We start from the raw sequence: 40,721 nt of genomic DNA on the forward strand, positions 1-40,721 counted from the left end.
TTTTATACCAAATAGCAGTTTCTGAAACAACCTGAACTACTGTGCCATATTTAAGTACTCCAAGTTTCTTTGAAGATGCTGAAGCTGCTACTCTGAAATTCAATCCACTTTTAGCTGTAGTTATAACATATTTACCCTTAATAGGTAATGCTGGTTTTGTTACCACGGGTTTTGTCACTACCGGTTTTGTTACCACTGGTGCAGTACCGGAAACGAGATTATTATTGTTTTTAACTGATATAGCTTTAACTTTTTTCAATTCAGTTACTAATGCTTCTCTTATTGGAGTCATAGTATCTACGGCATTTATTGCACCTTTGAAGTCATACTTGTCTCCACCTGTGAACATAAAGTCGTTAGTTACTACTGTATAAGTTTTGTTCATGTCAACTGGCGTTCCATTTTCTAAAAACATAGCTGTAATTTTTTTACCAAATTCAGCTTTTTCATTATAGTAAACTTTTACTCCACCTACTTGAACCCAACCAATATCTTTATTATCTATTCCATTTTCAATTACTCTCTTTAAATCAGAACCCTTAAGTTCCATTTTAACTAATGTATTGTCAAATGGCATAACTTCATACATATTACCCATTGTAATATTTCCAGCAGCTACTGGAACTCTTAGGCCACCACCATTAGTTATACCAATTTGTGTACCTGTTACTTTTCTCATAACATCAGTTGTCCATTGTCCTAGTAGTGATGTTCCTTGGGCATATCTATCATGAGGTAATTCTTTATCTGTTTTTGCTAAAACTTCACCGAGTATAGGTTGTAAATCTTTAGTGTATTTGTCAGCAATTGCTTTTGCAGTTGCATCTTCTACTAAAGTAGTTGGTCTGCTATATAAATTATCTATTGAAGGTACTATGCCTGCTAATTTACCACTGGCATCAATTTTAATTGTTAATCTTCCCAAAGTTCTTCCTGAATAATAAGCTTGAACTACAGGAATCCCATTAACCATTCCACTTACAGGTTGGTGAGTATGAGCTGAAATAACTGCATCTATATTTGGAAGTCCACAAAGTGCAGTGGCTTCTCCAGTAATTTTACCATCTTTATCTTGGAAAGCTCCTAAATGAGTTAATGCAATAACTACATCTGCTCCCTTATCTTTTGCAACTTTAGCCCATTCTTTAGCTGAAGTAGCGGGATCTTTAAATTCTAAATTTTTAACATTTTCTGGTTTCGTTTTAAATTCTGTTTCTGGTGTTGCAATTCCCACAAGGCCTATTTTTACTCCACCTTTTTCAACTATCATGTATGGCTCAGCCCAAGTTACTGGCTTACCTGTAGTTTTATCATAAATATTTGAAGCGAGGAACTTGTATCCGCCATCTTGTGCCCACTTAGCTATTCTATCAGTACCCCAATCAAATTCGTGATTTCCTACAGCTGAGGCAACTACTCCAACTGATTTCATCATTTCATTTACTGGCGCTCCATAAGTTAAGTTAGACATTGCGCTTCCTTGAAAATTGTCTCCACCTGATACTACTATAGTATTAGGATTTTGTGTTTTAACTTTGTTTATTTCTCCGGCAAATTTAGCTATACCTGAATTCTTTCCGTCTGCAGCTACTGCACCATGGAAATCATTAAATGTAACAATATTAACTCCATTAGCTACTATTGCATCATCATAAGTAACAGATTTAACATTTGGAGTTCTCCCATCTTCTGATGTTGGTAATTGTAATTTACCATTATTGATTAATTTAGCTGCGAAGGTAGCTTTAGTAGCATCCATTCCATTGCCGATTATTTTCCAGTTATTATCTAATTCTGGAGTTATAACACCCTTCTTTTCTTCAATAATATATTTTCTTATTAAATCTCTTATACGTCCGTCGTCTCCCATAGCTTTAAAGGAGTCATATACTATTTCTACACCTTCACCCTTAAATAATCCTGATTCTCCATTAAGCAGAGTTGTGCTAGCTCTGTAATTATTAACTGCTAATTTTAAAACATCTGTGTCTTTTATTTGTGTTCCATCCGTTTTAGTTAAATTAACAATTCTTTTCCCTGCTTCCTTTGATACATCCACATCATATTTTACGCCTGAGAACATATCATAGTTGTAATCTCTTATTTTCTCATTAAATGAAACTGTTAAATCTCCTGATTTAAAAGTATTGTAATAACTAGCTGACCACTCCATATATTTCTTTAACTGTGCTCCAGTTACTTTAAGTGTAACTAAAGTATTATCAAATTTATAAATTGAAGCTGTACCAGCTTTAATTATTTTTCCTTCTTTAATATTTGCAGTAGTGCTAAAACTAGCAGCCGCTGCTACATCTGCCTTTGTATAAAACATCTGAACTTTATTAATTAAATCTATCATTGCAGTATCTTTTACTTGTGCTGTTGGAATACCTTTAATTTCAGAGGCTGGAACCAAATCTCCGCCTTTAAGTTCTCCAATAACAACATTAGCATCTGCAATAGCTGTTGTACTATAAGATTGTAATTTAGCTGAAAGGTCTGCATCTGCTATTACTGCTTTTCCGCCTTTAGGCATTGCATACACTAAATCTGATTTAGCATCTACCACAGAATACTTGCCAGCAGCATTTTTAGTAAGCTTAACATCAATTTTTGATAATTGAGATGCTCCTTTATTAGGTTCAGTAATAATAACATTTCCTTCTTTAACTTGAGCTATAGTTGAGTGAGCATGTCCAGCTACTATAGCAGTTAATTCTGGGCAAGCTTTAGCAAGTTCTCTAGCGCTATCACCATTTCCATATTCTGCATTTTCACCTGCGTGCATAGTTGCTATCATAACATCAACTTTGCCTTTAAGCTCATCAACAGCTTTTCTAGTTTCTACAACTGGATTTGTTACTGTATAACCTACTAGATTAGGTCCATCCCATTTTGTTATATGTGGAGTTACCATACCAATAATAGCAATTTTAACCCCATCTTTTTCTATAATTTTATAAGGCTTGCCTATAGATTTACCAGCTTTATCAAAAACATTACCACAAAGGACTGTTCCAGTGAATTTAGATGAGATTTTTTGCAGTGTTGGTATTCCATAATTAAATTCATGGTTTCCCATAGACCATGTATCATATCCCATTTCATTCATTGCAAGTACCATTGGGTGAATTGCATCATTATTAAATAATGATGATGAATTATCTTGAATACTATCACCGTTATCTACTAAGATAGTATTTGGATTTGCTTTTTTCAATTCTTTGACGATTGTCTGAAGTTGAGCCATACTTCCCGATGTGTCTGGTGCATTAATAGCGTAGTCGTAGGGTAAAAATCTACCATGCATATCACTAGTCGCTAATATTTGTAAATTTATTTCCTTGCTTTCTGCTCCAAAAACATTAACTGGTTGAACTAAAGTAAAAACCATCATTAATGTTAATAACCATGATGTCAATTTCTTCCCCCTAAAATTATTAAACAAATTAACCCCTCCATTCATTAAATGCTAATTTTATCCTATAATTTCTATGTTAATCTATATTATTCATTAACATGAAAATTTTAGGACAAGTCAGTAAACATATTATAATACTAAAAAAACTTTTTGTAAACGATTAATAGTTTTTTTATAATATTAAAAAACTTTATAATTTTTTAGCAAATAAAAAAACCATGCCAATGGCATAGTTTAAAATTATTATTAACTATTTATTTTAATGTACCTATCTATTTAAAAGGAACAAAGGATATTTTATTACCTACTAAAGATACTATCCCTTTAGCATACATTTGTAAAAACTTCCCTTCATAACTAGTTTGAGATCCAGAATTAATTTCTTTTACTACACCTTGCAGCGAATCATGCTGATAGACCTTGCCAGCATCGGAAACGAATAAATCATCTCTTTCACAAGGTTGTTGTAACTCAATTGTTTTCCAGTCTCCAGTCTTATCTGCTGTTTTTCCATAATAAATTTTGCTTACTAATTTATCCTTTAATTCTCCAAGATACACATTATCATTATTATCAATACCAATTATCGTAAGCTTGTCTACACCTTCAACAGTTATAGGTTCTTCACGACCTACAGCATATATTTTATTATAAACTGATCCTTCATAAATCAGATTATCTTCATGACGTGCTAATACGATATTACTTACTTTACTGGGTATTGTATCAACTTTTGTTACCTTTTCTTCAGTAACTACACCAACCATTCTTTTCATCCTATATATATTGCTTCTCTCACCTTCACTTGCAACATTTACGTATAAAAATCCTGTTAAAATTGAAAATTGAATATCTTTTACTTCGGATTTTGCATTAACCCAGGCTAAATCTTTAACCTTTGATTTTTCACCCTTTGATAAATCATAAGAATATAATACTAATTTACCAGACTCATCATTACTGTTTTTCTCTACTAAATACATTCTATTTCTATCTGGAAGCCATTTATAAAAACAAATTTCACTTCCCTCTTTGGCCTCTATATCTTTAACTTTTCCATCCTTACAATTAACAATTTTTAATTGCCCGTCTTCATAATAGGATAAATATTTAGCATCATAGGAGGCTAATATTTTTTCTGCGCTTTCTGGTACCGTAATATCGATTTTTTTTGTTTCTTCTTTTTTATCTTCAATAATTTTTTTTGAAACCACTTTTGAATCACTAGTAGCTAAAAAATAATGATCTATATAAAATAAGACTAAACATTGTAAAGATAGAGATACTACAATCCATATACTTATTCTTTTCTTCCATGTCATAATGATTTCTCCTTTAATTTAAAATATGCTATGCTGAGATTTAACCTTATTATCTACTCTCAACATAAATAATTGAAGGTATAGATCTTTCTCCATAGCTGTCGCTAGGATTGCTTATAACTTCATCATCATAAAACATTGTAGAAGAAGATCCTCCATCTAAGTTACTAGCATTAACAGCTCCATACTCATACAATACGTCTTGTACCTCTTTATAATCAGCCCCCATACTCTTTAGCTGTCTACCGTCAATAACTAATAATATTATTGCTCCGTCACTTCTTTGTCCAATAGCTGTTCTAGGTGCTATACCCGACCCACCATTATTATCATTATCATCATCACTGGTTATAGTTTTCTTTCCATTAACTATAAATGCTGGTCCAAAAGACACCGCTTCTGTTACTCCACGTTCTTTCATTTCTTTAATGCTATGACCACCAACTAACAGTTTTCCATCTTTAGTTATTGCAACAACATCTGTTTTAGCATTTTCATTTTTTATATCATTAAAAATTTCTTTTGCATCAGTAATTATAATTCCCGTTGGCTTTGCTCCCGTTCCTGCCCATTGCGCTCCAGCCGCTTCGTCTACGAAGGCTCCACCATTAACTGCTGCAATTGCATTATTAGCTTTTGCAATTTCACTAGTACGCTCACCTTCTTTAGGTACATTACCTTCATTAAGTAGTTTACTACTGTATCCTACTCTTATCCTAGTAGGATCCTTAATTATTAATACATATCCTTTGTATTTATTTCCTTTTATTTCATATCTTTCAATGTTATTATCATTTTTATTTTCTACTTTTACACCAGCATTTACGCCATCTGATTTTTCTTGTGCTATAACAGCTACTGTTTGTCCCTTCATAATTTCATTTATTTTTGCATCAGATAAAAATGCTTTTGCTAGCCACTGTAATGTGAGAGTAGTCATTGCTGCACCTACTACTGTTGTCTTTGCTTTTTTAAACGGACCATAGTAAAGCATATATGGACCCGTAGCAGTTGTGAAAATAAGTTCAAATACTATAAATAATATAACCAGCTTGCTCGTACTTATTTTTTTCTTCTTACCATTTTTTCTTTTTTTCATGCTTCCCATCCTTTTTCTTATTAGATACTATCCTATTGTACAATAAAACTTTGTATTTTAAAATACAATTTTAATGTAATTTTTGTGAACTACACCCCTAATTTGATAATTTAATACAAAAAGAGAGTATATATATACTCTCTTTTATAACTTGTCATATTTATAATTTTTTTGAGCCTTCGTAGGCTAGTGGTGATCTCTCACATTCATCATATTTTAAAGTTACCTGATAACACAAGTCACTACCCTTCATTTTTTCAGAGGCATAGCACAAACCATTTGATCTTGAATCAAGAAAAGGATGATCGATTTGTTCTGGGTCACCTATAAGAATCAGTTTAGTTCCCTCGCCAACTCTAGTTATTATTGTTTTAACTTGTTTGGGCGATAAATTTTGGGCTTCATCTATTATTACCCAATTTTTAACTATAGACCTTCCTCTAAGGTAAGCAACAGCTTCAGTTGTTATAATTCTCCTATCAAATAAGTCTTTTATCTTATCTAATAATTCCTTTTCATTTTTATAGCGTTCTTTTTCATCAGAATCCACAAGTATCTCTAAATTATCAAATATTGGTCGCATAAAGGGTGATATTTTTTCTTGCTCCGTACCAGGTAAAAAGCCTATTTCCTCATCCATGGTAACATTGGGTCTACAAACTAAAATTCTTCTGTAATGCTCACTATTCTCATTTAATATTTTTTGAAGTCCTACGGCCAGGGAAAATAGTGTTTTAGCTGTTCCTGCAGGTCCTTTAACAATTACTAAAGGTGCTTTTATAGCATCAACACTTAGTGCTTCTAACATAAACCGCTGTCCAACATTTCTTGGTACAACTCCTAATGGTTTACTATCCTTACTGTACAGTGGCACTACATTTTTACCATCATATCTACCAAGTGCAGTTTGTTTAGGGTTTTCCAATGAATGAATTATTAAAAATTGATTTGTATATAAAATTGGTATGGTATATTCTTCTAAATTCTCATCATAATTAAGTAAAGCCGCAACTGCTAAACTTTTTTTGCTATAAAACTCTTGAAGTTTTTCTGAAGATACAAATACTTCTGATCTTCCTGTATATTGATTATCATATTCTGGCACAAATTTTTCATAGAAATCTTGTACATTAATATCTACGGCATCTGCCTTTATTCTTAGAAATATATCTTTTGTTATTAACCATACGTCCTCTCCTTGTTCTTTAAGACCTTTGCATACCTGTAATATTCTATTGTCAGCCTTTTCTTTATTCCAAGAAGCAGGAATTTTAGTATCATAGTGATTCATCTCTACTCTAAGTCTTCCACCATTCTCAAGCTCAATACCCTCGTTTAGTTTTCCCTCATTTCTCAGTTTATCAATAAGCCTAGCTGCATATCTGGCATTGGCCCCTAAATCACTTTTATCTTTTTTAAAACTATCTAGTTCCTCCAAAACTACTTCGGGTATTATTACATCGTTATCTCCAAAAGATAATATAGCACTTGGCGCGTATAGAATAACATTGGTATCTAATACATAGGTTTTTTTCAAAATATCAGCCCTCCTCTCTATATTACTAATATATGTTGCTTATCCTATAAATGAATTAAAAGTTAAATAAATTTTATTGTTTTTACAAGTAATATGTAAATTATTTCTTTTGACAAGTAATAGTTTCTATTATATAATAAGTTTTATAACTATTAATTAGATTATAGGATGGTGTATATGGAGAACATTACAACAATTTTTAGAGAGAAAAAGCTAAAGCTAACACCTCAACGTATTGCAGTTTATAAATATTTAAAATCTACAAAAGAGCATCCTTCAGCAGAAGTTATTTACAAGGCCCTACAACCAACTTACCCTACTATGAGTTTAGCTACAATTTACAAAGCATTAAAAACTCTTGTTGCGGTTGAGTTAATAATAGAACTTAATGTAGGTGAAGGAAACTTTAGGTATGATGGAAACATGGCTACTCATCCTCACGTGCAATGCATAAGTTGCGGTAGAGTTGATGACATAGAAGGCATATCTTTTCCAAATGTAAATGAAGATGTTAAACAGCATACTAATTACGAAATTTTAGCGAGCAAAATATATTTTTACGGATTATGTAAAGATTGCAAAAAATGATTTATTAAGTAAAAAAAGAAGTATAGAAATTATACTTCTTTTTTTTATTTAATAAATCATTTATAAGATTCTTTTAATAACTCTTCCCATTCTTTAGAATTATAACCACCAGTTAAAATCCTTTTCAAAGTTATCAATACATTGCTTTTGATTTTATCAGGTAAATTATATAATGCAAGAATACTATTATCATTAGCTTTATACATATGTCCAACCATTATTTTGCCTATACCAGTTATTTTGTTATTTGCAATTTTGTTTCCACTTATAATTCCCTTTTGCACAATTCTTGCTTGAACCTCATCACTATAAATATATTTGATAAAAGCATTGGCATTATCCCCATTTTTCGCATTTATAGGCATACATACTAATGAATTAATTATAATAGGCATATTAGAACCATAATTTGAATTATTATCATAATCTCCTATTATACCTATGTTTGTTCCATTAAGTTTAGAATTATAGTAAGAAATACATGCAAGCAGAGCCGCATCACCATTATTAAAACTAATAATGCTTTGTTCATTCCCTAACTCAAAAGATTCTTTAGAAATTCCACTGCCTTTTGTTAATAAATTAAATTTCTTAAATGTCTCCTGCATGGTTTTAATTTTTTTATATGACTCCTCACCACTATCATAGCTTTCTTCAAGTTCATGAATATTTACCACTTTACTAGCAATTAAAGAAAACATAAGTCCATTAGCATCTACATCTTCAGTTAACGCTATTGGAGTTTTTATTCCCTTGTTATGAATTTGCTTCAAAACATCTAACCATTGTTCTAAGTTGTTAGGGTTAGCTATTTTTAATTTTTCTAGATTAACTTTATTATATAATAACTCAATAGAATATGGTACAACTCCTATACCATAATATTTATCCCCTACTCTACCATAAGAGCCTACAATGTCATAATATCTATCGCCGATAGCCTCTTTTTCATAAACACTTTTCATATCACTAATTACTCCCTTTTTGCTAAGCTCAATAAGGGTATTCCTATTAGTGAAAATCACATCAATTTCTGTACCAAGATTAATGCTTTCCATGATATCACTTTTATTACCTAGTACATCATTTAGTTTTATTTCAACATCTGGATTGGCACTTTTAAAATCCTCAATTAAAAATTTAATTACATTAGAAGAATATTTATCAGTTGTATCCAGGAATACATTTATTTTTTTTTGTTTTTCACTTTTATTAGATTTACAGGCTGAGAGTGTAAATAACATAATTAAAATTATAAAAAAACTAAATAGATTTTTCAGTATTTTAAATGATTTTTTCATAAGTTCACCTCTTAATAATAATAAATATGAATTTTTTAATTTTTTTTCTATATAAATTAATTAAATATATAATTGTTACATATAATTTAAAGGGGGTGGAATATATGAAATTACACATACTATTTTTTAAGAAGAAATTTCTTTACTATGCTTTAGCCTTTATTGTCTTTTCAACAATTTTTACAGTTCTCTTAGTAATTAGAAACAAGTCATTAAGTACATTTAATATTGTTACTGAAAGCAAAATGATGCAAGCTGATTTAACAGGGGATGGCACTAAGGATATTCTATACATAAAAACAGAAACAGAAACAGATAAATATTATATTCAAATAAATTCACAAGATAAAAGTTATTACCTTGAACCTTCTAAAAAAATTAATACTGTGGGAAATTATTATAAGGAGTGGCCAATGCGACTTACCTTAATGGACATATCTACAAAGAACAAACCTGAAATATTTACTCAAGCCTCTGTAGAGAATACAGCCTCTCTACAGGATACATCATCTATAAACAATAAAGCTGTTCAGCATGTATTCCTTTGGAATAATGAAAAATTTGATGATATATTTTGCAGCACCAATAATATTTTAGGTTTTGTAGACAGTAAAAATAATAAAACGCCTAAAGTTTTATCTGGAAATATTAAAGATGGTAAAATGACTTTTACAAGTTATATTTTTATTAAGAACAGGCTAAAGTCTTTTAGCTATAACTATGATGATAATTATATGGGTAAAAACACCATAACAAGCTTCATAAATCTTATGACAAGCTTTCCACAATCAGAATTAAATATGTCAAAAGGGCCTTTCTCACCTGATTTAAATGGTAATGATATATCACTATTAACCGATTTATGGAATAAAAAAACATATTTCAACTTCCAAGATGCTGTTTTCAAAGATTCTAATTGGGACAAAGAAGGCAATGCCAGTAAAATTCTATGGACCTTAAACTTTAAAGGAAGTACTGAAAGGGATTCAAAGGACACAAAAAACTATACCATAGAACTAATTCTTAAACCTATACCTAAAAGCGATACTACTTCTACCTTTAAGATTAGTTCTGTAAGTATTAAGTAATAGCATAAATTTTAAATTAGATAGTTAATATATAAAATATTGTTATAATTTACGGATTAAAAAGGGACCGTATTATCGGTCCCAAAGGGGATGGGGGGGTTCCGCATAAAATAATTAATTTTATGCTAATGGAGATTTAACTCCGATTACATTTATAATATTAACCTTTTTGCATAGTTTTATTCATTATAAATGATATTTAAAATTATAAATTTATTATTGTTTAGAAACACAAACTAATTTAACATTGGAGGAGTGTTCATATGTTTAATAACAAGGAAAAAGATGTAAATAGGATTGAAACTTTAATTGGAGATCAATGCTTTATAATTGGTTCTTTAAATGTTAATGGATTAATAAAAATAGACGGTTCCATTGATGGAGACATATTTTGTGCAGATGATGTAATACTAGGAGAATCTGGCCACATAAAAGGCAATACAGTGTGTGATAATGCCTCTATAAACGGAATGATTAATGGAAATATCTGTTGTAAAAGCACATTGTCCATAGAAAGTTGTGGCAAGGTCAAAGGAGATATTTCAGTGAAAAAACTTATGATATCTGAAGGTGGAATTCTTGATGGTAAATGCACTATGATAGGTTATGAAGATCCTAATAGTGAAAATAATAATTTATAAGATAGACAATAAAATAACAGGCCGAATATGCACGAATATTTGCTCTGTTATTTTTTTGATGATTTTCATAAAAAACAGTATCATTGCAATACATCTAAATGTAAGCCTTAATTAGAATTTTCTCCTACTATCTTATTTAGCATTTCAAGTTTCCTGTCATCTACTAGATGAGCTAATATATATATTAACTGTCCCAAATCCTCCTCTTCTAAGTTTTTCACAATATTATGTGTTCTTGCTTTAGGGTCAGTATGTTTAAATTCAACATCATTACTTTCAATAGGCTCACTATTTACAAACGTATTATTATTTGTCAATGAAGTTATCATCTCACTAATATTTGGATTATTTAAATCTAGATTATTTAAATCTATTCCAGCTAGCATATCTGAGATTTGACTTAAGTCTATACCTCCCATACCTGAAAATATATCTGCTAAAGTGTTGTCATTATCATCAACATTAGAATTTATTGAATCATTATTTCCATTTGAATTGTTTTTGTTATTCTTTGTAACAGTTGATGTTGCCTTTGCATTTGACTTTGACTTTCCATTTGAATTTGAATTTGTATTACCCGGGTTTAAATTATTCGCTAAGTTGCCTAGTATGTTATTACCTTGACCATTTAAATTGCCCATCAGGTTTGCTAATATATTGTTATCTTGGCCCCCCAAATTACCCAACAAATTTGTTAACATATTATTATCTTGACCACCCAAACCAGAAAGTAAACCTTCAAGCATATTATTACCGCCACCATTATTTCCAGAAAGCAAACTAGATAATAATGCCATCATCGGATTCCCAGAATTTCCATTTAGCATTTGTGTTAATGGATTACTGTTAGAATTGTTATTACTGCCGTTACTGTCATTGTTATTATTGTTATTGTTATTGTTATTGTTATTTTCATTATTCATATTATTTGTATGGCTCTTATGATGTTTTGACACATTTATCACCTCATTTATAAATGGGAGAGCATAAGCTCTCCCTGATTTCTGAAACTAGCAACCACATGATTTGCTACAAGCATTAACTGCAGCTACTGGGCGTCTACAAAAACAAAAACCTAAGAATAATAATATTAATATAAATGCGTTTTTGTTTTCAAGTAGACATGTTCTTTGAAGTATAATTAAGATTATTAAAGCACAAATTGGATTGCTACAGAGACTTTGAACTCCACATGAATTTACGGGTTGAACTCCACAGCATGAATTTACAGCTTGAACTCCACAACATCTTTTTTTTGACATATAAAACCCCCCTTTCTGGGCATGTTTCAATGTGTTACATATTTTAACTAAAGTAATCAATATTTTAATTTATCAAATGTTCACCTATTATTTTTTACCTAGTTTATTCATCACAACAGTCGTCATTATTTGAGCCGCATCCTCTGTTTTGATTGCCACATGTGCATAAAAGTATTAATATTATTATCCACCAGCAGCCATTTCCTGAACCAAATCCGCCGAATCCACCACATCCACCGTTGTTAATTGGACCACATCTACATAATTCTTTGCAGTGTTTAGGGTCGCATCCGCAAACAGTCCCACAATCTTGTCCTTGACCACCAAATCCTCCACAGAAGCATAATAGAATAATGATCAAAATTATTGAGCTTCCACCGAAGATTCCATTGTTGTTGTTGTTGTTACAACAACACTTTTTATTATGATCACATCCATTGTTTTGAGCACTCGCTAATCCACTTAGCAATCCATTCATATCCACTTTACTTCCCTCCTTATATTTACTTATTAGTTAAATAACAATTAGTAATTGTTGTCTTCCTCTGTTTATCTCTTAATTTTAAAACCATTTTTCTTTTGTTTTCTAATATATACTATTCTGATAAATATAAATTGACACTGAATTTTCAATTAAAATATAAAAAAAATAGGCCTTATCACTTTGTGCAAAAATTACTATTTTACACTCTATAATATAGGTCTATTTTATTTATCACATTATTTTTATTCTATAGTTTCAGATTCGTTAAATCATCACCTTCGCAGCTGCAATTAACGACTTCAGAAGGAATTTATATTCCCACTAAAGTTTTCTTTTTATTACAGTTTAGGATTTCCATTAGAACTAGGGGATTCTCCTTCTGAAATGTCGTTAAACATATTTCCTAAAAGCTCTTTGACACCTGTTTTTTTTAGTGATGAAATATTGATAATTTCTTCACTATCCTCTAAATTCAATGTTTCTCTAATTAACTTATTATTTTTTACAAGTTCTGCTCTATTTAACTTATCTTTTTTTGTTGCAACTATTACAACTTCATAGCCAAAATGTTTTATCCATCCGTACATTAGAAGATCATCTTTAGTTGGCTTACGTCTACAATCCACGAGTAATGCTACTTTTTGGAGCTGAGGTCTTCGGACTAAATAATCCTCCATCATTTTTCCCCATTTAGCTTGTTCAGTTTTTGATACTTTTGCATATCCATAACCTGGTAAATCAACAAAATAAAAACTATCGTTTATTAAAAAAAAGTTTATAAGCCTTGTTTTTCCAGGTGTACCACTAACTTTAACTAATTTACGCCTATTTGTTAAAGTATTTATTAAAGATGATTTCCCTACATTTGACCTGCCAACAAAAGCATATTCTACCATATTATCCGTAGGATATTGAGCAGGTTTTACTGCTGAAATTATGAATTCAGATTGTTTTATTTCCATTATTTATCTCTCCAATTAATGCGTTTTCAAGTACATCTTCTACTTTACTTGCAATTATAAATTTTAGTTTATCCTTAACACTCTTCGGTATTTTTTGTATATCTTTTTCATTGTCCTTTGGAATAATAATTGTATCAATGCCTGCCCTATATGCAGCTAAGGATTTTTCCTTAAGCCCTCCAATAGGTAAAACCCTTCCCGTAAGCGTAATCTCACCTGTCATTGCTACGTTATGTCTTACTTTCCTGTTAGTTAAGGCAGATACCATTGCAGTAATCATAGTTACCCCAGCAGATGGACCATCTTTAGGCACTGCACCTTCTGGTACATGAATATGAATGTCCTTATTTTTATAAAAGTCACTATCAATATTATATTTAGCTGCATTAGCTCTAATATAACTATATCCAGCTTTAGCAGATTCTTTCATAACATCGCCTAATTTACCGGTAAGTTCAAGCTTACCATTTCCCTCCATGGCACTTACCTCTACAGGCAAAGTAACACCACCCACTTCAGTCCACGCAAGTCCTGTTACGACGCCTACTCCATCTTCCATATCAGCTTTATCATAAGTATATAGTTCAATTCCTAAATACTTTTTAACGTGCGCCGTTGTAACCTCAACATTTTCTTTAGTCTTTTCTACCATTTCAGTTATTGCTTTTCTGACAACTGAAGCAATTTGTCTTTCAAGATTTCTAACCCCTGATTCCCTAGTATAATTTTCTATAATACAATTTATTGAAGAATCAGAAAAATTTATTTTACTATCTTCCATATTATGTTCTTTTAACATCTTTGGAATAAGATGTTTCTTCGCAATGTGGAACTTTTCTTCTGATGTATAACCCGATACCTCAATAATTTCCATTCTATCTAATAATGGTCTTGGAATCGTGTCTAATTTATTTGCAGTAGTTATAAACAAAATCTTTGATAAATCAAAGTCGAGTTCCAAGTAATGATCCCTGAAGGTTGCATTTTGTTCACTATCTAAAACTTCGAGTAGCGCATCTGCAGGATCGCCCTTAAAGTCACCACTCATTTTATCAATTTCATCTAATAAGAACAATGGATTTTTAGATCCTGCTTGTTTCATGGCATATATGATTCTACCTGGAATTGCTCCCACGTAAGTTTTTCTATGTCCTCTTATTTCAGCCTCATCGCGTACTCCACCTAGAGACATTCTAACAAACTTTCTGTTTAATGCATTAGCAACAGATTTTGCTATAGATGTTTTTCCAACTCCTGGTGGTCCTACCAAACAAAGTATAGGTCCTTTAAGAGTTTTGCTGATCTTTTTAACTGCTAAATATTCTATTATTCTTTCCTTAACATCCTCTAGTCCATAATGTTCTGCTGCGAAAACTTCTCTAGCCTTGTTAATATCGATGTTATCTTTAGTGAATTTATTCCAAGGCAGCTCTAAAATCCAATCTAAATATGCTCTTATTACTCCACTTTCAGCAGAATAATTCCCTGCACTTTTCAATCTATTTAGTTCATAAATTGCTTTTTCTTTTGCCTCTTTAGGAAGTTTTGCCTTATTTATCTTAATTTCATATTCTTCTATTTCTCTTTTATTCTCGTCATCTTCTCCTAATTCTTCCTGTATAGCTTTTATTTGTTCTCTTAGATAATATTCCTTTTGGACTTTGTCAATTCTACTTTTAACCTTCGTTCCAATTTTCTTTTCTATTCTTAATACTTCAACTTCATTTTTTAATATAAATAGTAGTTTTTCTAATCTTTTAATAACATCTACTGTTTCAAGCAATTTTTGTTTTGTTTCTGGTTTTAGTATTAAATATGAACTTACAATATCACAATATCTTCCTGGCTCTTTGGTCTCTTCTAAACTAAATAGCGCATCGGGAAAATTATTAACTGATAGATTTATGTATTCCTCAAAAGCTTTATCTATAATTCTAATTAACGCCTTGCATTTCTTATCATCTTCAAAATCTTCATCTTCGATAATTTCTACTTCTACCCGTACAAAAGTTTCATTATCTTTATACTCCAAAATCTTTCCTCTTTTTAATCCTTCAACTAGCACCCTAATTGTATCACCTGGTAACTTTAATATTTGCTTTATATTACAAATAGTACCAATACTATATATATCCTTTTCCTCTGGTTCTTCAATTTTTGATATCTTCTGTGAAACCAGAAAAATTTCTTGATTATTTAGCATAGCATTTTCTAATGCAAGAATAGATTTCTCTCTACCAACATCAAAATGCAACACCATATATGGAAATATATTCATACCTCTTAGTGGAATTAGCGGAAGAAGTTTTGTATTTTTATCCATTTTCTCCCTCTTTTCTAAATTAATATTATTTTATTAATATAAGGTTAGAACTTGAAATTCGAAATTTTATATTAATATATAGGAACTATAGCTATTAATTTACTATATTTTTATAGCAGCTATAATTATAGCTACACTACTATAGTATACCTATAATAAGATTAATTTTCAATACTAGAAAATTTAAAATAAATTATAAAGCGCATAAAAACAAATAACAAGTCAAATATATTATCATACTTACTTGTTATTTGTTTAAATAAAAACAGCCAATATTAAATTCTCTTCTAAAGTGTAGTTAAATCATCACCTTGATCACTAAAGTTTTAATGCTTCGGCTGCTATAACATCCACATCTGGCTCAAATGTAATTGAAATATCTTTAGGTTCCTCCTGAATCAAAGCTTCTCGAATTACCTCAGTAATATTACTTACTGGTATAATCACTATGTTTTCAATATTTTTAAAGCTATCTTGCCAATTATCTATAGGAATAATGACCCTGGTAGCACCTGCCTTTTTTGCAGCAGTAATCTTGGCATTCACTCCTCCTATAGGCTTTACATTCCCATGAATTGATATCTCTCCTGTCATCGCAACCCTGTTATCAACCGGCATACCTTTTATTGCACTGTATATTGCAGTTGCTATGCTTATACCAGCAGATGGACCATCCACCGGTGAACCACCTGGAAAATTTACATGAATATCATAATCATCGCAATCTAAATTGAAATACTTTTCCAGTACTGTAACCACATTTTCAACTGAGGATCTTGCAGTACTTTTTCTTCTGAGCTTTTTATTTGCACTGCTTATTTCTTCTTCCTCGATAATTCCTGTAATTTTAAGTATACCTTTTCGAAGCTTTATTTTTTTTGCAGAAGCTTCAATTTCCATTACAGCTCCCATATTAGCCCCATAAACTGCTAGACCGTTTACATATCCAATTTGTGGTTTATCTGATATTTTAAACTCAGACCTTGGCGAATACTGCCCATTTTCTATAACCCATTCAATATCTTCAATACTTACTTCATTTCTTTCATCATTAATAGCAATTCCACTAGCTAACTGAATTAAATTAACAGTATCCCGTCCATTACTAGAGTATTTACCTACAAGCTTTAATGCTTTTTCACAAATTTTAAGACCAATTTTATTTATTGCGTTATCCGCGATTATCTGTAATTCTTCTGGAAGTAATTGTCTGAAAAATATTTCTACGCATCTTGACCTTATTGCCGGAGTTATTTCTTCCGGACTCCTGGTAGTTGCTCCTATAAGCCTAAAGTCAGCTGGAAGCCCTCCGTCAAAGACTTCTTTTATATAAAGTGGCGTATTGGGATCTTCTCCATTATAATAAGCACTGTCTAAAAATACTTTTCTATCTTCTAAAACTTTAAGGAGTTTATTCATTTCTATAGGATGTAGCTCTCCAATTTCATCAATAAATAAAATACCTCCATGAGCTTTTGTAACTGCTCCAGGTTTTGGTTGAGGCACTCCAGCTGCTCCTAGTGGTCCAGCTCCTTGGTATATTGGATCATGAACAGATCCAATAAGTGGATCTGCTATACCTCTTTCATCAAATCTCACTGTGGTTGCATCTATTTCTATAAACTTAGAAGATTCATTAAACGGAGAACGCACTCTTTTTTTAGCGTCTTCAAGCACTAATCTAGCTGCTGCTGTTTTACCTATTCCTGGGGGACCATAAATTATGACATGTTGAGGATTAGGCCCACATATAGCTGCTTGCAGAGCCTTAATTCCTTTTTCCTGGCCTATAACATCTTCAAATTTTGTTGGTCTACTTTTCTCTGTTAGTGGTTCCGTAAGACTTATACTTTTCATTACTCTTAACTTTTCCATTTCTTTTTTGCTATCTACATTAACAGACACCTTTCCATTATGGTGACTTTTTAATGCATTAAAAACGTATATTCCAATTACTATGGTAAATAAAAGTTGTACTATCATCAGAAGTTGCATAATCATATTATTAAAAGTTTAATATTCAATTATATTAAACTAATCCTCCTTTCTGAGATTATTTAACAAGTTATAGTAAATATTCTATCATCTGATATTATGCTCAAGTTGTATTTAATATATTCTTTTTGTTCTAAATAATAATTTCCTTATTTATCAAAAAAATAAAAAAAGACAGATAAGTAATCCATCTTTTATTATATTTACATTTTATTTTTATGCTGTTTCTATACCTTTTTTACTTTTAATTTTTTTTGTTAACTTTAATTTTTCTCTTTTGCCATTTTCAGCTAAAACTAATTGTGGAGTTCTGGTTTTAATAGTTTCCTCATTAACTATTACTTTAGATACTTCTTCATTTGATGGAATATCAAACATAATTTCCTTCATTGTATCCTCTATAATAGATCTGAGTCCACGAGCTCCAGTTTTTCTTTTAATAGCTTCTTTTGCTATAGCTTTTAAAGCTTGCTCTTCAAACTCTAACTCTACGTTATCCATTTCAAACAATTTCTTATATTGTTTAATAAGCGCATTTTTAGGTTCACTAAGAATTTTAACCAATGCCTCTTCATCTAAAGCTTCAAGAGTAACTACTATAGGAAGCCTACCTACAAACTCTGGGATTAAACCAAATTTCAGTAAATCTCCTGGCATTATAGATTTTAATAGTTCTCCTACATTTTTCTCTTCTTTAGATTGTATTTCAGCTCCGAAACCAACGGAAGTAGTTCTAGTTCTTTTTTCTATGATTTTATCAAGCCCATCAAAGGCTCCTCCACAGATAAATAAAATGTTAGCTGTGTTTATCTGAATAAATTCCTGATGAGGGTGCTTTCTTCCGCCTTGTGGTGGTACTGATGCTGTAGTACCTTCTAATATTTTAAGTAATGCTTGTTGAACACCTTCACCAGATACATCCCTAGTTATAGAAGGATTTTCTGATTTCCTAGCAATCTTATCTATTTCATCTATATAGATAATACCTTTTTCTGCTTTTTCTACATCATAGTCAGCATTTTGTATTAATTTAAGCAAGATGTTTTCCACATCTTCTCCTACATACCCTGCTTCAGTAAGTGTAGTTGCATCTGCTATAGCAAAAGGTACATTTAAATATTTCGCCAAGGTTTGCGCAAGTAGTGTTTTCCCACAGCCTGTAGGTCCAAGTAATAATATATTACTTTTCTGAAGTTCAACATCACTTTCATTAATATTTGAATTTATTCTTTTGTAATGATTGTATACTGCCACAGCCAAGGATTTTTTAGCGGTATCTTGACCAACTACATAATCATCTATATATTTTTTTATTTCTGCAGGTTTTGGCAATGTACCTAAATCTAGTTCCACATCTCCCTGGAATTCATCTACAATTATTTCAGAACATAATTCTATACATTCATCGCAGATATATACTCCCGGCCCTGCAATTAATCTTCTAACTTGGTCTTGGGTTTTACCACAGAAAGAACATTTAAGTTGTTTTTTTTCATCATACTTTGGCATATCTTCACCTCAATTAATGTTATTTCCTTTTAGTTATAACTTCATCTATTAATCCATACTCCATGGCTTCTTGTGAACTCATAAAGTAATCTCTTTCAACATCATGTTGAATTTTCTCCAATGTTTGGCCAGTTCTTTCACTCAATATCTTATTTAACGTATCTTTAGTTCTCATAATTCGTTTTGCATGGATATCAATATCCGTTGCTTGACCTTGAAATCCTCCTAAAGGCTGATGTATCAAAATCTCACTATTAGGCAATGCAAATCTTTTTCCCTTTTCTCCAGCTGCTAGTAAGAACGCTCCCATGGATGCTGCCATACCAGTACATATAGTTGAAACTTGTGGCTTTATCAATTGCATTGTGTCAAAAATAGCCATGCCTGATGTAATTGATCCACCTGGACTATTTATATATAAATAAATGTCTTTATCAGGGTCTTCTGATTCCAAATACAATAACTGAGCAACAATTAAACTAGCTGTTACATCATTTACTTCTTCTCCTAGAAAAATTATTCTTTCTTTTAATAATCTTGAATAAATATCATAGGATCTTTCTCCCCTATTTGTTTGTTCAACAACCATTGGCACCAAACTCATATAATTCCCTCCTCTTGTCTAATAATAGAACTACTTCGACCGGTAATCTACTTGTAATTCTATCCTAAATAATTGATTTTTAACCATATAATTTTGTCCTATATTTAAAATTAATTGCCAGAAAAATATCTGGCAATTAATTTTTAAAGTATATTATGCAATAACTTTAGCGCTATCAACTAACATTTTTATAACTTTTTCATTTACAACATCAATTTTCAGATATTGTTTTTGTGCTTTTAAAATTAAATCTGCTGTTTTATCTATATCTTTTTCTCCATATTGAGCAGCAACTTGTTTTGCTTTTGCAAGCATTTCTTCTTCAGTTGCTTCAACTTTTTCTATTTTTGCTATCTCTGTTATTATTAAATCTGTTTTAACTCTTTTTTCTGCTGCTTCTTTCATGAATTCTCTAACTTTTTCTTCTGTGTTATTAGTATACTGATAATATTGTTCAAGCTCTAAACCTTGATATTTTAATTTGGTTTCTAAATCTTTGAGCATAACATCAGTTTCTCTTTTTATCATAACTTCTGGAATGTCCATTGGAACATTAGAGCAAACTGCATCTATTACAGCTTCTTCAAATTCTTTTACTTCTCTATCTTTACTTGATTTTTCAAGGTTTGCTTTAATATCATTTCTTAATTCCTCTAAAGTATCAAATTCTGATACGTCTTTAGCGAATTCATCATCAATAGCTGGTAATTCTTTTTTCTTCATGCTTTTAACAGTTACGTTAAAAGTTGCAAGTTTTCCATTTAAGTCTTCTCTTCCATATGCTTCTGGGAAATTAACTTTAACTTCTTTACTTTCTCCTGCTTTTAGTTCAACTAATTGTTGTTCAAAAGTATCAATAAATGATCCTGAACCAATTTCAAGTTCAAAGTCTTTTCCTTCTCCACCTTCAAAAGCTACCTCATCAATAAATCCTTTAAAGTCTATAACAGCTATATCGCCCATTGCAACAGTGCCATCAACCTTCTCTTCGATTCTAGCATTTTTTTCTTGCATACCTTTTAGTTGGTTTTCAATTTCATCATCTGTTACATTATATTCAGTTTTCTTAGCTTCAAGTCCTTTGTACTCTCCAAGTTTAACTTCTGGAATTACTGCTACAGAAGCAGTGTATACAAAATCTTTTCCTTCGCCTATTTCAATAATATCAATTTTAGGATAATCCAATGGACTTATATCATACTCTTTTAAAGCCTCTGGATATGTATCATCGCAACAGAAATTTATAGCGTCTTCAAAGAAAACACCTTCACCATACATTTTCTTTATTATAGACATTGGTGCTTTACCTTTTCTAAATCCAGGTATGTTTATAGTTTTTGAGTTTTTTGCAGAAGATTTTTTCAAAGATTCATTAAACCTTTTTGCTTCCACTGTTATTTCTAATTTAACAATATTTTTTTCTAATTTTTCCATTTTAACTATCATTATATTACTCCTCCTAATCACCACAAATGCTTGTTAACCTTAACATTATAACATAACTTTTAAGGTCTTTACAAATATTATTAAGCATCTACATTTATATAGTCTAATATTACTGATTATAACTAAATTCTTTATAATTTACAACACAATTTTAGTAATGTTATAATCTATTAACATTTTAAATACCACAATAAGTCAAATATTCTATATATTGTGCTCTTAAAATTGCATGGCTAATAATTGTTTACTCTCCGAAACTATAGTTAAAGCTTTCATAAATACTTTTTTTTGCCTTTGTAAGTTGTTCATAATTTGAATAATTGTTTTTGTAAACTTCAATAATCCCTTTTCCACTATATCCTACGCTTTTAAGCTTACTTGCTATATCTTTATAATCTAAATTTCCTTCTCCTGGTAAAAGACAAGATGAATTCTCATCTCTATCATTAATATGAAGGTTCACTATCTTATTACCCATAAGATTTATATATTTTTCAAGAGGTATATTAGTTCTATAAGCTTGTTTTAAATCCAAAGTAAAATATATTGGATATTTACATTTTTCAGATAAAAGCGTTAAAAAATTCAAATCAGAAGACATACACCAAGATACATTTTCCTGCGCCAATTTAATATCTGACTCCATTGCAATATAAGATAGTTCATTATATATATCTATTACAAATTCAGTGTCTAGTTCATTAAAATTCACATAACGCATACCATGAAAAGTATAGCAACTTGCGCCTAAAACCTTTGCTGCCTTGCAAACATTTTTAAAATGCTTTAACATATCCGTTCTTCGTCTATCATATTTATCAAAAAGATAGGGTTCAAAAGAGCTTGAAAATGCATGAACTGAATTTACGTTGAATTCATAGAATTCCTTTTTTTCTAAAAGTACCTTCACAAACTCCTGTGAGTACTCACTCAATGTATTTAGAAATATTTCACCATGATCAAATCCTAATTCTTTCATCTTCACTATACTGTTTTCTGTATGTAAATCAGGATAAAAGCAAGCTGACGATAACCCTATATCCATAATTAACCTCTTCCCCCTATTCTATTGTTTCTCCAGTGGAAGTTACATATACCACATTACCATCTATAAGTGTAGTAAGCCCCTTAGGAGTGATGTTTTTGAAAGTTATATGCATACCAGATGCTGTTTTTACCTGGGTATGAAGATTACTTTTCAGATTCACCTTCCATATATATTGTACTGCGCTTTCATTTATCCAAGGTAATTCACTAACATATGCAATGTTATCTTCATCAATGAACTTAGGTGTAATGGACCAAAGATAGTTTGTATGGGTTTTAAATAGTTCCTCCTTTGAAAACATTTGCCCCTTGCTGGATTGATGTGTTTTTTTTGTAATGTTTTTACTCACCTTGTTTATATCAACATATAAAAGGTCTTGATTGTTTGTACTCTGTATAACTATCGCTTTCTTACTTGGACTTATATCATATGAAATATTTTTATCATTTATTATCCCTTTTATGGTCTTCTCTGCAGCCTTAACACTAACTTCAACACTGATTTTTTGCCCATCAGATAGTGCTACAACAAACACTTCATTTTTCAAAGTTGCTTCTACTTTTAAAGCTTTTTTCGCTTGAACTGCTTTACTTTTTTCAGAATCTGATTGTGGTTTAGCAACCTGTGGTGTTTTTTTCACTTGTACGTCACTACTGCGTTTGTCTTTGGATTTATTTAATAAGATGCTATTTATACCATTTTTCATACTTATCCCACTATTTTTTAGTACATCAAAATCTGTAATCAAAAATATAGTTAAACCTATTATAGGGACAATAATCAATAGTGCTATTTTCCTTTTTCTTTTTTTTACTTCTTTCTTATAATCCTTGCTAAACATGCTAGGTTTGCTCATATTTTTAACCCTCCATTCTAAATATACATTATATCAATACATTACTTATTATAACGCATTATAATTGAAAAGAATATTAATTTTTCTAGATTTATTCTGTGTTTCAAAGCGACAAATCTTTCTTTAAAATTCTAATGTGAGAATTACGCTAAAACTAAAATCATATAAATCATTGTATCCTTAACCAATTTACATATTTGCCTGTTTAAAACAATATAATATTCTATTGTTTCGCATTAAAACCATTCTGTTTCATTATTTATTTTCAATACTATTAACTGTTAAACCCTTATATTTAAACACTTTTAAAATTATTATAATATTCTAAATTTTAAAACTTTTATATAACCACTTGAACTGTTTCACTTTTAATATTACAATATATTATATTGACAAGTTAAATTTTAAATAACATTTATAACTGTTATTTATTTTGTGAATCTTATGTAACTTTTACTTTTATGTATTAACAAATACAACAAAATATTGTATAATATCTTAAACAGTATTAATTGTCAATTAATACTTATTATTTGATTTATTTACTGGTTTGGTTTTATACTTTAAGAATTATTATAGAAAATAATCTGAAATCAATTTATTATAGGGAGGAAAAAAAATGTTTAAACAATGGAATGGTTTCAAAGGTGATGAATGGAAGAATAAAATTGATGTAAGTGACTTTATTCAAAAGAATTACACTTTATATGAAGGTGATGATAGTTTTTTAGTAGGAAAAACAGCTAAGACTAATAAAGTTTGGGATAAAGCTTATTCACTTATTTTAAAAGAGATTAAGCAAGGTATTATAGATGTAGAAACTAATGAAATTTCAGGAATAGACAATTTTGCTCCTGGATATATAGATAAAGAAAATGAAGTAATTGTTGGATTCCAAACAGATGCTCCACTAAAAAGAATAGTAAACCCATTTGGTGGCTTTAGAATGGTAGAACAATCACTAGAAGAATATGGTTTTAAATTAAATAAGGATATAGAAAATTTCTTCCCTAAATATAGAAAAACTCATAACGAAGGAGTTTTTGATGCATACTCTCCTGCTACAAAAGTTGCAAGAAATGTAGGACTCCTAACTGGACTTCCAGATGCATATGGTCGCGGAAGGATAATAGGAGACTATAGAAGAGTAGCTCTTTATGGAATAGATTTTTTAATAGAAGAAAAGAAAAAAGATTTAACGAAGTTAACAGGACTTGCTACTGATTCACTAATAAGACATAGAGAAGAAGTAAGTATGCAAATAAGAGCACTTGCTGCCATAAAAAGCATGGCTTCAAAATATGGAGTTGATATTTCAAAACCAGCTACCACAGCAGTAGAAGCTACTCAAGCAGTTTATTTTGGATATCTTGCAGGAATAAAAGAAAACAACGGTGCTGCAATGTCTCTTGGAAGAACAACTACTTTCTTAGACATTTATATGCAAAGAGACTTAGCAGCAGGCATATTAACTGAGGATGGAGCACAAGAGATTGTTGATCAATTCGTAATTAAACTTAGAATGGCAAGACACCTTAGAACACCTGAATACAATGAATTATTTGGTGGAGATCCAAATTGGGTAACAGAATCAATAGGCGGTGTGGCAATTAACGGAAAAGCAATGGTAACAAAGACTTCCTTTAGATTCCTTCATACATTAACAAATTTAGGATCGGCGCCAGAACCAAACATGACTGTGCTTTGGTCAGAAAAATTACCAGAACCTTTCAAAAAATATTGTGCTAAAATGTCTATTGAAACAGATGCACTTCAATATGAAAATGATGATGTTATGAGACCAATATATGGAGAAGACTATGGAATAGCTTGCTGCGTTTCTGCTATGGAAATTGGTAAGAGAATGCAATTTTTTGGAGCTCGCGCAAACCTAGCTAAATCATTATTACTATCACTTAACGGTGGAATGGACGAATTAAAAGGTAAGCTTGTAATACCTGGAATTGAAAAAACAACTGATGAGATTCTTGATTACAAAACAGTTAGAGCAATGTATTCAAAAGTTTTAGCCTATGTTGCAGAGATGTATGTAGATACAATGAATACTATACATTATATGCACGATAAGTACGCTTATGAAGCTGGTCAATTATCCCTTCATGATACCGACCTAAAATACTTCATGGCATTCGGTGTAGCAGGACTTTCAGTTGCAGCTGACTCCTTAAGTGCTATAAAATTTGCCAAGGTATCTCCAATAAGAAATGAAAATGGAATAACAATTGACTTTAAAATAGAAGGAGATTTCCCTAAATACGGAAATGACGATGACAGAGTTGATGATTTAGCTGTTAATCTTATTAAAGAATTTAGTGATGAGCTTAAAAAGCACCCAGCTTACAAGAACGCTGAGCATACACTATCTGCACTTACTATTACCTCTAATGTTGTTTATGGTAAAAAGACAGGAGCAACTCCTGACGGAAGAAAACAAGGTATACCACTTGCTCCAGGAGCAAACCCAACACAATGCCACGATGAAAATGGGGCGCTAGCATCATTAAATTCAGTTGCTAAGATTCCTTATAGAAAATATTGCCAAGATGGAGTTTCAAATACTTTTTCAATAGTACCAGCCGCACTTGGGATAGATGAAGATACAAGAATAAATAATCTAGTTTTCCTTTTAGATGGCTATTTTGGACAAAGTGCGCACCATTTAAATGTAAATGTCTTAAATAGAGACGTTTTAATTGATGCTATGGAAAATCCAGACAAATATCCAACATTAACAGTAAGAGTATCAGGATATGCAGTTCATTTCAATAGATTATCAAAAGAACAACAGCTTGAAGTTATTAGCAGAACTTTCCATGAAAAAATATAATTAGTTTTTTATATAATATGAGAGATGCTTATTCCTATAAGCATCTCTCGACTTATATAAAAAAACTAATTATAAATTTCATTTTATGTTATTTAAAAATTGAATTTTTATACACTAGTGCGGAGGAGGAATATATATGGTAAAAGGTAACATCCATTCTATAGAAAGTATGGGACTAGTTGATGGTCCTGGAATAAGAGTAGTGGTTTTTTTTCAAGGTTGTAAATTGCGATGCGCCTACTGCCATAACCCAGATACATGGAGTCTCAGTGGTGGCACAGAAATGACACCCAGCGAAATTGTTCAAAAAATTGTTAGGTTCAAGCCATATTTTGATCGTTCTTCTGGCGGAGTTACTTTCTCTGGCGGTGATCCATTAATGCAACCTGAATTTCTTCTCCAGTGTTTAAAATTATGTAAACAAAATGGCATTCATACTACTCTAGATACCTCTGGTTTTGGCAATGGTGACTATGCTGATATATTAGAATATACAGATTTAGTGCTTTTAGATATAAAACAGACAACTAGTAAGGGCTACGTTAATCTAACCGGTAGAGATACAGGAGATATTAATTTATTTTTGGAAGCTTTAAGAAAGTCAAAATCTAGGGTTTGGGTAAGACATGTTGTTGTACCAGGAATTACAGATTCAGTGGAACATATAACTAAAATTGCTAAAATAATCAGTGAAGAAGTTCCTAATTTAGATAAAGTCGAACTCCTTGCCTATCATGTTCTAGGAGTAAGTAAATACGAAGCTCTATCAATTCCTTATAAATTAAAAGGTGTAGAGCCCATGGATAAAGATAAAACTAAGGAACTTCAAATATTAATAAATAATTTACTAAACCTGAAATAATATTTAGTGCAATCATTATCCCTTTTTTCTTATAGAATGCTATAACAAAAGTATATATTGCTAAAATGCTTTCACTTCGCCAAGTAATTCTAAAATTTATTTTATTTTCAGCTGCTAAAAAATGCAAACTCGCTTACGCTCAAACATGCATTTTTCTTTACGCACCTGCAAATAAAATAAATTTTGAATTACTAAGGCTTGTTCAAATGCATTCTACGCAATATATACTTTTGTTAGCATTCTATAAGAAAAAAGAGGTCTTTGATACTTACAAAGGTATATCAGCAATTTTCAGATAGTCTATTCCCTTATACTTGAAATTTATGTTATTATTAGTATGTAAATAAACCATAGTTTAGCAAATACTTGTAATTTATAGTTAGCTAAATGCAGTTTTGATGATAATATGGTAAGTTAATATTAAGTTATGTTTTGAAAAGGGGGTACTAGAATGGCTGAAACATTTGGTTTTTTATATATTATGCTCCATGCGAAGTCTGCTTAATGAGCATTGACGATACCTTGCATGGAGTATAATAGAATTATTTATAATCGTCGATATTCATTCTAATTTAAAACAGACTTTGCATCCTTAATAATATTAAAGCTTGTGATTTATTACCAAAATCTCTTTTAGAAGAAATTCAAAAGTATGCTGAAGGCTGTATTGTATACATCCCTAATAAAGCTGGCAATCGCAGATCCTGGGGCGATATGACCGGTACCAAAAGTGAACTATTAAACAGAAATATCCATATTAAAATAGACTTCAAGGATGGTATTCTCATTGACAAATTATCCGAAAAGTACAATCTCTCAGTAGAATCCATTAAAAAAATTATCTACTCTCGCTGAAGACATACCCCTGCTATAGTAATATGGCAAGGGTATGTCTTACATTCTTATAAAAAATTCTCGGTATATACATTTACACTTTATTTTTGTAAAATAAACATTATGCAGAAGTTGAAAAACTTGGAAATGAAGATTATAATCAAAAACCATTAATAAACGTTCTACAAAAATGCGAGGAAGGGGTGAATATTTTGAGTATTTCTTTTAGATATTATACAGATGAAGATTTTTTAAAATTAGAAAAACTTATTTTAGCAAGTTACTCATTTGGAAATCCGCCATGGGGATTAAGCCATCATGAGTTTTCTCGTGGAGTTCATAGTGCATGGGCAAATGTAAAAGATAATTGGAGACATACCGTTGGGATATGGGAAGAAGATGGCAATATTATTTCAGCAGTTATATGCGAAGGTGTATGGAACGCAGACGCATTTTTCCTTTTTGAATCTTTAGAACGTCAAAGAGACAGCGAACTACTTGAAAGAATGTTTCATCATGCAGAAACACATTTGTCCTGTTTTACAAGGGGTACAAAAGACTACGAAAATAAGACCAGTCATTTACATATAGTGATCCCACCAGAATATGCTTTGGTAAGAAATATAGTGAAAGAGAGAGGGTATGAGCTATCACAGAATGTGGAAGGATCACTGATACTTCCATTTTCGGGAAAAAAATTTGATGTTGTGCTTCCAGCGGGATATACCCTAGCTGATGGAAATCAAACGCCAGACTTTTTCCTTTCCAATTCGCATATGTTTTCCTTTAACTATACACTTCCAACAGCGGAAACGGTTGAAATAGGATTTCATGATTTAAGCAACTCAATAATTCATGATCATAATGTCCTTTTAAAAATAATATGAGATAGGTAATTTATCCGAAGTGACTTGCAATACGAAACGCAGAAACTATTGAAATTCCATTTACAAATTCTTCATTTGCGAATATAAAATTCTCGTAAGCCTGCCAGGACGGCAGGCTAGCGAACCTGAGCCAGGATGGCGAATGTGAGTGTTAGAGAATTTTATATTCGCAAATGATTAGAATTTGTAAATGGAATTTCTAGTTTTAAGTTCGTTTGCAAGGCACGCAGGAGAAATTTCCTATCTTTTTTATCATGTATTTATTTTATATTTCTACTACCTGGTTTTATATAAGCTGTTCCTTCTTTGCAAAGTGGACATACTGATGCATCATAACTTTCAATATCTAACTTTATAGCGCTATAGATAGGATAAGGAATAGTACTACTTCCTCTATCTACAATACAACATATTCCAACTACCTCTGCACCAAGTTCCTTTAAAACTTCTATTGTTTCTAGTGAAGATTTACCAGTAGTTACTACATCCTCTGTAATTAAAACCTTCTGACCCGTCAATATTTCAAATCCCCGTCGCAGTTCGAAGGTGCCGTTTACCCTTTCAGTAAATATAGCAGGCTTTCCAGTTTGTCTACCTACTTCATAAGCCACTATTATCCCACCCATAGCCGGTCCTACTACCACATCAAACTCTATATCTTTAATTTTTTCTACTGCTACACTTAACACTTTCTCAGCCTTATCTGGATATTGAAGCAATTTTGCACATTGGCAATATCTGTTACTGTGTCTTCCCGATGATAACAGAAAGTGACCCTCGAGTAGTGCTCCTGATTCTTTTAATATATCTAAAACATTAATATTCATAACATAGCCTCCCTTTTTTTTTACTAGCTCACTGTGAAAATTCACTTTTAACTTCTAATTGTATTAAATAATTCCTCTAATCTCACTTAAATCTTTAATACCTTCCCGTATCATATAATTTTCTATTCCATCTATTATATCATTGCAAATATCCGGTTTTATGAAATTCGCAGTTCCAACTTGAATTGCCTGCGCACCTACCATTATAAATTCTATAGCATCTTCAAAACAGCATATACCACCCATACCAACAACCGGTATGTTTACAGCCTTGCATACTTCATGAACCATTCGGAGTGCCATAGGCTTTATAGCAGGTCCTGATAGCCCTGCATATATATTATTAAAAATTGCTTTTCTTTTATGTATATCCACTGCCATGCCCTTAAAAGTATTTACCAGGGACAATGCATCTGCCCCAGAGTCGCAGCAACGGTATGCCATATCTACTATATTCTCTGCATTTGGTGAAAGTTTTACCATAAGGGGTTTCTTGCAAATACTTTTCACTTCCCTAACCATTTCATAGGCTACCTTTGAATTAATTCCAAAAGCCATACCTCCACATTTTACATTAGGGCAGGATATATTTAATTCAACTATATCTATAGCCTCATTATTTAATCTCTCTATGGCAGCTATATATTCTTCTATATTGCCACCTCCAACATTTGCAATTATAGCTGTATTATATTCCTGCATCTTTGGAAGCTCTAATTTTATAAATTTTTCAATACCTGGATTTTGAAGCCCTACACTATTTAACATTCCACCTCTTGTTTCAAAAACACGTATACCATCATTACCCTGTTTTTCATTAATTGTAAGTCCTTTAGATGCTATGCCACCCAATTTTCCGATATCAAAATATTGATTATATTCAGCTCCGAATCCAAAAGTACCAGATGCCGCTATTACAGGATTTTTTAAGTTCACACCACATAATTCAACATTAATCATTATAAATCAAATCCTTTCCAAGAAAAACTGGACCATCTTTGCAGGTTCTTTTGTTTCCACCCTTGGTTTTACAAGTACATACAAGACATGCACCTATCCCACAGGCCATATGGGTTTCCATCGACACATAAACAGTTACATTAGCATCATTGCATAAACTTATAACCTTTTTCATCATAATTTCTGGTCCACAGCATATAACTGTTTCATATTTTTGTGGATTTATTATATCTGTTATATATCCCTTATGCCCTTTTAAACCACTTTCTGTGGATAAATAAACTTTATTTACATATTTTTCCACAGAATCCACAGAATAATCCACAGTTCTAAATCCAGAATACAAATCTATTTCACAGTTTGTAAGGCTTTTTATAAGATAAATAAGTGGCGCTATGCCAATTCCTCCAGATACTACAGCAATTTTCCCTTTTATTTTCTCTACATCAAATCCGTTTCCTAAAGGTCCCATTATCTGAACTTCCTCATTTTCCTTTAATTTACTAAGAAGTTTTGTACCTTTACCTACTATTCCATATAAAAAGCTTATTTTCTCTTCGTCTACATCATAAACACTTATAGGTCTTGGTAATAACGGTTCAAGATCCCCTACCTTTAACATAAAAAATTGACCCGGTTTTACATTAAATTTGCCCTTTATAGAAAGCATATACACACCTTCACTTATTTCAACATTTTCATATATTTTCTCTACGCAGCATATCAAATAAACTCCTCCAGTATGTTAATAAAAATCATGTACTATCTTTTTTACACTCTAATTTTAATAAAAATTAGAGATTACTTTACTACTTTGCAGCTTTTCTTATTTCATCTCGCATTTTTATTGCCTCTTCTCTAGCAAATTGTTCAAAATGACTCCATCCGTTTTCTACTTTCTTGTATGCAAGTAAAATACTTCTAGAGGCATTTACCACCCCGCCATTTCCATTTTTCAAATATATGGCCACATCCTCAGCCCCGCCACCTTGTGCTCCATAACCTGGTATTAAGAAAAACATTTTTTCTAGGTCTTTCCTCATCTTTAATCCTTCATCTATATGAGTGCACCCTACAACTCCACCTAATGCGCTATATCCACATTCGCCCATAAATCCACTTCCAATTTTCAATAGTTTTTCCCCTACAACATCATAAACCCTTTTATTTTCTTTATTTTCTATATACTCTATATCCTCTGCCCCACTATTTGAGGTTCTTATTAATGAAAATAATCCCTTTTCCTTGTTTTTTAAATAAGGAAGATAAGGTTCTATGCTATCCATGCCCATATATGGATTTACAGTTATAAAATCACTTTCAAAATCTCCTTCAAAATGAGCTTTAGCATACATTTCCGCAGTTTTTGCAATATCTCCTCTTTTGATATCTGCAATAACAATGCCGCCTTTATTTTTTATATAATTTAGGGTATCTTTATATACTTTTAAGCCTTTGAGTCCAAGGGCTTCATAATATGCTATTTGTACCTTATAACAAGCCGCTACATCAAATGTGGCATCAATTATTTGCTGATTAAATCTATACAAAGCATAATCCTCATATACAAACTTATTTTTAAATTCTGTTGGTAAGTATTCTAGTGCCGTATCAAGTCCTATGCATACGTGACCTTTCTTTTCTACACTTTCAAATAATTTATCTATAATCATCAGTTACCCCACCTTTGCTATTTTATTTATAAATCAACTACTTTATTTAAAGGTTTTAGCTTTATAAACTATTTTCCCTGCCTTAATGGTGCACATTACGGTTCCCATTACACTCTTTCCATCAAAGGGAGAATTCATTCCTTTTGATAAAAACTCCCTGGCATCTATATTATACTTAGTTTTAGTATCTAAGAGCAGCAAGTCTCCATCAAATCCTATTTTAATTTCACCCTTGTTTAGTCCCATAATTTTAGCTGGGTTTTTCGACATCAGTTCTGAAAGTTTGTTTAGAGTAATATGTCCTTCACCTATAAGTTTAGTGAAACATACAGGAAAAGAAGTCTCTAGACCTGATATGCCAGGGGCCCCTTTTATTTTATCTTCCATACTATGTGGTGCGTGGTCAGTGGCTATAACATCCACAAACCCATCTTTTATAGCTTCGATTAAGAAAGTGACATCTTCTGCTTCTCTTAGTGGAGGGTTTACTCTATACTGAGTTTCTGAAGTTAATGCTAAATGATGTGGTGTAACTTCGCAGGTTATCCTTGCACCCTGCTGCTTCGCCACTATAATATCATTCATAGCCTCTTTTGTACTAACATGAGCTAAGTGAAGTTTACAACCTGTGAATTTTGAAAGTGTTATATCTCTTGTTGTCATGAGATTTTCAGCAAGTCTAGTATCAATGTCTACCAATTCTTCATTTTCAGCATGAGATATTATTGTTAAATTCTTTTCATTGGCCATTACCATTGCATTAAGCATCACAAGGCTACTAGAAACTCCTCTGCCATCATCTGATATAAATTTTACTTCATTAGTTAGCTTCTCTAAGTGATCTATAGATTGCCCCAATAAATCTTCTGTAATAGATGCACATTGATGAATATCTACAAGATTTATTTCTCTAGCTTTTTTTAATACCATATTTATAGTGTCCATGGAGCTACATACTGGCTTTGTATTTGCCATAAGGTTTATGGCAGTATATCCACCACGCAGCGCCGCTCTACTTCCAGATAATAAATCCTCTTTATAGGTGTATCCAGGTTCTCTAAAATGACTGTGAAGATCTACAAAAGAAGGAGCTAAAATATATCCCTTTCCATCTAGAACCTCACAGTCTTTTTTTAGTTTTTCTCCTATTTCACATATTATTCCACCATTTATATATACATCAGAAGTAAAATCCTGTGATGAATCGACTATTCTTGCATTTTTAATTAATAATTCCATAATTATGTCTCCCTTCATACTACATTGTGACACAGGTTAATATACTTTTATTAACCTGTTATTAATTCCAATGTACCTAAGATTTATATGTAGGATCTAAATCACAATTTAAATCCTGCATGCTTTATAATCTACTTGTAGGGTTATTAATCTCATCGCAATATATACATCTGTACTCGCCTTTTTGTCTATCTGCTAAATAGAAGCTATGCAAAACTTCTTGCTCTACAGATGTTATACATCTCGGATTATCACATTTTATAACATGCTCAATTTTATCTGGCAATCTAAGTTTAACTTTATTTTCAATTTCTTCTCCAGATATTATATTTATTGTTATGTTAGGGTCTATAAAACCTAGTACTGTAAAATCTATATCAATTTCGTTTTCTATCTTAATTATATCTTTGTGGCCAAGTTTCCCACTAGGTGCATTCATAATAAGGGCTACTGTAAAGTCAGCATTATCAAGGCCTAAATATTTAAATATTTTTATTCCAACACCGGCTTTAATATGATCTATTACTATTCCTCTTTTTATACTATTTATTGTTACCATTATTTGTCCACCCCCAAAAGCTTAGCAATAAGTGCCATTCTTGCGTACATACCATATTTTGCTTGTCTAAAGTAACACGCCCTTGGATCAGTATCAATTTCTACAGCTATTTCATTAACTCTAGGAAGTGGATGAAGAATTATCATATCTTCCTTGGCGATTTTCATTTTGTCTTTATCTAATATATAACTATCTTTAAGCCTTATATAATCATCCTCATTAAAAAATCTTTCTTTTTGGACTCTAGTCATATATAAAATATCTAAATCAGAAATAACATCTTCTAATTTTCGAGCTTCCAGAAATTCTATATTATTTTTTCCCAATACTTCTGTTTTAATGTACGTAGGAATTGTTAACTCATTTGGTGAAATTAGTACGAATTTGATGTTTTCATATCTTGACATGGCTTTTATTAATGAATGAACAGTTCTACCAAACTTTAAATCCCCACAAATTCCTATAGTTAAGTTTGATAATGTTCCTTTGATATTTCTTATGGTTAAAAGATCTGTTAGTGTTTGAGTTGGATGTTGATGTCCGCCATCACCTGCATTTATTACTGGCATTTTTGAATTCATGGATGCAATCTTCGGAGCTCCTTCTTTTGGATGCCTCATTGCTGCGATATCTGCGTAACATTCTACTGTTCTTATAGTATCTGCTACACTTTCTCCTTTTGCTGCTGAACTTGATTGCGCCTCAGAAAAACCTAATACCCGGCCTCCGAGTCTTAACATTGCCGCTTCAAAGCTTAATCTTGTTCTTGTACTTGGTTCATAAAACAATGTTGCCAAAATTTTTCCATCACAAATATGCGAAAATTTTTCAGGGCTTTTGATTATTTCATCTGCATAATCAAAAATCTCCTCAAGTTCTAGCAGTGTAAAATCCATTGGGTCAATTAAGTGTCTTCCTTTTAACATATACATCTCTCCTTTTCAGCCTCTCCGGACTAAATTTAAAGGTACTACGATACTTTTAATATTGGGTTCATTTATTTAATAATTACTAAATAAAAAAACGCCATCTCTATTATGAGAAGGCGTAGCAATAACAATATAAAACATTTGCTTCCTTCTCAGCCTCTCGGACTAAATTAAAGGTTATTTATTTATTCTTTTATTTATAATACTATATCTTTTCATTCCTGTCAACATAAATACGCGAAACCCTTCCTTGTTTGATTTACTTATTTGTTAGTTTATGAGATAATGATTCCATTATTAATTGTAGCGACCCAGAAGATGGTTTAACAATTAAATAAAAAATATATTATTAAAATTTTGAGGGGGCATAAACATGGGACAAAATGCTAAATTATTTCAACAATTTATAAATGAAAATACTATACCTATGGTTACTAATAACAATATTGAAGGGTTTACGACTTTTGTTATTCCTGAAGAACAAGCAATTAAAGGTGCTAAAGTTAAGGTTGTAGTGGCTATAACTGATGATGATGCCTACGCTGATATGTATATATATGATATTGCTAATGTTATTAATGATGATACTGTAAAAGCAAAATTATATAAACTCTTAAACGACCTTAATAGTTCTTATAAATTCATATCTTTTTATGAGATAGACAATATAATAAATGCTAAATGTTGCATACCTTTTAGTAACAATTTTGATGCACAATTAGTTTTTAATATCCTTTCAGTTCTATCTAGTGCTGTAGAAGATGAATATGATAACATCATGAAAACCTTATGGGATAAATAGTTTAAAATAAAAAAAAGCGTCATAAACAATTATAGTAAAATGGATCCTATATGATGGACACTTAAAAAAAGTCTATTCATATAGGATCTTTTTTTGTACAATAAAATTAGAGGAAGGTTGTGAAAACAATGAGTAAAAAATTATTTACTAATGAGGATATTTTATCTCTCTCAAAAAATAGATATGTTAAGAGAGTTAGTGAAAAAGGTATCACATATACAGATGAGTTTAAATCATTATTTATAGCTGAGCATAGTATGGGAAAATTGCCGTTTCATATTTTTCAGGATACCGGATTTGATGTAGATGTACTTGGTAATCATAGAATCTGGTGTGCAAGTAAAAGGTGGCGTGATGCTTATAAAGAATCTGGAGAATTAGGACTTAGAGATACTAGAAAATTTAAAAGTGGACGTCCGCTTAAACGTCAATTAACATTGGAAGAAATAATTACAAAAAAAGATGCTGAAATTGCATACTGGAAAGCTGAAGCAGAACTATTAAAAAAAATCGAGCGGCAAGAAAGGCAGGTGAAAAGCGGTAGCTTAAGTATCTCTTCAACTTTTGCGCTTATTCAAAATATCCTCTCTGAATTTAAATATAAAAATATCATCAGACATTTATGTGACGTAGTCGGAGTATCAAAATCAGGTTATTATAATTATCTAAAATCTGAATCCACACGTAATATTCGAGAGCAAAAGGATTTGGAATTAAAGATAATAATTCTTAAGGCATTTGATCATAGAGGTTTCAAGAGGGGTTCGCGCTCTATTAAGATGCTACTCGAGCAAGAGTTCAACTTAAATATTAATAGAAAATGTATTCAAAGAATTATGCGTAAATATAATATTAAGTGCCCTATTAGAAAAGCCAATCCTTATCGTAGAATGATGAAAGCCACTAGAGAGCATACCGTTGTACCAAATCTTTTAAATAGGGAATTTAAGCAGGGCGTAGCAGGAAAAGTTTTGTTAACAGATATCACCTATATGCCATATGGAGCTTCCTGTATGGCTTATTTATCAACGATTAAAGATGCTTCTACAAATGAAATACTTTCGTATCACTTATCAAGACGTATTACATTAGATATTGCAACAGAAACGATTGAAAAATTAATTAAATCACATAAGAAATTATTGACTTCAGAAGCTTTTATACATTCAGACCAAGGTGTTCATTATACTAGTCCACGGTTTCAAAAACTACTTAAAAAATATAAACTTGGACAGTCGATGTCTAGAAGGGGAAACTGTTGGGATAATGCCCCACAAGAATCTTTTTTTGGTCACATGAAGGATGAGATTGACTATAAAGGTTGCGATACATTCACAGATTTACAGAATCTAATTGATAATTATATGGATTATTATAATAACTATAGATATCAATGGGGATTAAAAAAACTGACTCCTGTACAATACAGAAATCAGCTTTTAATTGCATAGTCTTTTTTTAATGTCCTTGACATAGGATCCATTTCATAGTTTATGACGCTTTTTTTTATTTTATAGGTAGTTCTGTGGAAACCATCTTCATTATATCAGTATAGTTAAATGAATTGGTTGAATTTACTTTTGGTAATACAATATCAACTTTTCCATTTATATTAGTCATATCAGTATTAAAGTCCACAGCTATAGTATATATACCAGTAGGATTGCTTATGCTACTAGCTTTTGAAGCATTTCCTGTTAATTTAATTATGTTAGGTAAATCAACAACAAATTCAGCATTTCCCTTTTCATTTATAATATAACCATCTTCATTAATAGTATATCTAATTTTTATTCCCTTATCTCCAAGAATTTTTAGTTTATCAATAGAATTTAGTGATTTATCTAAACTTGCGAGTCCTTGTGGCCATTGAGTTGTTAAGTTATCAAATGCTTTGTTTAGTTCATCCTTACTAGTTTTGTCTGTTGTATTAGTTATATCACAAACTGACATTATAGCTGTCATATACTCCTTAACAAAGTTCATAGCATCCGTATTTTTAGCAAGATTATTCAATGTATAATGCATTAACTCCTTAAAGGACTTATCAGTTAATGTCACTTCATAAGTATCTGTAGATTTCATTTTATTATCTTCTAAAAAGCCTTGACCCCCTAAATGTTTAACATAATCTGTAGTTGGATTAAATTGTTTTGCATACTTAACCATAAAATCAAGAAATTTAGGTTGAAATTCTTTACTAAAAGACATAAGTTTTTTATAATCAGTTTGAGGCATACCTTCTGAACTTGGCATATCAGCTAAATTCATTACCATATAATCTTTACCCTGTAACTCCTTTGGAAATTGAGAAGCCATTAATTGAGGAATTTTAATTACCTCATTAACTACAGGTTTATCTCCAGCTGCATCTACATCAGCCCAAACACTCATATTTATAGGAGCAGGCGTTTTGCCTAATTGTAAATTTATATCACTTTGCATTTTAGAAACTGTTTTTTCTTTATTCTGATTAATTTTAGTTAGCATAGAAATATTCATTCCATTTATCATAGGCAATGTTGCATTCATCATTTCTTGTTCCTGTGCTGACATATTAGAACCTGAAACTTTTATGGAAATATCAGTTTTACTCTGCATAGAAGTTATTGTTTGAGATTTTCCAAAGGCATTCATAAGTTCTAATCCACTATTTGAGCATCCAGTGACTAATGAAGCTGTCATAATCAAACCCATACTTAATGCTACTACTTTTTTAATTTTTATCATTTTTGTTTCCCCCTATTAATATTATATTTTAACATTCTAAATTTGTACTAATCCATTATTACTAATATATTTCTTTACCCCCTATATATATTCCATAAAGTTGTACCTTTAATTATATTACATATATTAGATTTGTAAATACATTGTTTCCAAACTATACAAATAGTTGACTCAAATGTCATTTTTCATGTTTAACATTTATTCTACCATTATATAGAAAAAAAGTAAAGGTGAATTTTATAAAATAAGCTTAAAATATGAAATTAGACTAAAATATCTGTACAATGACAAAAATATAGCAAGATTTACATTTCTGTAAACCTTGCTATTTAATCACTTTTGGTGCGCCCAGGGGGAGTCGAACCCTCGACCTTCAGATTCGAAGTCTGCAACTCTATCCAACTGAGCTATGGGCGCAAAATAAAATTAATTTTTAAAAAAGTCTTTAGTATAAATACTAAAGACTTAAATTGGAGCGGGTAGAGGGAATCGAACCCTCGTAATTAGCTTGGAAGGCTAACACTCTACCATTGAGTTATACCCGCGTATTTGGAGCGGGAGACGAGATTCGAACTCGCGACGTTCACCTTGGCAAGGTGACGCTCTACCACTGAGCCACCCCCGCATGTTGTTTGTTTATAAATAGTAATGGTGCAGGTGAAGGGACTTGAACCCCCACGCCGTAAAGCGCTAGATCCTAAGTCTAGTGCGTCTGCCATTCCGCCACACCTGCGAATAATTACTATTTTGGTGGCTTACCGGGGAATCGAACCCCGGACACCATGATTAAAAGTCATGTGCTCTACCAACTGAGCTAGTAAACCGTATTGGCTGGGAGGGCAGGATTTGAACCTACGAATGCCACAGTCAAAGTGTGGTGCCTTACCGCTTGGCGACATCCCAGCATTAAATGGGGTGAAAGATGGGACTCGAACCCACGACAACCAGAATCACAATCTGGCGCTCTACCAACTGAACTACTCCCACCATATGGTGTGTCTTAAGGGATTTGAACCCCCGGCCCACGCCTTAGAAGGGCGTTGCTCTATCCAACTGAGCTAAAGACACTTGTGTATTTATTATATGCCTAAGCATATTGGAGCGGGTAGAGGGAATCGAACCCTCGTAATTAGCTTGGAAGGCTAACACTCTACCATTGAGTTATACCCGCATATTATTTTTTAATGGTCGGGGTGACAGGGATTGAACCTGCGACCTCATGGTCCCAAACCACGCGCGCTCCCAGCTGCGCTACACCCCGGCATTATTTAAAAAATGGTGCGACACCAGGGAATCGAACCCTGGACACCCTGATTAAGAGTCAGGTGCTCTACCAACTGAGCTAGTGACGCATATTTGGTGTGTCTTAAGGGATTCGAACCCCCGGCCCACGCCTTAGAAGGGCGTTGCTCTATCCAACTGAGCTAAAAACACACATGTAATTATTATATGCCTAAGCATATATGGAGCGGGAGACGAGATTCGAACTCGCGACGTTCACCTTGGCAAGGTGACGCTCTACCACTGAGCCACCCCCGCATGTTGTTTGTTTATAAATAGTAATGGTGCAGGTGAAGGGACTTGAACCCCCACGCCGTAAAGCGCTAGATCCTAAGTCTAGTGCGTCTGCCATTCCGCCACACCTGCGAATAATTACTATTTTGGTGGCTTACCGGGGAATCGAACCCCGGACACCATGATTAAAAGTCATGTGCTCTACCAACTGAGCTAGTAAACCATATTGGCTGGGAGGGCAGGATTCGAACCTACGAATGCCACAGTCAAAGTGTGGTGCCTTACCGCTTGGCGACATCCCAACAATAAATGGGGTGAAAGATGGGACTCGAACCCACGACAACCAGAATCACAATCTGGCGCTCTACCAACTGAACTACTCCCACCATGTGGTGTGTCTTAAGGGATTTGAACCCCCGGCCCACGCCTTAGAAGGGCGTTGCTCTATCCAACTGAGCTAAAGACACTTGTGTATTTATTATATGCCTAAGCATATTGGAGCGGGTAGAGGGAATCGAACCCTCGTAATTAGCTTGGAAGGCTAACACTCTACCATTGAGTTATACCCGC

The 40,721-nt window shown here is 32.0% G+C and carries 33 protein-coding genes and 19 tRNA genes (1 of these 52 running past the window's edge); 9 read left to right on the forward strand and 43 right to left on the reverse strand.

Annotated elements, in window-relative coordinates:
* The 4 genes from Ctaglu_RS07215 to Ctaglu_RS07230 form a co-directional block, all read right to left on the reverse strand.
* A protein-coding gene (locus Ctaglu_RS07215) for a 5'-nucleotidase C-terminal domain-containing protein (protein WP_207669452.1) crosses the window boundary here: on the reverse strand, positions 1 to 3,448 show its 5' portion. It extends 80 nt beyond the left edge of the window; only the first 3,448 of its 3,528 coding nucleotides appear in the window; its start codon is at positions 3,446 to 3,448; its stop codon lies off the left edge, out of view.
* Positions 3,449 to 3,693: 245 nt separating this feature from the next.
* On the reverse strand, positions 3,694 to 4,743 hold the full coding sequence (locus Ctaglu_RS07220) for a hypothetical protein (protein WP_124999552.1): 1,050 nt from the start codon (positions 4,741 to 4,743) through the stop codon (positions 3,694 to 3,696).
* A 49-nt stretch (positions 4,744 to 4,792) separates the two neighbouring features.
* On the reverse strand, positions 4,793 to 5,842 hold the full coding sequence (locus Ctaglu_RS07225) for a phosphodiester glycosidase family protein (RefSeq protein WP_185732616.1): 1,050 nt from the start codon (positions 5,840 to 5,842) through the stop codon (positions 4,793 to 4,795).
* Between the two features lie 160 nt (positions 5,843 to 6,002).
* On the reverse strand, positions 6,003 to 7,379 hold the full coding sequence (locus Ctaglu_RS07230) for a PhoH family protein (RefSeq protein ID WP_124999557.1): 1,377 nt from the start codon (positions 7,377 to 7,379) through the stop codon (positions 6,003 to 6,005).
* A 177-nt stretch (positions 7,380 to 7,556) separates the two neighbouring features.
* Here Ctaglu_RS07230 and perR point away from each other — a divergent pair, with 177 nt between their 5' ends.
* The gene (gene perR, locus Ctaglu_RS07235) at positions 7,557 to 7,967 is read left to right on the forward strand and encodes a transcriptional regulator PerR (protein WP_124999559.1); all 411 of its coding nucleotides are present in this window, start codon (positions 7,557 to 7,559) and stop codon (positions 7,965 to 7,967) included.
* Positions 7,968 to 8,023: 56 nt separating this feature from the next.
* Here perR and Ctaglu_RS07240 read toward each other — a convergent pair whose 3' ends face one another.
* Positions 8,024 to 9,268 (reverse strand): ABC transporter substrate-binding protein, encoded by a 1,245-nt coding sequence (locus tag Ctaglu_RS07240; protein ID WP_124999561.1) that lies wholly within the window; start codon positions 9,266 to 9,268, stop codon positions 8,024 to 8,026.
* Positions 9,269 to 9,372: 104 nt separating this feature from the next.
* Here Ctaglu_RS07240 and Ctaglu_RS07245 point away from each other — a divergent pair, with 104 nt between their 5' ends.
* Both Ctaglu_RS07245 and Ctaglu_RS07250 read left to right on the forward strand, forming a co-directional pair.
* Positions 9,373 to 10,356, forward strand: a complete 984-nt coding sequence (locus tag Ctaglu_RS07245; RefSeq protein WP_124999563.1) for a VCBS repeat-containing protein — start codon at positions 9,373 to 9,375, stop codon at positions 10,354 to 10,356.
* Between the two features lie 263 nt (positions 10,357 to 10,619).
* The gene (locus Ctaglu_RS07250) at positions 10,620 to 10,997 is read left to right on the forward strand and encodes a bactofilin family protein (protein WP_124999565.1); all 378 of its coding nucleotides are present in this window, start codon (positions 10,620 to 10,622) and stop codon (positions 10,995 to 10,997) included.
* Positions 10,998 to 11,104: 107 nt separating this feature from the next.
* Here Ctaglu_RS07250 and Ctaglu_RS07255 read toward each other — a convergent pair whose 3' ends face one another.
* The 11 genes from Ctaglu_RS07255 to Ctaglu_RS07305 form a co-directional block, all read right to left on the reverse strand.
* Entirely contained in the window at positions 11,105 to 11,953 is an 849-nt protein-coding gene (locus tag Ctaglu_RS07255; RefSeq protein ID WP_124999567.1) for a hypothetical protein, read from the reverse strand.
* A 54-nt stretch (positions 11,954 to 12,007) separates the two neighbouring features.
* Positions 12,008 to 12,259, reverse strand: a complete 252-nt coding sequence (locus Ctaglu_RS07260) for a hypothetical protein (protein WP_124999569.1) — start codon at positions 12,257 to 12,259, stop codon at positions 12,008 to 12,010.
* Positions 12,260 to 12,362: 103 nt separating this feature from the next.
* Positions 12,363 to 12,743 (reverse strand): hypothetical protein, encoded by a 381-nt coding sequence (locus Ctaglu_RS07265; RefSeq protein ID WP_373861665.1) that lies wholly within the window; start codon positions 12,741 to 12,743, stop codon positions 12,363 to 12,365.
* Positions 12,744 to 13,081: 338 nt separating this feature from the next.
* On the reverse strand, positions 13,082 to 13,705 hold the full coding sequence (gene yihA, locus Ctaglu_RS07270; protein WP_124999571.1) for a ribosome biogenesis GTP-binding protein YihA/YsxC: 624 nt from the start codon (positions 13,703 to 13,705) through the stop codon (positions 13,082 to 13,084).
* Positions 13,686 to 16,028, reverse strand: a complete 2,343-nt coding sequence (gene lon / locus Ctaglu_RS07275; protein WP_124999573.1) for an endopeptidase La — start codon at positions 16,026 to 16,028, stop codon at positions 13,686 to 13,688. Before lon ends, yihA begins: the two co-directional genes overlap by 20 nt.
* Before the next feature lie 318 nt (positions 16,029 to 16,346).
* Complete coding sequence (gene lonB, locus Ctaglu_RS07280; protein ID WP_233439708.1) at positions 16,347 to 18,029, reverse strand: ATP-dependent protease LonB; 1,683 nt, start codon at positions 18,027 to 18,029, stop codon at positions 16,347 to 16,349.
* A 210-nt stretch (positions 18,030 to 18,239) separates the two neighbouring features.
* Entirely contained in the window at positions 18,240 to 19,532 is a 1,293-nt protein-coding gene (clpX, locus tag Ctaglu_RS07285; protein WP_124999575.1) for an ATP-dependent Clp protease ATP-binding subunit ClpX, read from the reverse strand.
* A 19-nt stretch (positions 19,533 to 19,551) separates the two neighbouring features.
* Positions 19,552 to 20,136, reverse strand: coding sequence for an ATP-dependent Clp endopeptidase proteolytic subunit ClpP (clpP, locus tag Ctaglu_RS07290; protein WP_124999577.1), 585 nt, complete (start codon positions 20,134 to 20,136; stop codon positions 19,552 to 19,554).
* A gap of 153 nt (positions 20,137 to 20,289) precedes the next feature.
* The gene (tig, locus tag Ctaglu_RS07295; protein WP_124999579.1) at positions 20,290 to 21,582 is read right to left on the reverse strand and encodes a trigger factor; all 1,293 of its coding nucleotides are present in this window, start codon (positions 21,580 to 21,582) and stop codon (positions 20,290 to 20,292) included.
* 244 nt (positions 21,583 to 21,826) lie between these two features.
* On the reverse strand, positions 21,827 to 22,627 hold the full coding sequence (locus tag Ctaglu_RS07300) for a sugar phosphate isomerase/epimerase family protein (RefSeq protein ID WP_124999581.1): 801 nt from the start codon (positions 22,625 to 22,627) through the stop codon (positions 21,827 to 21,829).
* A gap of 16 nt (positions 22,628 to 22,643) precedes the next feature.
* Positions 22,644 to 23,486 (reverse strand): hypothetical protein, encoded by an 843-nt coding sequence (locus Ctaglu_RS07305; protein WP_124999583.1) that lies wholly within the window; start codon positions 23,484 to 23,486, stop codon positions 22,644 to 22,646.
* Positions 23,487 to 24,105: 619 nt separating this feature from the next.
* Here Ctaglu_RS07305 and pflB point away from each other — a divergent pair.
* The 4 genes from pflB to Ctaglu_RS07325 all read left to right on the forward strand — a co-directional run bounded on the left by pflB (position 24,106) and on the right by Ctaglu_RS07325 (position 28,917).
* Complete coding sequence (pflB, locus tag Ctaglu_RS07310; RefSeq protein WP_124999586.1) at positions 24,106 to 26,334, forward strand: formate C-acetyltransferase; 2,229 nt, start codon at positions 24,106 to 24,108, stop codon at positions 26,332 to 26,334.
* A 136-nt stretch (positions 26,335 to 26,470) separates the two neighbouring features.
* The gene (gene pflA, locus Ctaglu_RS07315) at positions 26,471 to 27,196 is read left to right on the forward strand and encodes a pyruvate formate-lyase-activating protein (protein WP_124999588.1); all 726 of its coding nucleotides are present in this window, start codon (positions 26,471 to 26,473) and stop codon (positions 27,194 to 27,196) included.
* Between the two features lie 600 nt (positions 27,197 to 27,796).
* Positions 27,797 to 28,051: a CD3324 family protein gene (locus Ctaglu_RS26155; RefSeq protein WP_267901261.1), complete on the forward strand. Its 255-nt coding sequence runs from the start codon at positions 27,797 to 27,799 to the stop codon at positions 28,049 to 28,051.
* A 191-nt stretch (positions 28,052 to 28,242) separates the two neighbouring features.
* Positions 28,243 to 28,917, forward strand: coding sequence for a hypothetical protein (locus tag Ctaglu_RS07325; protein ID WP_233439710.1), 675 nt, complete (start codon positions 28,243 to 28,245; stop codon positions 28,915 to 28,917).
* Between the two features lie 260 nt (positions 28,918 to 29,177).
* On the opposite strand, the gene pyrE is transcribed toward Ctaglu_RS07325, so the two are convergent.
* The 7 genes from pyrE to pyrB all read right to left on the reverse strand — a co-directional run bounded on the left by pyrE (position 29,178) and on the right by pyrB (position 35,101).
* Positions 29,178 to 29,744, reverse strand: a complete 567-nt coding sequence (gene pyrE, locus Ctaglu_RS07330; protein ID WP_124999590.1) for an orotate phosphoribosyltransferase — start codon at positions 29,742 to 29,744, stop codon at positions 29,178 to 29,180.
* Positions 29,745 to 29,807: 63 nt separating this feature from the next.
* Positions 29,808 to 30,704, reverse strand: coding sequence for a dihydroorotate dehydrogenase (locus Ctaglu_RS07335; RefSeq protein ID WP_124999592.1), 897 nt, complete (start codon positions 30,702 to 30,704; stop codon positions 29,808 to 29,810).
* Positions 30,697 to 31,374, reverse strand: a complete 678-nt coding sequence (locus tag Ctaglu_RS07340) for a dihydroorotate dehydrogenase electron transfer subunit (RefSeq protein WP_233439713.1) — start codon at positions 31,372 to 31,374, stop codon at positions 30,697 to 30,699. The genes Ctaglu_RS07335 and Ctaglu_RS07340 overlap by 8 nt, the downstream gene beginning before the upstream one ends.
* Positions 31,375 to 31,513: 139 nt before the next feature.
* Positions 31,514 to 32,377, reverse strand: coding sequence for an orotidine-5'-phosphate decarboxylase (gene pyrF, locus Ctaglu_RS07345; protein WP_124999596.1), 864 nt, complete (start codon positions 32,375 to 32,377; stop codon positions 31,514 to 31,516).
* A 42-nt stretch (positions 32,378 to 32,419) separates the two neighbouring features.
* Entirely contained in the window at positions 32,420 to 33,616 is a 1,197-nt protein-coding gene (locus Ctaglu_RS07350) for a dihydroorotase (RefSeq protein WP_124999598.1), read from the reverse strand.
* Positions 33,617 to 33,740: 124 nt separating this feature from the next.
* Entirely contained in the window at positions 33,741 to 34,175 is a 435-nt protein-coding gene (locus Ctaglu_RS07355) for an aspartate carbamoyltransferase regulatory subunit (protein ID WP_124999601.1), read from the reverse strand.
* Positions 34,175 to 35,101 carry an aspartate carbamoyltransferase gene (pyrB, locus tag Ctaglu_RS07360; RefSeq protein ID WP_124999603.1) on the reverse strand — a complete coding sequence of 309 codons (927 nt, stop codon included), beginning with the start codon at positions 35,099 to 35,101 and terminating at the stop codon, positions 34,175 to 34,177. Before pyrB ends, Ctaglu_RS07355 begins: the two co-directional genes overlap by 1 nt.
* Positions 35,102 to 35,477: 376 nt before the next feature.
* On the opposite strand from pyrB, the gene Ctaglu_RS07365 reads away from it, so the two are divergent.
* Together Ctaglu_RS07365 and Ctaglu_RS07370 are read left to right on the forward strand one after the other, a co-directional pair.
* Entirely contained in the window at positions 35,478 to 35,906 is a 429-nt protein-coding gene (locus Ctaglu_RS07365) for a hypothetical protein (RefSeq protein WP_124999605.1), read from the forward strand.
* 128 nt (positions 35,907 to 36,034) lie between these two features.
* Entirely contained in the window at positions 36,035 to 37,357 is a 1,323-nt protein-coding gene (locus Ctaglu_RS07370; RefSeq protein ID WP_124999698.1) for an IS3 family transposase, read from the forward strand.
* A 55-nt stretch (positions 37,358 to 37,412) separates the two neighbouring features.
* Here Ctaglu_RS07370 and Ctaglu_RS07375 read toward each other — a convergent pair whose 3' ends face one another.
* From Ctaglu_RS07375 to Ctaglu_RS07470, 20 genes are all read right to left on the reverse strand, one after another.
* Complete coding sequence (locus Ctaglu_RS07375) at positions 37,413 to 38,636, reverse strand: hypothetical protein (protein ID WP_124999607.1); 1,224 nt, start codon at positions 38,634 to 38,636, stop codon at positions 37,413 to 37,415.
* Positions 38,637 to 38,976: 340 nt separating this feature from the next.
* A tRNA-Arg gene (locus Ctaglu_RS07380) sits at positions 38,977 to 39,053 on the reverse strand.
* 54 nt (positions 39,054 to 39,107) lie between these two features.
* A tRNA-Gly gene (locus tag Ctaglu_RS07385) sits at positions 39,108 to 39,181 on the reverse strand.
* A 5-nt stretch (positions 39,182 to 39,186) separates the two neighbouring features.
* Positions 39,187 to 39,261, reverse strand: a tRNA-Gly gene (locus tag Ctaglu_RS07390).
* Positions 39,262 to 39,285: 24 nt separating this feature from the next.
* Positions 39,286 to 39,369: transfer RNA gene (locus Ctaglu_RS07395), tRNA-Leu, on the reverse strand.
* 15 nt (positions 39,370 to 39,384) lie between these two features.
* Positions 39,385 to 39,460 (reverse strand) — tRNA-Lys (locus Ctaglu_RS07400).
* A 4-nt stretch (positions 39,461 to 39,464) separates the two neighbouring features.
* Positions 39,465 to 39,539 (reverse strand) — tRNA-Gln (locus Ctaglu_RS07405).
* 8 nt (positions 39,540 to 39,547) lie between these two features.
* Positions 39,548 to 39,623 (reverse strand) — tRNA-His (locus Ctaglu_RS07410).
* Between the two features lie 4 nt (positions 39,624 to 39,627).
* Positions 39,628 to 39,704 (reverse strand) — tRNA-Arg (locus Ctaglu_RS07415).
* Between the two features lie 29 nt (positions 39,705 to 39,733).
* Positions 39,734 to 39,807 (reverse strand) — tRNA-Gly (locus Ctaglu_RS07420).
* A 14-nt stretch (positions 39,808 to 39,821) separates the two neighbouring features.
* Positions 39,822 to 39,897, reverse strand: a tRNA-Pro gene (locus Ctaglu_RS07425).
* Positions 39,898 to 39,912: 15 nt separating this feature from the next.
* Positions 39,913 to 39,988 (reverse strand) — tRNA-Lys (locus Ctaglu_RS07430).
* Between the two features lie 5 nt (positions 39,989 to 39,993).
* A tRNA-Arg gene (locus Ctaglu_RS07435) sits at positions 39,994 to 40,070 on the reverse strand.
* 30 nt (positions 40,071 to 40,100) lie between these two features.
* Positions 40,101 to 40,175, reverse strand: a tRNA-Gly gene (locus Ctaglu_RS07440).
* A 24-nt stretch (positions 40,176 to 40,199) separates the two neighbouring features.
* Positions 40,200 to 40,283: transfer RNA gene (locus Ctaglu_RS07445), tRNA-Leu, on the reverse strand.
* A gap of 15 nt (positions 40,284 to 40,298) precedes the next feature.
* Positions 40,299 to 40,374 (reverse strand) — tRNA-Lys (locus Ctaglu_RS07450).
* A 4-nt stretch (positions 40,375 to 40,378) separates the two neighbouring features.
* Positions 40,379 to 40,453, reverse strand: a tRNA-Gln gene (locus Ctaglu_RS07455).
* Between the two features lie 8 nt (positions 40,454 to 40,461).
* A tRNA-His gene (locus Ctaglu_RS07460) sits at positions 40,462 to 40,537 on the reverse strand.
* A gap of 4 nt (positions 40,538 to 40,541) precedes the next feature.
* Positions 40,542 to 40,618 (reverse strand) — tRNA-Arg (locus tag Ctaglu_RS07465).
* A gap of 29 nt (positions 40,619 to 40,647) precedes the next feature.
* Positions 40,648 to 40,721: transfer RNA gene (locus Ctaglu_RS07470), tRNA-Gly, on the reverse strand.

This window comes from Clostridium tagluense (genome assembly GCF_003865095.1).
GTDB lineage: Bacteria > Bacillota > Clostridia > Clostridiales > Clostridiaceae > Clostridium_AD > Clostridium_AD tagluense.

Excerpts from the sequence above, each read along its gene's own strand:
- Ctaglu_RS07220 (WP_124999552.1), bottom strand. The coding sequence starts at position 4,743 with ATGACATGGAAGAAAAGAATAAGTATATGGATTGTAGTATCTCTATCT.
- Ctaglu_RS07225 (WP_185732616.1), bottom strand. The coding sequence starts at position 5,842 with ATGAAAAAAAGAAAAAATGGTAAGAAGAAAAAAATAAGTACGAGCAAG.
- perR (WP_124999559.1), top strand. The coding sequence starts at position 7,557 with ATGGAGAACATTACAACAATTTTTAGAGAGAAAAAGCTAAAGCTAACA.
- Ctaglu_RS07240 (WP_124999561.1), bottom strand. The coding sequence starts at position 9,268 with ATGAAAAAATCATTTAAAATACTGAAAAATCTATTTAGTTTTTTTATA.
- Ctaglu_RS07245 (WP_124999563.1), top strand. The coding sequence starts at position 9,373 with ATGAAATTACACATACTATTTTTTAAGAAGAAATTTCTTTACTATGCT.
- Ctaglu_RS07250 (WP_124999565.1), top strand. The coding sequence starts at position 10,620 with ATGTTTAATAACAAGGAAAAAGATGTAAATAGGATTGAAACTTTAATT.
- Ctaglu_RS07260 (WP_124999569.1), bottom strand. The coding sequence starts at position 12,259 with ATGTCAAAAAAAAGATGTTGTGGAGTTCAAGCTGTAAATTCATGCTGT.
- yihA (WP_124999571.1), bottom strand. The coding sequence starts at position 13,705 with ATGGAAATAAAACAATCTGAATTCATAATTTCAGCAGTAAAACCTGCT.
- lon (WP_124999573.1), bottom strand. The coding sequence starts at position 16,028 with ATGGATAAAAATACAAAACTTCTTCCGCTAATTCCACTAAGAGGTATG.
- lonB (WP_233439708.1), bottom strand. The coding sequence starts at position 18,029 with ATGATTATGCAACTTCTGATGATAGTACAACTTTTATTTACCATAGTA.
- clpX (WP_124999575.1), bottom strand. The coding sequence starts at position 19,532 with ATGCCAAAGTATGATGAAAAAAAACAACTTAAATGTTCTTTCTGTGGT.
- clpP (WP_124999577.1), bottom strand. The coding sequence starts at position 20,136 with ATGAGTTTGGTGCCAATGGTTGTTGAACAAACAAATAGGGGAGAAAGA.
- tig (WP_124999579.1), bottom strand. The coding sequence starts at position 21,582 with ATGATAGTTAAAATGGAAAAATTAGAAAAAAATATTGTTAAATTAGAA.
- Ctaglu_RS07300 (WP_124999581.1), bottom strand. The coding sequence starts at position 22,627 with ATGGATATAGGGTTATCGTCAGCTTGCTTTTATCCTGATTTACATACA.
- Ctaglu_RS07305 (WP_124999583.1), bottom strand. The coding sequence starts at position 23,486 with ATGAGCAAACCTAGCATGTTTAGCAAGGATTATAAGAAAGAAGTAAAA.
- pflB (WP_124999586.1), top strand. The coding sequence starts at position 24,106 with ATGTTTAAACAATGGAATGGTTTCAAAGGTGATGAATGGAAGAATAAA.
- pflA (WP_124999588.1), top strand. The coding sequence starts at position 26,471 with ATGGTAAAAGGTAACATCCATTCTATAGAAAGTATGGGACTAGTTGAT.
- pyrE (WP_124999590.1), bottom strand. The coding sequence starts at position 29,744 with ATGAATATTAATGTTTTAGATATATTAAAAGAATCAGGAGCACTACTC.
- Ctaglu_RS07335 (WP_124999592.1), bottom strand. The coding sequence starts at position 30,704 with ATGATTAATGTTGAATTATGTGGTGTGAACTTAAAAAATCCTGTAATA.
- Ctaglu_RS07340 (WP_233439713.1), bottom strand. The coding sequence starts at position 31,374 with ATGCTTTCTATAAAGGGCAAATTTAATGTAAAACCGGGTCAATTTTTT.
- pyrF (WP_124999596.1), bottom strand. The coding sequence starts at position 32,377 with ATGATTATAGATAAATTATTTGAAAGTGTAGAAAAGAAAGGTCACGTA.
- Ctaglu_RS07350 (WP_124999598.1), bottom strand. The coding sequence starts at position 33,616 with ATGGAATTATTAATTAAAAATGCAAGAATAGTCGATTCATCACAGGAT.
- Ctaglu_RS07355 (WP_124999601.1), bottom strand. The coding sequence starts at position 34,175 with ATGGTAACAATAAATAGTATAAAAAGAGGAATAGTAATAGATCATATT.
- pyrB (WP_124999603.1), bottom strand. The coding sequence starts at position 35,101 with ATGTTAAAAGGAAGACACTTAATTGACCCAATGGATTTTACACTGCTA.
- Ctaglu_RS07365 (WP_124999605.1), top strand. The coding sequence starts at position 35,478 with ATGGGACAAAATGCTAAATTATTTCAACAATTTATAAATGAAAATACT.
- Ctaglu_RS07370 (WP_124999698.1), top strand. The coding sequence starts at position 36,035 with ATGAGTAAAAAATTATTTACTAATGAGGATATTTTATCTCTCTCAAAA.
- Ctaglu_RS07375 (WP_124999607.1), bottom strand. The coding sequence starts at position 38,636 with ATGATAAAAATTAAAAAAGTAGTAGCATTAAGTATGGGTTTGATTATG.